Genomic DNA, 56557 nt, shown 5'->3' with positions numbered 1-56557 from the left:
ATGCCTGCCATTGCCTGAACGACACCCTGGCAACACTGGTCGACCGCGCGCGGCTGCTGGGCCTGGTGGAAGTGGCCAGCTACAGCCAGCAATTGCAGCAACTGCTGGAAGCAACCCACCATTCGGCGCATTTGCCGGGCAGCGCATTGCCGGCCCTGGAAGAATGCCTGACTTTGCTGGCCTGGCAACTTGAACTGATCGACCCCCGCACCGGTCGCCTGAGCCTGGACACTGACGAGCAGGTCGTGCTGCTCGACAACCTGGCCGCTGCCCTGCACCCGGTTTCAATTGCGCGCCCTGCAGCGCGAGCATGAGCCCTTGCGGGCCTTCGCTTCATAGGCTGCAGGCGACAACCGGACATGAAACTCTTTGCAACTAAGGCATAATGGACAAAGTACCTTCACGACACTGCCATCTGGATGTATGCCAGGCATTAAGCCGATACTTTCCCCGCTTATCCGTTATTTCTGCAACGGGGTTGTAACTGCAGATTTAATCCATCTTGCGAAAGTTATTCTGCCGAAAAAAGTGATGGCAATTTGCTAGGTATTGCGCCGGTTGGAACTCGCGTACCAGCCAGCAAAACCTGATGTTTCAGTCAGTTATCAGAGTTGGCGACCATTCTTATCCGAAGTGATACCATGCCCTCCGATGAACGCTTGTCGCCCCCTGGCCAATCACGGACCTGATAATTTACGCGCCAGACACCGACACTCATCACTTCACCTGGCGCCGACATTTAAATGATATTGAAGGCAATACGACAACGCCTCTAGTTTGACCTTTTCAAGGCTTTCTACAGCGATATTTAAGCGGCTTCATCTTTATGCTCCCAAGCCTCAATACATTCACCCTCTGGCGCCCCGGGGCCGCTCTGCTGCGCGGGCTGACCGCATTGCTGTGCCTGGCATCGGTCGTGGTCAATGTACTGCTCTACGCCTACGCCCTGCCCATACCGCTGAGCGCACTGGCCCTGCAACTGGTCGCGATGCTGAGCATTGGCTGGCACCTGCGCCATTGGGCGCGTTCGATTGCCATGCGCCCCGCCGAACTGGCCGACCGCCTGCTCAAGGTCCAGGAAAGCGAGCGCCAACGCCTGAGCCGGGAACTGCATGACGATATCGGCCAATTGCTGACCGCCGCCAAACTCCAGGCCGACTGGTTGCAACGTCGTGTACCTGCTGAACTTCAGGAACACTGCAGCACGCTGCGCAGCACACTGGACGACACGCTGGCCAATGTGCGTGACGTCTCGGCCATTCTCAACCCCCGCCAGCTAGCCAGCCTGGGACTTGAGGCCAGCTTGCGCGCACACTTGTTGCGCACCCTGGAAAATACCAGCGTGCACTGGAGCCTTGAATGCCGCCAGCGCCTGGGCGGCATCCCGGAAGAGATGGCCATTGCTGCGTTTCGCATCACTCAGGAAGCGGTCACCAACATGCTTCGTCATGCCAATGCCCACAACCTCGTCGTCTGCATTCAGCGCCAGCCTGAAGGCCTGGCCCTGTCCATCAACGACGACGGCCAGGGTTTCATCCCCGCGAGCTGCCCTGCAGACGAAGGACAGCGCGGCATGGCCGGGATGCTTGAACGCGTCACGCTGCTGGACGGAAAACTGTCAGTCGTCAGCCAGCCAGGCAAAGGCACCTGCATCAACGCCCTGTTTCCCTGGCCCCCACGCACCCTTGAACGCGCCAAGACAAGTAATACCCCATGACCTGTACATTGCTGCTAGTGGATGACCACTCACTGATTCGCGCCGGCGTCCGTGCCCTGGTGTCTGATATTCCCGGGTACACCGTCATTGGCGAAGGCAATGACGGCAGCCAGGTAACCGAGCTGGTGCAACAGCTGGACCCCGATATCGTCCTGCTGGACATTTCCATGCGCTCGACCAACGGACTGGATGCACTGAGCCAGCTACGTGCCACGGGCTGTCGGAGCAAAGTGCTGATCCTGTCGATGCATACCGATCCGGAACTGATCATGCAGGCCCTGGAAAGCGGTGCCCATGGCTACCTGCTCAAGGACACCACCGCCACCGAGCTGGAACAGGCCCTGGCAGCGCTACGCTGCAACGAGCGCTACCTGAGCCCGGCGATTGCGCATACCGTCATCAACCAGGCCCTGCTGCGAGCCCAGACCAGCAAACCGCAGGCCTCTGAAAACCACAACCTGACGGGCCGCCAGCTGGAGATCCTGCGCCTGATCGTACGGGGCAAGTCCACCCGCGAAATTGCCCATGGCCTGGGCCTGAGCATCAAGACCGTGGAAACACACCGTTCGCAGATCATGAAACGCCTGCAGATCTATGACGTTGCCGGGCTTGTGCTGTTCGCCGTGCGCGAACAGATCATCAGCCTGGATGACTGAGCAACGGCGAGTCGGCGGGCAGGTGTACCCGCAAGGCACTGGCCAGTACTTCGAAACGCAAGCTGTCGCTTTGTAACGGCTCGCCATCCAGGTTGATGTCCAGGCCTTGCGAACTCTTGATTTCAACCCACGGCAGGCGTGCCCGCACAAACATGTTTTCCAGCCCCAGGCCATCACTGAGCAGGCTGCGCAAGGTCCCCACCACCTCCTGAGGGGCCGGCAGGATACTGATATCGAGCAAGCCGTCATCCACCTGCGCCTGCGGGCATAATACATGCCCACCACCGGCCTGACGTCCATTGCCGATACCCAGGGCCAACAGGTCGCCCTGCCAATGGAAGTCCGGCCCCTGAAGCACCACCGAGGCGGCGCTCAGCTCACTGAACCGCGACAACCCGGTAAACAGGTAGGCCGCCGCGCCCAGAACTTTCTTCAGGTCTTCGGAGGTGTTGGCCGTCACCTGGCTACCGAATCCGCCGGTGGCCATGTTGAGAAACACCTGCTCACCGACCTGCCCCAGGTCTATGGCCTGCGCGGGCGCCTCCAGCAATGCCAGCGCCTCCAAAGGGTCCAGGGGAATACCTGCAGCCCGGGCAAAATCATTGGCCGTCCCCAATGGCAGCAGTACCAGACTGGCCTGGATGCCGACCCGCACCATGGCCTCGGCCACATCGCGCAAAGTGCCGTCTCCACCGCCTGCCACCACATGCCGGTAGCCGCCCGTCATGGCCTCCCGGACCAGACGCTCGGCGTCGCCGGCCTCCCAGGTCAGGCGCACCTCCAGCGGCCAGCCACGCTCACGCATGCCACCCACCGCATCGCGTACCTGATCGTTGATCGCCTGCTTGCCATGCAGAATCAAAAGTGCCTTGCGCTGCGTCATCGTGACTCCCCTCGCCGATAAAAACCCGAGCATCTGGACCGCAAAATACGGGGCATTGCTGCACATCCATTGATCGCACCGGAAGAAAATTTGCCGTGTGCCAGCCTAAATAACATTGAAAGCGTGAGCGTCCGGGTGCATCATTCGACAAATATTTGGCCTTCACGGAAGAAGCTGATGGTAAAAGTCATTTTATTGACTCATTACGCAAGCACCTGTCAGGTCCCCCGCTCCCTTTACCGCACTGTAGTTTCAGTGCCCTGACTCAAGGCTGAGAAATGAGCATTCTGATTCCCTGCATCATCGCCGGCGGCGCCGGTACACGCCTGTGGCCGGTTTCTCGCGAAACCATGCCGAAGCCGTTCATGCGCCTGCCCGACGGCCAGAGCCTGCTGCAAAAAACCTTTTCCCGTGCCAGCGCCCTGCCCGGCGTTGAGCGCGTACTGACCGTTACCAACCGGGAAGTGTACTTTCGCACCCAGGACGAGTACCGCCAGTTGAAACACAGTGCCACCCTGGACTTCATCCTCGAGCCCTTCGGCCGCAACACCGCGCCCGCCATCGCCGCAGCGGCGTTACGCTGCGCCAGCCTGTATGGCGATAGCGCACTGTTGCTGGTGTTGCCCGCCGATCACCTGATTACCGACCTGCCCGCCTTTGAACGTGCAGTAGAAGAAGCAAGCATGCTGGCCCAACAAGGCTGGCTGACCACCTTCGGCCTGGTTCCCGGCCACGCCGAAACCGGTTTTGGCTATATCGAGAAAGGCCAGGCGCTGGATGCTCAAGGCTACAAGGTCGAGCGATTTGTTGAAAAGCCTGATGCAATCACTGCACAGCAGTACCTCGACGGCGGCCAGCACCTGTGGAATGCCGGCATGTTCTGCATGCGGGTGGATGCCATCCTGGCCGAGCTGGATCGCCACGTGCCCGACCTGCTCGCCAGCGTTTCCCACTGCCTGGAACAAAGCGCGTGCAAAGCGGGCGAAGGCGAACTGATGGTGGAACTTGATCCGCAAACGTTCGAGCGCGTAGCGGATATCTCCATCGACTATGCCGTAATGGAGAAATCTGACCAGGTCGCCGTGCTGCCTGCGGACATTGGCTGGAGCGATATCGGTTGCTGGCGAGCGGTTCGCGAACTCAAGGAAGCCGACCACAATGGCAACCAGTGCAATGGCGAGACCGTGCTGCACGACGTCTCCAACTGCTATATCGACTCGCCTCGCCGCCTGGTCGGCGCCGTGGGCCTGGACAACCTGATCATCATCGACACCCCTGATGCCTTACTGATCGCTGATGCCACACGCAGCCAGGAAGTCAAAATCATTGCCCAGCAGCTTAAGCAGCAGGACCATGATGCCCACCGCCTGCACCGTACGGTCAGTCGCCCGTGGGGCACCTACACCGTGCTCGAGGAAGGCCCGCGCTTCAAGATCAAGCGCATCGTGGTCCGCCCGCAAGGATCACTGTCACTGCAAATGCACCATCATCGGAGTGAGCACTGGATTGTGGTCAGCGGCATGGCCTGTGTAATCAACGGTGACAACGAATTTTTGCTCAACTCCAACGAGTCGACATTCATTGAACCGGGGCGCCTCCATCGCCTGACCAACCCCGGCGTGATCGACCTGGTCATGATCGAAGTACAAAGTGGCGAATATATGGGCGAAGACGACATCGTGCGCTTTACTGATATCTATGGACGCGCCCCGGAGCCAGCCAACCCCTGACACACCCGGCGCGTCCATTCCTGTCTGCATGCCGTAACCCGCCTGGCGACTGAGGAAAAGGGTAATGCGCGTACTTTGGACACTGCCTTACCTGCCCTGGCCCACCACCAGTGGCGGTAAAACCCGGCAATATCACCTGCTGCGCAACCTCGCGCAGCGGGGCCACCAGATCACCTTGCTGGTGCAGTCGAAAATTCCGCCCAGCGAGGCAGCACGCGAGGCGCTCGAGCCCCTGCTCGAGCGCCTGATCGTGCTACCCAGGCGACCGCTGCACAGCCCGCTGAACCTGCTTGCCGCCGTGTATGCCGGATACCCCATGCGCGCCAGTGTCAACGGCCTGGCTCCGCGCCTGCGCCATTGCTTCGAGCAACTGCTTGAAGAACGCTGGGATGTCATCCAGATCGAACACAGCTACAGCTTTCAACCGTTCGAAAAGGCGCTGCAAGCGCGGCGCCTGCCCTTTTTGGTCAGTGAGCACACGATCGAGTCCGTCTCCGGCGCCGCCTGCCATGACCGGCTGCCCTTGTGGCTTCAGCCGTTCAATGCCTTCGACCGCTGGCGTTACCGGCGCTGGGAAAGCCGCGTGCTCAGCCAGGCCCATGAAGTGGTAGCCGTCAGCCCTGCTGACGCCGAACACATCAGCCGCCTGACCGGCTACCCTGCAGCACTGGTCATCAATGGCGTGGATTGTGCGCACTATCAAAACATTCACCCGGCGCTGCACAGCCAACGGCTGCTGTTTGTCGGCAACTTCGAATACAGCGCCAGCCTCGAAGCCATCGAATGGGCACTCGAAGACATTCTTCCGCAAGTGTGGCTGAGCAACCCGGCGGTGCGCCTGGCCGTGGTCGGCCACGCACTACCGGACAGCTGGAAATCGCGCTGGAACGATCCGCGTATCGAATGGGTCGGTTACCTGCCCGACTTGCGCGAACTGCAACGCCATTCGGCGATTTTCTTCGCCCCACTGCGCTACGGCGGTGGCTCGAAGATCAAGATACTCGAAGCCATGGCCGCCGGGCTGCCGGTGGTAACCACCGCCAAGGGTGTATGCGGACTTCAGGTCACCCATGGCGAGCACTATCTGGGCAGCGACGATGCCGATCAGTTGGCGCTGCAGATCACCCAACTGCTCAACCAGCCCTGGCGCATGCGCCAGCTGTCAGAGTCCGCCCGCCGCTTCGTGACCGATCATCACGACTGGAGCATTGCCGCCGCACAGCTGGAAAGCGTGCATGCGCGCCTGAGCCAGCGCGCGCCGTTACTGACGGACCTGGGCGATAAAGGCGTGCTCAGCCGCTCAGCCGAGTAACTCACTCAAGGGAATGAAGTACACCGTATCGCCCTTGGCCGGCGTGGTGCCCTCACGCACTTCTACCAGACCCTCGGCCCAGGCAGCGCTGCGCAACACGCCGGAACTCTGGTTTTTGTAGATCAGCGCCTGCCCTTGATCAAGCCGTGCTCGCAGGTATTCCCTGCGATTGCCCGCTTTGGGCCAGTCGAACCCGGCAGGCACGGCAAACTGCAGCGGGGTCACCTGTTGCACACCTTGACGGCGCAGCAGGTAAGGACGGGTCAGCAAGCCGAATGTCACCAGGGTCGACGCCGGGTTGCCGGGCAAGCCGATCACCGGTACGCCTTGATAGTGACCAAAGGTCAATGGCTTGCCGGGCTTGATCGCCAGCTTCCAGAGCGCCAGCTCGCCGGCTTCACGCAAGGCCAGGCCGAGATAGTCGGCCTCACCCACCGAAACGCCACCGGTAGAGAGAATCAGGTCGACCTGACCCAGAGCGGCCAGGCAATCACGGGTCTTTTGCAGGTCATCAGCAAGGATACCGGCATCGACAACCTCACAGCCCAGGCGCTGCAACCAGCTGACCAGCAAACGCCGATTGCTGTTGTAGATCTGCCCCGGCCCCAGCGCCAGGCCGGGCTCTACCAGCTCGTCACCGGTAGACAACACCGCCACCTTGACCCGGCGCACCACGGTAAGCGTGGCACAGCCCAACGTCGCCGCAAGCCCCAGCTCGATCGGCCCCAGGCGCGTACCTGCCGCCAGCACTTCTTCGCCCGCGCGGGTTTCCTGCCCTTGCGGGCGGATGTTCTGACCGATGTGCAGTGGCTCGGTAAAGCGCACGCACTGATCTTCCAGCACCTCGGCGTTTTCCTGCATCTCGACGCAGTCGGCCCCTGGCGGGAGTGGCGCCCCGGTAAAAATCCGCGCACAGGTACCCGCCTGCAATGGCTGCGGTGCATGGCCGGCAAAAATTCGCTGACTCACCGGCAACGCTTCGCCCTGCCAGTCGGCCAGGCACAGTGCATAACCGTCCATGGCGCTGTTCGGCCACGGAGGCAAGTCCAGGCCGGCGATCAAGGGTTGAGCCAGAACCCGCCCGTCTGCCTGCGCCAAGGGCACCTGCTCTGTCTCGGTGATCGGCGCAGCCTCGGCCAACGCCAGCAAACGCGCCAGCGCCTCTTCGACCGGCATCAACGGATTGACCACAGGCGCCTCAACCACGGCTGACACAGGGCTCGGCCTGTTTCAGGTGGGTGACGAAATTGCACGGACGATGGCGTGCGTCCAGTTGCTCGGCAAGGATCCCGTCCCAGCCGGTACGCACGGCATTGGTCGAACCCGGCAGGCAGCAGACCAGGGTACCGTTGGCCAGCCCTGCCAAGGCACGCGACTGGACAGTGGACGTGCCGATATCTGCCAGGGAGATGTGGCGAAACAGCTCACCGAAGCCGTCGACTTGCTTGTCCAGCAAACAGGCAACCGCCTCAGGCGTACTGTCGCGCCCGGTAAACCCGGTACCGCCGGTGATCAACACTACCTGCACCTGCTCATCGGCAATCCAGGTCGCCACCTGGGCGCGAATCTTGTACAGGTCGTCCTTGAGCAGCACGCGAGCGGCAAGGCCATGCCCGGCCTCGGTCAGGCGATCGACAAACACCTGGCCTGAGGTATCGGTTTCGAGGGTGCGGGTGTCACTGACGGTCAGCACCGCGATGTTAAGCGGCACGAACGGTACATCTGCCTTGGCTTTCATGGGGCCTTGTTCCCTTGCTGAAGAGTATCGCGAAGTTATATCACAGCGTCGCCTGGCGGGCGCCCACCGCCCGTGGTGTTTGTTGCCGGTCACTGCCGGCAGGCAGCCGCTATGCTCAAATCTGCAAGGAACTTGTGGTGGCACCCTGCGTCAGAACAACAGTACGCACCATCCTTTACTGGAGACACAAAATGAATCAACGGACTATCGCTGCTTTCTTGCTGGCCTTGGGGCTGGGTACTTTGGCTGGCTGCGCCTCGCCAACAGTCATCACCCTGAACGACGGTCGCGAGATCCAGGCAGTCGACACACCACAGTACGACGATGAGTCTGGCTTCTACGAATTTGAGCAACTGGATGGCAAGCAAACGCGCATCAACAAAGATCAGGTGCGTACCGTCAAGGATCTGTGACACGTCCCGAACGGGGCTTGTCGAGGAGAGAATTTTGAGTAATATTTTCTCTATCGGAGTGTAGCGCAGCCAGGTAGCGCGTCTCGTTCGGGACGAGAAGGCCGCAGGTTCGAATCCTGTCTCTCCGACCAGATCAGGCAACAAAAAACCCGCCTCGGCGGGTTTTTTGTTGCCTGCATTAAAGCGGCCCGGCCTACACCTTGAAGCGTCCTACCAAACGCTCCAGCTCATGCCCAAGCCGGGCCAGCTCAACGCTCGAAGAGGCGGTTTCTTCGCTGGCCCCGGCGGTCTGGTCAGAGATGTCGCGCACGTTGATCACGCTTCGATTGATCTCATCGGCCACCGCGCTCTGCTGTTCGGACGCCGTGGCAATCTGCTGGTTCATCAATTGAATGGTGGACACCGAACGGGTGATGTTATCCAGCGAGCCGACAGCCCGGCGGGTGAACTCCACGCTGCTTTTGCTCATTTCAAGGCTGCTGTCCATGCTCAACGAGACGGCCTTGGTACTCGCCTGGATACCGACCACCAGGCTCTCGATTTCTTCCGTCGACTGCTGAGTACGCAAGGCCAGGTTGCGCACCTCATCGGCCACCACCGCAAAGCCACGTCCGGCCTCCCCGGCCCGCGCCGCTTCGATCGCGGCATTCAGAGCCAGCAGGTTGGTTTGCTGGGCAACGGCCTTGATTACATCCAGCACCCCGCCGATCTTGTCGCTTTGCGTTCGCAATTCACCAACGGCCACAGCCGACGCGCCGACTTCCCGGGCCAGGCATTCGATCTGTTCGATCGCCTCGTCAACCACCCGCTCCCCTTCCAGCGCCTGTTGATCAGCGACGGCGGCGGCCTGCGACGCCTGCGCAGCGTTACGCGCCACATCCTGCACGGTTGCCGTCATTTCGTTCATGGCAGTGGCCACATGGTCGGTTTCCACCTTCTGGCTGTTGACCCCGGCACTGGTCTGCTCAGTGACTGCCGACAGCTGCTCGGCAGCACTGGCGACCTGCACGACACCACTGAGAATGCCCCCGATCAGTTCACGCAAACTGAGGGTCATTTGCTGCAGCCCCGCTTGCAACTGCCCCAGTTCGTCACGCCGGTCGGTCAGCACATCTTTACTCAGGTCGCCTTGGGCAATGCGCCCGACCACTGCAAGGGTGTGTTGAAGTGGACGGACGATTTGCCGGGCAATGACCCACGCCGTCAACGCCCCCAGCATCAGCGCAAACACCGCCACCAGGCTCAATAGGGTTTTGGCGGACGCCGCGTCGGCATCGCGCTTGGCTTTTTGCGACGCTGTCAGTTGCTGCGCCGTGCGCAACAGCACGTCGCCATAACCGGCCATGCGCTGGTACAGAGGCTGCCTGTCCACTCCGGGCTGACCCAGGGCTTGCAACACGTCAGCGTAATGATTGACCGCATCACGTTGCTGGTTGAACAACGCCACATCACTGTCGGCGGTGAAGTGCTGCCGGGTGGCTTGCAGGTGCGCCGACAGTTCATCCAGGGTTTTTCTGAGCGGTTGAATGTCTTGCGGGTCCGTGCTTGTTCCCATTGTCAGGCGGTGAACGCGCAAATCGCGGGTGTAGTCGCTGATCCTGGCGATGTTCTCGACCTTGTCTCCTCGCTCAATCAGCGTATTGAGCGCGTGCCAGCCGGTAACCGACAGTAAAAAGGTCAGCGCCAGCACCAGACCAAACCCCATGCCCAACTTGGCACCTACACGCATATTGCTGATCCAGCCGAACATAAAAACTCCAGGCAATATCACAGTCTTTTTGACAGTCATGCCCTCGGTATCGGCGATAAGTTTTTTTCTGGACTAGCCAATGGTCGTGTAGCGCAGTCGCCGCGCTTTTGCATTCCGGGTGCAACGATCTGCACTGGCCAGCATTGCGCAAGTGAAGCCGCCCCAGCAGAATGCGCGCCTTTCGAACTTAGAGGTTGAAACACATGCGTAAGACTCTTGCCACCCTGACTCTGGGCTTGCTGTGCGCGCAAGGCGCCATGGCTGGCGATGGCCAAACTGCGCTGGGCGGTGGCCTGGGTGGCGTACTGGGCAACGTGGTTGGCCAACAACTGGGTGGTAGCACCGGTGCTGCGATCGGTGCGGGCGTCGGCGGTGCCGCTGGCAGCGCCATGGGCGCGAAGAATGGCAACAAGACCAAAGCCGCTATCGGTGGCGGCCTGGGTTCGGCGGGCGGCTCGCTGATCGGCAACAAGCTCGGCGGCAGCACCGGCTCGGCCATCGGTGCCGGCCTGGGTGGCGCTGCAGGTGGCGCACTGGGCAACAACATTGCCAACAAGAAGCGTCACTGATTTCAAGCCTGAAACGAAACAGCCCCCTGAACAGGGGGCTGTCTGTATCTACCGTGTAAACCTTACAGCGCAGGTTGTACCTGTTCTGCAGCGGCCTCTTCCGGCAGCACCGGAACGTACAGCAGACCCAGACGCGAGCTGCTCCACTCACGGGTCTGGTTGGTCAGCTCGAGGTTGTTGTTGAGCTTCTGGCCATAGGTCGGAATGATCGCCTTGAGCTTGGCTTGCCACTCAGGGGTCTTGATACGGTCCTTGAAGGTCTTTTCCAGCACGCTCAGCATGATCGGCGCAGCGGTCGAAGCACCTGGCGATGCACCCAGCAGCGCGGCAATCGTGCCATCCTGGGCGGCAACGACCTCAGTCCCGAACTGCAGTACACCACCGTGCACCGGGTCCTTCTTGATTACCTGAACACGCTGGCCAGCCTGCAGCAGCTTCCAGTCTTCGTTCTTGGCGTTCGGGAAGTACTCGCGCAGTGCATGCATGCGGTCATCGAAGCTGAGCATCAGCTGACCCATCAGGTAAGTGCTCAGGTCAATGTTGTCGATACCGGCATGGGTCATCGGCATGATGTTGTGGCTGGTCAGGGCCGCGAACATGTCCAGCAACGAACCGTTCTTGAGGAACTTGGTGGAGAAGGTCGCAAACGGGCCGAACAGCAGCACTTCCTTGCCATCGATGACACGGGTATCGAGGTGCGGAACCGACATCGGCGGCGCACCGACCGAAGCCTTGCCGTACAGCTTGGCCTTGTGGCGGGCAACGATGTCCTGGTTGTCGGTCATCAGGAACTGGCCACCCACCGGGAAACCTGCATAGCCGTCAGCTTCCGGGATGCCCGACTTCTGCAGCAGCTTCAGGGCGCCACCACCGGCACCGATGAAGACGAACTTGGCCTTGACGCTGGTTTCGACACCCTTGTTGGCCAGGTCGGCAACGACCACGGTCCAGGTGTTGTCGGCGTTACGCACGATGTCGCGCACTTCGTGCTGCACATGCAGCTTGACGTTGTCATGCTTGGTCAGCGAAGCGATCAACTGACGGGTGATCTCGCCGAAGTTGACGTCGGTACCGATCGGCATGCGGGTCGCGGCGATCTTCTGGTCGGCTGCACGGCCTTCCATGACAATCGGCACCCACTTCTGGATCTGTGCGTGGTCTTCGGAGTACTCCATGCCACGGAATAGCGAGCTGTGCTGCAGGGCTTCATGACGTTTCTTGAGGAACTCGACGTTCTTGTCGCCCCAGACGAAGCTCATGTGCGGCACGTTGTTGATGAACGACTTCGGGTTGCTCAGCACGTTCTGCTCGACCTGGTAGGCCCAGAACTGCTTGGAAATCTCGAACTGCTCGTTGACCCCGACCGCCTTGCTGATGTCGATCTTGCCGTCGGCACCTTCACTGGTGTAGTTCAACTCGCAGAACGCGGAGTGACCGGTACCGGCGTTGTTCCAGGCGTTGGAGCTTTCTTCGGCAACCTTGTCCAGGCGCTCGTAGATGTCGATCGACCAGGTAGGCTCCAGCTCATTGAGGTAGGTACCAAGACTTGCACTCATGATGCCGCCGCCGATCAGCAGCACGTCTACGGTTTTCTCGGGCTCACTGGGCTTGGAGCAACCGATGACACTCAGGCACAGGAGCGTCAGCAGGATTTTTTTCATAGTTCAATCCAATTGAGGTGAAGTAATTGGCAATGACCGCTGGTCCCGTTGTGCACGCCCGGATTCTTGTTGTTGCTCGCGCAGGCCACTACCTTGAAACGTTCATCGCTCAGGCAATCGGCCTGAATGTGCGGGTAATGGTTGGCGGCTGGGGTTGTTCGATGGATCGGGAACGGTCGCGACCCTGACGGCTGCCAATAAAGGCTGCTGACGGGTGCTTGCGAGGCAAAGGCCTGCCCGCCTTTAAGCACAAAACAGGCCAACTTCCCCAAGACTAACGGCTAATAGCTAGGACGAGTCGTCGCACCCCATCTTTAGTGGTTTTATCTGGCGACAATCCGCCACATATTCCGCCTTCCGCGCAGAATGTGGCGGTTTTCCCCCGCGCAATCAGGCGCTTAGGCGCGCAGTAACCTCACCCAGCTGCCCCGACAGGCCATGCAGGCGATGCCCGGCCTGCTCGGTGTGTTGCACTGCCTGCTGGTTGGCCGTGGCGATACGGGTGATCTCCACCAGGTTGCGGGAGATGTCTTCAGCCACGCTGGTCTGCTCTTCGGCGGCCGTTGCAATCTGGCGGTTCATGTCGCGAATCGCTTCCACGGCCTGGGTGATACGCTGGAGCATCTGCCCGGCGCGCTGAACCTGCTCTGCACCTTCTTCACTGCGCTGCTGGCCGCTCTCAATGGCTTTGACCGCCTCCAGCGCCCCGGACTGGACGGCACTGATGATCTGGTTGATCTCGGCAATCGACGCACCGGTGCGCTGAGCCAGGTTGCGCACTTCGTCTGCAACCACGGCAAAGCCGCGACCGGCCTCCCCTGCCCGCGCCGCCTCGATTGCCGCATTGAGAGCCAGCAGGTTGGTCTGCTCGGCAATCGCGCGAATTACCTCCAGCACCTTGCCGATCCGGCCGCTATCGGCTTCCAGGTCGCGAATCACCGCAGCGGTGCCGGCAATTTCCTGGTTGACCGCTGCAATGGTGTCGATTGTCGACTGCATCACCTGCTCGCCGGCCTGCGCACTGTGATCAGCATCATCGGCGGCACGTGCCGCTTCGGCAGCATGGCGAGCAACTTCCTGCGCGGTGGCCGACATTTCATGCATGGCCGTGGCCACCTGATCGGTACGCTGAAACTGGTCATCGGTACCGCGTGCCATATTGCCGGCAATGGTGCGCAATTCACCACTGGCCGACTCCAGTTCGCCAGCGTTGCCTTGCAGGCGAGTAAACGTCTCGGCAAGAAAGTCGCGCAAGGTGTTGGCCGCCACAGCCAGACGACCCAGTTCATCCTGGCGGTCGGTGGACACACGCGCGGCAAAGCGCCCTTGGCTCAACTGCGCGACATACTCGATCAGCGCACGAATCGGCTCGATCAGGTTGCGGTTGACCAGCCAGAGGCTGATCAGCCCGACCAGTACGGCCGAACCGAACATCACCAGCATCCCCAACCAGACCGTGCGCTCGGCCGACTGACTGATGGCTTGCGCCTGCGCCTGGGCATCGCTACGCAACTGGTTGACCAGTTCGCTCATCTGCTCGCTGGCAGCACGGTCCACGCCTTTGACCGCCAGGTCGCCGGCATAGGGGTCCGCCCCGGCGGCGAGGTAGGCCTGTCGCCCTTGTTCATAGGCCTGGCCCAATTGGCGATGGCTTTCCTTGAGTTGCTGCGCACGGGCTTTAAGCGGCGGGTCGCTGCGCTCGATCAACTGATCAAGAATGCCCTGCACCTGCCGTTCACGAGCCAGAAACTGCTGCCAGTACTTGTCCAGTTCAGCCGGTTGCTTACCACGCAACAGCACGTTCTTCCACTCCTGGACCTGAACCTTGAACTGCAGGTTGGCTTCGTCAATCAACTGGGACGCCTGCAACGGCCCATCGATCAGTTGACCGTATCCGCGCACACTGGAGGACAGGAGTTGAAAACAGACCAGTGCAATCATCAGTATTGCCAGCAGGCTACCGCCGAACAACGCGAGGATTTGCACGCTCAAGGATTTACGCAACATCGGAAGGAGTCCTGGAACAAGGAGTAAGAAACGCCGCACGCGGGCATCGACCAGCCAAAGACGTCCTTGTCCCGTTCACTGGCCGTTCAGGCAGGCCAAAAAAAAGCTGCCATCAATCGATAGCAGCCAAGTTCGAGCATTACGCAACAGCTGAGCCAGATACTCTCAAGGGATTGCTACAGAAATGTGACAACCACCGGAACGCTGTCACAAATCCGTAACGGCATTGAACTGCAGCGCCGCCAAGCGGGCATACAACGGGCTCTCCTCCACCAGCTGGCGATGCGTTCCAATGGCAACCAGCCGCCCCTGGTCGATCACCGCGATGCGATCGGCATGCTGCACTGTGGCGAGCCGGTGGGCGATCACCAACGTCGTGCGCCCACTCATCAAGGTCGGTAGCGCTTGCTGGATCAAGTGCTCGCTTTGCGCATCGAGTGCGCTGGTGGCCTCGTCCAGCAACAGAATCGGCGCATCGACCAACAAGGCCCGGGCAATCGCCAGGCGCTGACGCTGGCCGCCTGACACCCCCAACCCCGCATCGCCCAGGTGGGTCTGATAGCCCAGTGGCAATTGCATGATGAAGGCATGCGCGTGGGCACTACGGGCAGCCGCTTCAACCTGTGCCTGCGTGGCGTCCGCACGCCCGTAACGGATGTTCTCTTCGACCGTGCCATAGAACAGCGCCGGGTTCTGCGCCACCAGGGCGAAGTGGCGGCGCAGGTCTTGCGGATCAAGGCGGCTGACGTCCTGGCCATCAAGCAGAATGCGCCCCTGCTGAGGGTCGTAAAAGCGCAACAGGAGGTCGAACAGGGTTGACTTGCCGGCACCTGAAGGCCCGACCAGCGCCAGGGTCTCCCCGGGCTCTACCGTCAGGCTCAAACCGTCGATGGCGGCAGGTTCGGGCCGCGACGGATACGCGAATCGCACGGCCTGTAGCTCAAGCCGGCCACTCACCCGTGGCGGCGTGTGCTCAAGCCCATGTGACGGGGCGGAAATTTCGCTGCGCGCCGCCAGCAACTCGGCAATCCGCTCCGCCGCCCCTGCGGCACGCTGCAGTTCACCGATCACCTCACTGAGGGTGCCAAAAGCGCTGCCCACAATCAGACTGTAGAAAACAAAAGCAGCCAGCTCACCAGCGGAAATCCGCCCGGCAATCACGTCCATGCCCCCTACCCAAAGCATGACCCCCACCGCACCGAGCACCAGCACGATCACCAGGGTGATCAGCCAGGCGCGCTGCAGGATACGCTTGCGCGCCACATTGAAGGCCGCCTCCACGGTGCGCCCGAAGCGTTGCTGATCGCTGGGCTGGTGATTGTAGGCCTGCACCGTTTTGATCTGCCCGAGGGTTTCGGACACGTAGCTGCCAACATCGGCCACCCGGTCCTGGCTCTGGCGCGACAGGCTGCGCACCCGGCGGCCGAAAATCAGGATCGGCGCGAGCACCAGCGGCAAGGCCAGCACCACGATACTGGTGAGTTTGGGGTTGGTGACAAACAGCAGGACGATGCCGCCAAGCACCATCAAGGCATTGCGCAGGAACAGCGACAGGGACGAGCCGATCACCGACTGCAGCAACGTTGTGTCGGCGGTCAGGCGCGACTGGATCTCCGAGCTGCGATTGCTTTCGAAAAAGCCGGGGTGCAGGTAAATCAGGTGATCGAATACCTGCTGGCGGATATCGGCCACACAGCGTTCACCAATCCACGACACCAGATAGAAACGACTGAAGGTACCGACGGCCAATGCCAGCACCAGCAACAGGAACAAACCGATCGTTTGATTGAGCAGGTGGGCCGACTGGGTCATGAACCCTTGATCCACCAGCAGTCGGATACCCTGCCCCATGGACAAGGTAATGCCAGCGGTGACTACCAGCGCCAGCAAGGCCAGTACTACCTGCTTGCGGTAAGGACGAATGAAGCGCCAGCCCAGGCGCATGGCCTGGCGCTGTCGTGTGGAGAACCGGTTGAACATGACAGGACCGCGGGTCTGTGGTTTGTTGCAGCCTACACCGGACCGCTCGTCCTGCGCCAAGGAACTCATGGCGCTGTACCGCCGTCGGTATCCACAACAGGCCAAATGAGCCAATAAGGTCCATGCAACAGCTGGCTAGACCTTTTCGGTCTAACGCACCACTGGAGGTTTAGCCGGCTTTCTGGTGGACTGGAAGTGTCCCACCGTGATTACCAAAAAAGCTGTCACAGGCCGGTCACAAGGCGATTTTAGTCTGAGCTTGAAACCTGACGAGGAGACAGGAATGAGCCTACAACAGAGCACCACCCAACCAAAAGCCGCACCCAACCCTCAGGCGCCGGTAGGCGGTTCGATCATCGACCAGAACGGTCAGGAGATCACCATCACCGAGGAAATGATCCAGCAAGCCTGCGAAAAGCTGGAGCAAAGCCGCAAAGAACCCGCCAAGAAAGACTGACCCACCCGAATCCTTCAACCCGGCCCAGTCGCCGGGTTTTTATTGCCTGGTTTCAGACCAGCACGCCGCCCAGGGCTCGCACCAGTTGCACCAGCTGCGGTGCTTCGCCATGCAGCCGCACCGCCAGGCCTTCAATTTCGCGGCGAGGCGGGTAGTGTTTACGCAGGGTATCGAAGGCCGCCTTCTGCTCAAGCGGATCACTGCTCAAGCTACGGCGAAAATCAGCGTCATCGCGGCGCGGGTCATACACCGCCCGGCACAGAGTAGCCAAGGCCCAGGCCGGATCGGTTTCAGCCTGCAGACTGACCTCGGCGAGCCAGGGCGGCGGCAGCAGATCTGCCAGGTGTACCGTCGCCGACTCTCCTCGCCAGGCACAGAATGCCTGGTAGATCTGCGCCGTACCTCGCTGCTTGCCGTCCAGGCTGTAACCGGCAATGTGCGGGGTAGCCAGCACACATAGGTCGGCCAGCTCCAGATCAACCTGCGGCTCGCCTTCCCAGACATCCAGCACTGCCAGGACATCCTCGCGTTCAAGCAAACACTCACGCAATGCCGTGTTGTCGATCACCGGACCGCGGCTGGCGTTGATCAACCAGGTGCCCGGGCGCAACGCAGCAAGCTGTTCAGCACCAAGCAGGTGCCAGGTCGGCGCATCGCCCTCCCGGGTCAGCGGGGTGTGCAGACTGATCACATCGCATTCGGCGAGCACCGCCTGCAAACTGACATAGTCGCCACCCTCGCGCTGCTGGCGAGGCGGATCACATACCAGCACTTTCCAGCCCAGGCCACGCAACACCTCGACCAGGCGCCCACCGACTTCACCGGCCCCCACCACGCCGTAGGTGCGCCCTGCCAGATCGGCACCATCCAGTTCGGCAAGGGTCAGCAAGCTGCCCAGCACATAATCAACCACCCCACGGGCATTGCAGCCGGGAGCACTGGACCAGTGGATACCGGCCTGAGCGAAATAGTCCAGGGCCAGGTGATCGGTACCGATGGTGCAGGTACCGACGAAACGCACCCGGCTGCCTTCGAGCAACGCCTGATCGACGCGGGTCACGGAACGCACCAGCAAGACATCGGCATCTTTTACACAGGCCGAATCAATGGCACGACCAGGATAGCGGCGGATCTCGCCGAAGCCTGCAAAGAAGGCATCGAGCAGCGGGATATTCTCGTCGGCAACAATCAGCATGGCGCTCTCCTAGTCGGGGTCCGCAGTGTAGGCCCTTGCCGAGGCCATAGCCAGCTGGACGGGAAAGCACCGGGCATATTTCCTGACCGATGCGTCAAAGCGTAGACTACCCGGCTTTGCGCACCTTTTTTGTGGACGCCCGCCTTGTGACACCAATGACCGCCGCTCCCTCCGCTACTCCCTTGTCACGTGCTGCCCGCGTGCGCACCGAACTGCGCAGCCTGTTGCTGCTGGCAACACCGATCATCATCGCGCAACTGGCGACCACGGCCATGGGTTTCGTCGATGCCGTGATGGCCGGCCGGGTCAGCCCGCGTGACCTGGCAGCCGTGGCACTGGGCAACTCGATCTGGATTCCCGTGTTTCTGCTGATGACCGGCATCCTGCTGGCCACCACCCCCAAAGTGGCCCAGCGCTTTGGCGCCGGCCTGCACGCCGAAATTGGCCCGCTGGTGCGTCAGGCCTTGTGGCTGGCGGTCGCTGTCAGCCTGATTGCCAGCGCACTGCTGGTCAGTGCCGAACCGGTACTGCAGGTCATGAATGTCGACCCGCAACTGGTCGAGCCGAGCATGGGTTACCTGCAAGGCATCGCCTTTGGCTTCCCGGGCATTGCGCTGTACTACGTATTGCGTTGCTACAGCGATGGCCTCGGCCGCACCCGCCCGAGCATGGTGATTGGCTTGCTCGGCCTGCTGCTGAACATTCCGCTGAACTATGTGCTGATCTATGGTCACTTTGGCTTGCCGGCGCTGGGCGGTGTCGGGTGCGGCTGGGCCAGCGGCATTGTCATGTGGTTCATGGCCCTGAGCATGGCGGCCTGGAGCCGCTGGGCGCCGGCCTACCAGAGCAGCCGCGTGCTGGTGCGTTTCGAGCGCCCGCAATGGGCGGTGATCAAGCGCCTGACCGGCGTTGGCCTGCCGATCGGTATTGCAGTGTTTGCCGAATCGAGCATCTTCGCCGTAATTGCCCTGCTGATCGGCAGCCTCGGCCCCACCGTCGTAGCCGGCCACCAGATCGCCCTGAACATCAGCTCGCTGCTGTTCATGATTCCATACTCGCTGGGGATGGCGGTAACCGTGCGGGTGGGCCAGGCCATTGGTGCCGGCGAGCCACGCCAGGCTCGTTTTGCCGCCTTGGTCGGCCTGGGCGCAGCGCTGGTGTTTGCCTGCTTCTCGGCGGGTTTGATCCTGCTGATGCGCGAACCGATCGCGTCAATCTATACCCCCGACACCGCGGTGATCCAGATTGCCGCCATGCTCATTGTGTATGCCGCGCTGTATCAGTTTTCCGATGCCATCCAGGTGATCGCGGCAGGCGCCCTGCGCGGCTACCAGGACACGCGAGTGACGATGATCCTGACCCTGTTTGCCTATTGGGGTATCGGCCTGCCGGTGGGCTACCTGCTGGGCTTGACTGACTACTTTGGCCCCGCCAGCGGCCCCAGTGGCTTGTGGGAAGGCCTGATTGCCGGGTTGACCTGCGCGGCCTTGATGCTGTCGATCCGCCTGGCGCGCAGCAGCGCCAAGCACATTCGCCGGGGTAATCGCGTTTAGTCGACTTTCTTGCGGATCCAGTACAGGTAGATGCCAGCGTCTTCCTGTTGCTGGACCAGCTCGTGACCGAGGAACACGCAGAACTTGGGGATATCGCGGCGGGTCGACGGGTCGGTGGCGATCACCTTGAGCAGGCCGCCTGCGGCCAGGTCACGGACGTGCTGGTGCAGCATCATCACCGGTTCCGGGCAGTTGAGGCCGGTGGCGTCGAGGATTGCGTCTGGGGTGAAATCAGTCATGTATAACTCCGGAAACTATCAAGCATTGTGGCGCCCTTACCTTTGCGGGTAAACCCGCCCCGACCCTGTGGGAGCGGATTTATCCGCGAAGAAATCATCGCGGCTTCAGGTCCAGGCGCCGCAGGTGGCAGGTCACCTCTTCGCGGTCGTGGTACAGCTGTTTGCAGCCAATCGATACCTTGACCTTGCGTGCCTTGAAGCCTTCTTCAATACGGTCGAGCAGTCGCCGCACCTCGGCATAACGCTGTTTCATCGGCAACTTGAGATTGACCACTGCCTCGCGGCACAGGCCTTCACCCAGCCAGGTTTCCAGCAACGCGGCACTGCGCGCCGGCTTTTCGACGATGTCGCAAACCATCCAGTCCACGGTCTGCTTCGGCTTGTAGGTAAAGCCGTCGGCCATCAGGTGTTGAACCAGCCCGGTGTCCATCAGGCTCTCGGCCATCGGGCCATTGTCGATGGCGGTTACCAGCATGCCGCGCTTGACCAGCTGGTAGGTCCAGCCGCCCGGCGCCGCCCCCAGGTCAACGCCGGTCATGTCATCGGACAGGCGCGCTTCCCACTGATCGCGCGGGATGAAGTGATGCCAGGCCTCTTCCAGCTTGAGGGTCGAGCGGCTCGGTGCTTCACGGGGGAACTTCAGGCGCGGGATCCCCATCGGCCACATCGCCGAATTGTCGGCATCCGCCAACCCGACAAACACGCGCCGGCCACTGACGAAGGTCAACAGCAAACGCGCCCCACTCGTCCCTTCAACCAGGCGCCCGGCTTTGCTCAGGGCCTTGCGCAATGGCACTTCGAACTTGCGGCAGAAGGTTGAAATCTCCTTGCCGTCGTTGGTGTCCATCACTTCCAGCCACAGACTGGCAACGACCGGGTAATCGCTCAGGTGCTCGAGCAGCACGCTGATACGGTCGGTTTCCGGCAGCTCGATGAAGCTGCCGCGCGCCCATTGCCGGGGGAAAATCAGTTGCGCAAAGCGCAGTTCGCGCATCAGCCGCTCGGCGCCCTCGGCATCGTTGCAGATGAACTCGGCACAGGCGCTTTGCGGTTTGCCCTTGGCATAGCCCGGCACATTCAGCCGTGCGGCATGCTCGGACATTTCGGCACAGACTTCACCCTCGAAACCGGGCCGGCAATGCATAAACAGGGTATTCATCTTCACTCCAGGACGGTTGGCGACCAATCACGCCAACCCTGACCGGGCGCAATGCACAGCGCCGGTAAATCGGCGAATGATAAAGCAAGTTCGGAACCTGCGACATGCCCCGCCGGTCCAGTACTTGGTCAGGCGTGTGAAACACGACTAACCTGACCGCTCAGCCAGGTCCGTGCCGTGCGGACCTTCACAGAGGCGGTGATTCGGCGACAGCAGGGAAGATTGCCGAGCACCGGCGCAGAAGGAGTTGGTAATGCCCTCGCTCGATAGCCTGAAAACACGCAAAACACTGACGGTCGCCGACCGTCCCTATGATTACTTCAGCCTGACCGAAGCCGCCAGGCACCTCGGTGACCTGCAGCGCCTGCCCATGTCGCTGAGGGTGCTGCTGGAAAACCTGCTGCGCTGGGAGGACGGCAAAACCGTGACCGGCGACGATCTGGTGGCCCTGGCTGGCTGGCTCAAGACGCGCAGCTCCACCCGCGAGATCCAGTACCGCCCGGCCCGGGTGTTGATGCAGGATTTCACCGGCGTACCGGCGGTAGTCGACCTGGCAGCCATGCGCGCGGCCATGGCCAAGGCCGGTGGTGATCCGCAGCGGATCAACCCGCTGTCGCCGGTGGACCTGGTCATAGACCACTCCGTCATGGTTGACCGCTACGCCAGCCAGCAAGCCTTTGCCCAGAACGTCGACATCGAGATGCAGCGCAATGGCGAGCGTTATGCGTTCCTGCGCTGGGGCCAGAATGCCTTCGACAATTTCAGCGTGGTGCCTCCGGGCACCGGTATCTGCCATCAGGTCAACCTTGAATACCTGGGCCGCACCGTGTGGACGCGCGAGGAAGACGGCACCACGTACGCCTTCCCGGACACCCTGGTCGGTACCGACTCGCACACCACCATGATCAACGGCCTGGGTGTACTCGGCTGGGGCGTGGGCGGCATCGAAGCGGAGGCGGCCATGCTCGGCCAGCCTGTGTCGATGCTGATCCCCGAAGTCATCGGCTTCAAACTGACCGGTAAACTGCGCGAAGGCATCACCGCCACTGATCTGGTGCTGACCGTCACGCAGATGCTGCGCAAAAAAGGTGTGGTGGGCAAGTTTGTCGAATTCTACGGTGACGGTCTGGCCGACCTGCCGCTGGCCGACCGCGCCACCATCGCCAACATGGCTCCGGAGTATGGTGCCACCTGCGGCTTTTTCCCGGTGGACCAGATTACCCTCGACTACCTGCGCCTCTCGGGCCGCCCCGAAGACACAGTGATGCTGGTAGAGGCCTACTGCAAAGCGCAGGGGCTGTGGCGCCTGCCCGGCCAGGAACCGGAATTCACCGACACCTTGGCGCTGGACATGCACGACGTCGAAGCCAGCCTCGCCGGCCCTAAACGTCCTCAGGACCGGGTGGCGCTGTCGCAGGTCAGCCAGGCCTTCGACAGTTTTCTTGGCCTGCAGCTGCGGGCTCCGGCCAAGGACGTCGGCCGCCTGGAAAGCGAAGGCGGCGGCGGTGTCGCCGTAGGCAATGCTGACCAGGCCGGCGAGGTCAGTTATGAACAGGATGGCCAGCGTCATCTGCTGCGCGATGGCGCCGTGGTGATCGCCGCCATAACCTCCTGCACCAACACCTCGAACCCCAGCGTGATGATGGCAGCAGGCCTGGTGGCGAAGAAAGCCGTCGAAAAAGGCCTGACGCGCAAACCCTGGGTCAAAAGTTCGCTGGCCCCCGGCTCCAAGGTGGTCACCGACTACTACAAGGCTGCTGGCCTGACGCCCTACCTCGACCAACTGGGCTTCGACCTGGTCGGCTACGGCTGCACGACCTGCATCGGCAACTCAGGGCCACTGGACGACGCTATCGAGAAAGCCATTACCGGTGCCGACCTGACAGTCGCCTCTGTGCTCTCGGGAAACCGCAACTTCGAGGGCCGCGTGCATCCGCTGGTAAAAACCAACTGGCTGGCATCACCGCCACTGGTGGTGGCTTATGCTCTGGCTGGCAGCGTGCGCGTGGACCTGGCCCGTGACTCGCTGGGTACCGGTAAAGACGGCAAGCCGGTGTACCTGCGCGATATCTGGCCGAGCCAGGCGGAAATCGCCGCCGCAGTGGCCAGCGTCGACACCGCCATGTTCAACAAGGAATATGCCGAAGTCTTCGCCGGTGACGCCCAATGGCAGGCCATCGAAGTACCGCAGGCAGCGACTTATGTGTGGCAGGACGACTCCACCTATATCCAGCACCCGCCCTTTTTCGACGACATCACCGGGCCGCTGCCCGTGGTGGAAGATATTCACGGTGCCCGGGTACTGGCCTTGCTGGGGGACTCGGTCACCACCGACCACATCTCCCCTGCAGGCAACATCAAGGCCGACAGCCCGGCCGGACGTTACCTGCGTGAAAAAGGCGTGGAGCCCCGCGACTTCAACTCGTACGGCTCGCGCCGGGGCAACCATGAGGTAATGATGCGCGGCACCTTTGCCAACATCCGTATCCGCAACGAAATGCTTGGCGGTGAAGAAGGTGGCAACACCCTGTATGTGCCCACGGGCGAAAAACTGGCGATCTATGACGCCGCCATGCGCTATCAGGCCGACGGCACCCCGCTGGTAGTCATTGCAGGCCAGGAATACGGCACCGGCTCCAGCCGCGACTGGGCCGCCAAGGGTACCAACCTGCTAGGGGTCAAGGCGGTACTGGCAGAGAGCTTCGAACGTATTCACCGCTCCAACCTGGTGGGCATGGGCGTACTGCCGCTGCAGTTCATCGACGGTCACACCCGCAAAACCCTGGCACTCGATGGCAGCGAGCGCATCGACATCCTCGGACTGAGCAACACCACCGTGCAACCACACATGACACTCACGCTGAAGATCACCCGCACGGACGGCAATCACCAACAGATCGACGTCCTGTGCCGTATCGATACGCTCAACGAAGTGGAGTACTTCAAGGCAGGCGGCATCCTCCACTATGTGCTGCGGCAGCTGATCGCAGCCTAAGGGAATGGCCCGGCCCTTGTGGCCGGGCCATCCTTCATCGACTGAAACCCACCGGTTACCGACTGACTTTTGTGTCAAAAACATGAAACAATGCAGTCATATTGCTGAACTTTGCGCGAATTTCGTAGCACGGGCCATTGCCTGACTCCATGCCCCAGGTCAATAACCACAAATATTCATTCAACAAACCCCTCACGCTGCCGATACCCCTCGAAAGCCTTGCGGATTGAACAGCTTATGCGTAACAACCAGCCGATTACCCAGCGCGAACGGACTTTCCCTGCTCAACAACGCTTGATCTCGACCACCGATACCAAAGGTGTCATTACCTATTGCAACGACGCCTTCGTCGAGATCAGTGGCTTCTCCCGCGAGGAGCTGATGCGTGCACCGCACAACCTGGTGCGCCATCCGGACGTACCGGCGGCCGTGTTTGCCCATATGTGGTCCACCCTCAAGCAAGGCTTGCCGTGGATGGGCATCGTCAAGAACCGTTGTAAAAGTGGCGACCACTACTGGGTAAACGCCTACGTCACGCCGGTGTTCGAGAACAACCAGGTGGTCGGCTTCGAATCGGTACGGGTCAAACCCACCGCCGAACAGATCCGTCGCGCCGAGGCGCTGTACCAACGCATAAACGAAGGCAAGTCGGCAGTCCCGCGTCGCGATCAATGGCTGCCGGTGGTGCAGGACTGGCTGCCGTTCATTTTGATTAGCCAGATGGGCTTTCTGATCGGTAGCTGGCTGGGCCACTCCTGGGGCTTCGCCCTGGCTGCCGGCCTGTCGGTGCCGCTGGGCCTGCTGGGCCTGAGCTGGCAACAACGTGGCCTCAAGCGCCTGCTGCGCCTGGCCGAGCAATCGACCTCCGACCCACTGATTGCGCAGATGTACACCGACAGCCGCGGCGTTCAGGCGCGACTGGAAATGGCCATGCTCAGTCAGGACGCACGCATGAAAACCTGCCTGACCCGCCTGCAGGACACGGCCGAGCACCTCAACGAGCAAGCACGCCAGTCCGATGCCCTGGCCCACAACAGCTCGACGGGCCTGGAGCGCCAGCGCGTCGAGACCGAACAGGTCGCCGCCGCCGTCAACCAGATGGCCGCTACAACACAGGAAGTGGCCAACCACGTCCAGCGTACGGCGGATGCCACCCAGGAAGCCAACCGCCTGACCGGTCGTGGCCGCGACATCGCCGGCGAAACCCGCGAAGCGATTCAGCGCCTGTCTGCGGCTGTCGGTGAAACCGGCTTGACCGTTACGCAACTGGCCCGCGACAGCGATGAGATCGGCGGCGTGGTCGATGTGATCAAAGGCATTGCCGACCAGACCAACCTGCTGGCGCTCAACGCTGCCATTGAAGCTGCGCGAGCGGGCGAAATGGGCCGTGGCTTTGCCGTGGTGGCCGACGAAGTCCGTCAACTGGCCCAGCGCACCAGCGAGTCGACCGGCCAGATCCACGGCCTGATCGCCAAGCTGCAGCAAACCGCCAGCAACGCTGTGCAAACCATGGAAGCGGGCCATCGTCAGGCCGAGGAAGGCGTGGCGCGGGTAATGGAAGCTGACCAGGCGCTGGTCGGCATCAGCGAAGCAGTGGCCAACATCACTGACATGGCCACCCAGATTGCTGCTGCCACCGAAGAGCAAACCGCCGTGGCCGATGAAATCAGCCGCAACATCAGCACCATTGCCGACCTGGCTGACCAGACGTCCGAGCAGGCCCAGCATTCGGCGCTGCTCAGCGAAGAGCTGACCCGCACTGCAACCACTCAATACTCGCTGGTCGAGCGCTTCAACCGTTAAACGCAGACGGCGCACCTGCCAACAGGTGCGCCGCCCCCCGCCTTACCAGTCGAGCGTCAGCCGACTTTCGAAAACACGCTCCTCGCCAGTCAACGGGTCATTGAAGCGCAAACGCTGCGCCAACAGCTTCAGGGGCTTGGCGTAATCATCCTGGTCTTCCAGCACTTGTGGATAAAACGGATCGTTGCAGATACTCGCGCCCAGCGCCGCCATGTGCACGCGCAACTGATGTGTCTTGCCGGTGATGGGCGATAATCCGTAGCGCCACAGCTCGCCGTTTTTCTCCAGCACCTGGGCATGGGTTTCGCTGTTGCTCTGCCCTTCGACTTCCTGCATGCGGAAGAACGGCTCGCCACTGACCATACGGCTCTTGTGCACCCGCGGGAACGGCAGATCAGGCAACGCATGGGCAATGGCCTGGTAATGCTTGTCGATCTGGCGATTGGGGAACAGTGACTGGTAGGCCGAGCGGCTTTGTGGGTTGGCGGAAAACAGCACCAGCCCTGCGGTGTGACGATCGATGCGATGCAGCGGCACCAGGTTCGGGTTGTCCAGGCGGCGAATCAGTCGACGCAGCAAGGTGTGTTCGACGTATTCGCCTGTGGGGGTAACCGGCAGAAAGTGTGGTTTGTCTGCCACCACCAGGTGCTCGTCCACGTGCAGGATCTGCTCCTGGAACGGAATCGGCTTTTCGTTGGGTACTTCACGAAAATAGTGAATGCGCAGCCCTTGCTTGTAGGCCAGTGTCGCACTGATCGGTGTACCCTGGGCGTCCAGCACCCGGCCCCGCGCAATCCGGTCGAGCCACTGCTCGCGACCAATCGCCTTGAAATGCTCGCTCAGGCAGTCGAGCACGGTTGCCCAGTTGCCAGGTGGCAGGCACACCGTGCTGGCCTGGTGCTGGGCGGGATCAAACGGGACGGCGGCCATGAAAGTGCTCTTGACGAATGGGGCCGCCCATTATCCCGCATGCCCGGCACCTCAGCCAGCCTGGATTGCCGCCGCCTCGGTGAACTCCTTGAGCCAGCGCAGCACATCGACGGCCTCCCAGCGACCCGGGTCGTACAGCGCATAGAGCAACCCCTGATAACCCACCACATCCAGCGGACGATGGTAGCCGGCACGCTGGAACAGCGCCTCGATCTCGGCAAAGCAGGTATTGAAGTGCAATTTGTTGAAGGGCGTCTTGCCCTCCAGCACCAGCCCATCGAGGCGCAACTCAACCACCGCCTCACTCACCAGGTCGGTGGACATGCGATTGACGGTGTATTTCAGTTGTTCAACGTTGACCATGGCTGGAACCCTCGAGGCAGACGCCACCTCTGTACTGTATTTATATACAGCATATGCAGACTCGTCAGGCGCGTCAATCAGCGCCAATTGTCAGACCAGGCCAGACAAGTACCCCGTACCTTTGCGAATAGTCAGGATTTCCCGGCGCAACGGGCCGTCTGCCAAGGCCAGGTGAACCCACTTGTCGTATTCGAGAATCAGTTGATCGAATTCCAGCGGACTGTCGGCAATCGCCTGCGCCAATTGCTTTGGCGTAAGGTTCGGAACAATGAAATCGGCCGCAAGGCCCTTGCAGTGCGCGCTGTTGGTCGAGCCGCCGACTGCCCCGTTGAGCGCCGGAGAACGGTACCCGCTGCTGATCAGTACGGGGCCGCCCACCAAGCTGCGCACCTGTTCCAGAAAGGTGCAAAGGCGCAACAGATTGCCAAGGGCGTGGGAACTCGGTGTGTTTTCAATACCCAGGCGTGGCGCACTGACGGATACCGTCATTTCTTCCAGGGTGAAGTGGTCGGTCAGTTTCATGGTTGGCACTCCTTGGCCTGTTGAAAGGCCAGGGATTGTCCACAATCAACGCACCCGTTACACGACAGGAAGCCTTACCGCCGCCGTGCAAGCCTCAACGTAGAAACGCCACCACTTGATCAGCATCGAACGGCCAGTTCAGTTCGGCGCCAGTATCGCAGCGACGCAGCACCGGTATTTTCAGTGCGTATCGCTCGAGCCAGGTCTCTTGCTCGGCGATATCGACCAGCTCGACCAGCAGACCGTGCTCGACAAACGGCATCAACAGGGCTTCAGCCACTTCACACAGATGACACCCCAGGGTACCGAACAGTTGGCATTCAGGAGGCATTTACACTTACCGACAGAAGGACGAAAGGAAGATTATTCTAGGTCTGCCACCGGAGCCAGTCGAGCACAGGCACTGGATATTCTGCCTCGACTCGGCTACTGATTCAGATCAGCACACGGGCAGCCGCTATCGAGCACAGTGCCTGGTTTTTCACCACTTTCCTACATGGAGTGTTTTGTGTTCGCCAACCTGCTGATCATCCTGGCTTCGTCGCTGGTCGTCATTGCCATTTTCCGGCGCCTGCAGCTGCCACCCGTGCTGGGTTACCTGTGCGTCGGTCTGTTCGTCGGCCCGACTGCGCTCAACTGGGTCAATGAAAGCGAAGACCTGCCCGACCTGGCCGAGATGGGTGTGGTATTCCTGCTGTTCTCCCTGGGCCTGGAATTTTCGCTGTCGAAAATGCTGGCCTTGCGTAGCGTGGTATTCGGGCTGGGCAGCTTACAGGTGGGCTGTTCGGCGATCCTGCTGGCCGGGCTCCTTGCGCTGCTGGGTATGCCCGCCAACGCAGCGCTGTTGCTGGGTGCCGGCCTGGCCCTGTCATCCACTGCCATTGTCAGTAAAGAACTGACCAGCCTTGGCGAAATTTTCAGCAGCCACGGCCAGAACGCGATTGGTGTGCTGCTGTTCCAGGACGTGGTAGCGGTGCTGCTGCTGACCCTGGTACCGGTGTTTGCCGGTGAAAGTGGCCAGGCCTGGTATTGGGCATTGCCGCTGACCCTGGGTAAAACCGTGATTCTCTTCGTCGGCCTGCTGCTGGCCAGTCGATGGCTGCTGCCGCGCCTGTTCCACGAAGTGGCAAGCTCCCATTCTGCAGAACTGTTTGTGTTGCTGGCACTGGTGATAGTCCTGCTGACCGCCTGGCTCACGCACCTGCTTGGCTTGTCGCCGGCGCTGGGCGCGTTCCTGGCCGGCATGCTGCTGGGTGAGAGCAACTACCGGCACCAGATCGAAGCCGACATCCGCCCCTTCCGCGACATCCTCCTGGGGCTGTTTTTCGTCAGTATCGGCATGCTGATCGACCTGCAACTGTTTGCCAGCCACGGGCTGGAAATTCTCGCCCTGACCCTCGGACTGCTGGTGATCAAAGGCTGCGTGGTCGCCGCACTGGTGCGCGTGCGCGGCAGTGACGCCGAGACAGCCTGGCGCAGCGGCCTGGCCCTGGCGCAAGGTGGCGAGTTCTGTTTCGCCCTGATGGCACAGATGCAACAAACCCACCTGCTCCCCGAAGCGATAGGCAACCTGTTGCTGGCGGCCACGTTCTGCTCGATGGTGCTCACCCCGCTGCTGCTGCGCGCCGCACCGCGCATCGCCGCTCACCTGCACCGCAAACCCAACCAGGAAGTGCAACTGGAAGCTATCGAGGCACAAAGCGCGGCAATGAACAGTCACGTGCTGATTTGCGGCTACGGCCGGGTCGGACAGTCGATCGGGCGTTTTCTGCGCCGTGAAAACATCCCGTTCATCGCCCTGGATGACGACCCTGTCCGGGTTCAGGAAGCGGCTGCCGGCGAAAATTGCGTGCACTACGGTGACTCGCGCCGCGGCGAACTGCTCAGCGCCATCGGCCTTGAACGCGCACGCCTGCTGGTGATTGCCGTGGACCAGACTGACATCGCCACGAGCGTGCTCAAAGCGGCGCGCGAGCGCAATGACCAGATACAGATCCTGGTGCGCACGCGCGATGACAGTCAGCGTGAAGCGTTGCTGGCCGCCGGCGCAACCGCCGTGGTACCGGAGCTGCTGGAGTCGAGCCTGATGCTGGCGTCACACGCGCTGGTCATGCTCGGGCTGCCGATGGATCATGTCCAGGCCCGCATCGACGAGGTGCGCCAGACGCGCTATCGGATGCTCCAGGCGTTCTACCACGGTGCCCAGACCAGCCCGATGGACAGCGAAGGCCAGCCCAAGGCAATGATGCATGCTGTCAACCTCAACCCTGACGCCTATGCGTGCGGCCGACCGCTGAGTGAGCTGGGCCTGGAGCAGCTAGGCGTCCAGGTACAAGCTGTGCAGCGCGATGGCGCAGAGCTGAGCGTAGATCCCGACACCTGCCTGCATGCCGGTGACGCGGTCCTGTTGAGCGGCCCGCTGCCAGCGCTTTCAGCCTCTGAAGCGCGCCTGGTTGGCGGCCGGTAGTCAATCCTGGCTGGTGGCGCCGATCTTGTGGATCGACAGGTCGGCGCCGTAATACTCCTGCTCCTGACTCAAGCGCAGGCCAAGCAGCAGCTTGATTACCCCATAAACGGCGAAACCGCCCAGCAGCGCCACCATCACCCCGGCCAGGCTGCCGATCAGCTGGCTGATCAGGCTGACACCGCCCAGGCCGCCCAATGCGGTCTGGCCGAAGATCCCGCAGGCGATGCCGCCCCACACGCCGCACAACCCGTGCAACGGCCAGACACCGAGGACATCGTCGATTTTCCAGGTGTTCTGCGCGGCGGTGAAACAGGTCACGAACAAGACACCGGCAATCGCCCCGGTAACCAGCGCACCCACCGGGTGCATCAGGTCCGAGCCGGCACACACGGCCACAAGCCCTGCCAACGGACCATTGTGAAGAAAGCCCGGGTCGTTGCGGCCAACCAGCAACGCGGCCACCGTACCACCGACCATGGCCATCAACGAGTTGATCGCGACCAGGCCACTGACTGCTTGCAGGGTTTGTGCACTCATGACGTTAAAGCCAAACCAGCCGACGATCAGAATCCACGACCCCAGGGCGAGAAACGGAATGTTCGAAGGCGCGAATGCCACCAGCTTGCCGTCCCGGTAACGGCCGTTGCGCGGCCCCAGCAACAGCACGGCAGCCAGCGCCAGCCACCCACCCATGGCGTGCACCACAACGGAACCGGCGAAATCGTGAAAGCTGGCGCCGAACTGTGCATGCAGCCAGGGCTGGACACCCAGGTTGCTATTCCAGACGATGCCTTCAAAAAACGGGTAGACGAACGCCACAATCAAAACCGTGGCGCACAACTGAGGGGCGAATCGGGCACGCTCGGCAATACCACCGGAGATGATCGCCGGAATGGCCGCTGCAAACGTCAGCAGGAAAAAGAACTTCACCAGGCTGTAGCCGTGATCGCCGCTGAGCACGGCAGCAGGCTGCAGGAAGCTCACCCCATAAGAAACCCAATATCCCACGAAGAAGTACGCCAGCGTCGACACGGCAAAATCACTGAGTATTTTGGACAACGCATTGACCTGGTTCTTGTGACGCACCGTGCCCACTTCAAGAAAAGCGAACCCGGCATGCATGGCCAGCACCATGACCGCGCCGAGCAGAATAAAGAGCGTATTGGCACCGTGGACCAGGGTGTCCACTGCACTTTGCAGGTTTTCCATATATCGGCAGGCCTTTCAAAAAAAGCACCAAGACAGCGCGCAGCCACCCCTTGTCGCACCAACCTGGATCGTCTTATCGCCACCTCCCTGGCTGATCCCGCTGATCGCTGGAGTTTTTCCTTGGGTTTGTCGTGGATTGGGTTAAGGTTTACAGGCCAGGGCATTCATTCGCCAACAAATCCGGCGCCAGCCCAGAACCTGGATACCCCCTGCTCCAGCAAAACCTGTACCAGTGTTTTTTGTGCTGAACCTTCGCCGGCACCCGCGACTCGAAATAGCCATACACCATCAAGGAGAGCCCCCATGACCAGCAAATCAGCAAAGACTGCTCAAGACATACTGATGGCCGACTTCCAGGCCTTGGTACGGGATACCGAAAAGCTGCTGGAACATACTGCGACGCTGGCGGGCGATCAGGCCGACGAATTGCGCAGCGAGATCCACGACAGCCTGGTCCGGGCCCGGGAAACCCTGCAACACACCCAGGACTCGCTGCGTGAGCGTGGCCAGGAAGCCCTGAGCGCCACGGAAGACTACGTTCAAAGCAACCCCTGGCAATCGATCGGCATCGCCGCCGGGGTCGGCTTTCTGATCGGCCTGCTGGCCAGCCGCCGCTGAGGATGGACATGGAAAGCGAATCGTCCTCTACCAGTTCGGCATCGAGCAAGCGCCTGGGCGCAGCCGTCCTCGGCCTGCTGCATGGTCATGTGGAACTGTTTGGCATCGAGCTGCAGGAGCAAAAAGCGCGTACCTTGCGCCTGCTGTTGTTTGCAGGCCTGGGTCTGGTGTTTGCACTGCTGTTGCTGGTGGCCCTCTCGGCTCTGGTACTGGTGCTGCTTTGGGACAGCTATCGCCTGGCCGGGGTCATCGGCCTGTGCGTGTTCTATGGCGTGGCAGCGTTGTATTGCAGCCTGCGCCTGAAAGCGGCGGTGTTCGACGAGTCATCACCCTTCAGCTCGACCCTCGAAGAACTCGCCAAAGACCGGGAGCGCCTGTTGCCATGAGCCTGCCTGAGCTACCGAATACCCGAAACCGACGCGAGCTGCGCAAGGCCCTGGTACGCCTGCGCCTGGAAATGCACCGCCAGGAAATTCGTCATGAGTCTGCGCAGATGCTCGCCCCGCTAACCCGCTTGCGCGCCATGGGCGACAGCCTGCACAGCGGCCTGGGTATCAAGCACGCGCCGCTGTGGGGCATCGGCGCCGTGGTGATCTTGGGCTTCCTGACCGGCAAGGGCACCAAAAACGGCAGCCTGAGCAGGATAATCCGCCTGAGCAGCAGCCTGCTGCCTTTGCTCAAGCTGGTTGTGCAGGGTGCCGCCAGCAAACGCTGAGTCACGTGCCCGCGCGTCGCTACGCGCGGGCGCTCAACGACAGGCTTGCAGCCTTGGCGCCGACACGGGAAGCTACACGCATGCCCCTGTATCGGAGAACTGGCCTTGGATTGGCACACCCTGCTCACCCGCGAACGTCTTGGTAAAGTCCTGCACAGCCCCGAAGAACTGGGCCGCAGCCCCTTTCACAAGGACCATGACCGGATCATCTTCTCCGGCGCCTTCCGCCGCCTGGGGCGCAAGACCCAGGTACACCCGGTGTCCAGCAACGACCATATCCATACCCGCCTGACCCACTCGCTGGAGGTCAGCTGCGTAGGCCGCTCACTGGGTATGCGCGTCGGTGAAACACTGCGCGACCGGCTGCCACAATGGTGCGAGCCCAGCGACCTGGGCATGGTCGTGCAGTCAGCGTGCCTTGCCCACGACATCGGCAACCCGCCCTTTGGCCACTCCGGTGAAGATGCCATCCGCCATTGGTTCCAGCAGGCGGCAGGACGCGGCTGGCTCGACGCCATGACCGACGCCGAACGGGGCGACTTCCTCAACTTCGAAGGCAATGCCCAGGGTTTCCGGGTACTGACCCAACTGGAGTACCACCAGTTCGACGGTGGCACGCGCCTGACCTATGCCACCCTGGGGACCTACCTGAAATACCCCTGGACGGCGCGTCATGCCGATGCGCTGGGTTACAAAAAACACAAGTTCGGCTGCTACCAGAGCGAACTTCCCCTGCTTGAGCAAATCGCCCTCAAACTCGGCTTGCCACAGCTTGAAGAGCAACGCTGGGCGCGGCACCCGCTGGTGTACCTGATGGAGGCTGCCGACGACATCTGTTACGCCTTGATCGACCTGGAAGATGGCCTGGAAATGGAATTGCTCGACTACCCGGAAGTGGAGTCGCTGCTGCTCAACCTGGTTGGCGACGACCTGCCGGAAACCTATCGCCAGCTAGGCCCGAATGATTCCAGGCGGCGCAAGCTGGCCATCCTGCGTGGCAAGGCCATCGAACACCTGACCAATGCCGCCGCCCGCGCCTTTGTCGAGCAGCACGACGCCCTGCTGGCGGGACAGTTGCAAGGCGATCTGGTCGAACACATGCACGGCCCGGCCAAGCGCTGCGTGTTGCAGGCCAAAGACATGGCGCGCAAGAAAATCTTCCAGGACAAGCGCAAGACACTTCATGAGATCGGTGCCTACACCACGCTTGAAGTGCTGCTCAACTCCTTCTGCGGTGCAGCGCTTGAACAACACGGCGGGCGCTCCCCTTCGTTCAAAAGCCGACGCATCCTCGACCTGCTTGGCAACAACGCCCCCGCCCCTTCAGCGCCCCTGCACACCTCGTTCATGCGCATGATCGACTTCATCGCCGGCATGACCGACAGCTATGCCAGCGAAATGGCGCGCGAGATGACTGGCAACTCAAGCCCGGTTTGAAACCATCAGCCAGGTGGGCCACGCATGCCATCCGCGCGCCTGGCCCGCCGCCCCAGTAACGCAATGTAGGATTAAACTTACACAAACTCTCTGACATTAAACAAATTTACCAAACAGACACGAAAAGTTACTAACGGCCGCCCAAACGCTCACACTTCAGAAATCCACCTGTAGTCCTATCCTGCATTTGTAGTGGGATATTTCCTATATGGCGCTTAGCTCCCTTTAAGCGCGTGTGCGACCTGTTCTATCTAGGCTAAGGTGCCCGCTTAATCTCTGGCACTTTACCTGGAACGTTCACATGCACTCTGTATTCATCATCGACGATCACCCGGTCATCCGCCTGGCTGTGCGCATGCTTCTTGAGAATGAAGGCTATTGTGTGGTCGGGGAAACAGACAACGGCGTGGACGCCATGCAAATGGTGCGCGAGTGCCTCCCCGACCTGATCATCCTCGACATCGCCATTCCCCGGCTGGACGGACTGGAAGTCCTCTCTCGCTTTCACTCCATGGCCACGCCACTGAAAACCCTGGTTCTGACCGCGCAATCGCCGGCATTGTTTGCAGTTCGCTGCATGCATTCGGGCGCGGCCGGCTATGTCTGCAAACAAGAAGACCTGGGCGAGTTGCTTCGTGCAATCAAAGCGGTGTTATCGGGTTACAACTATTTCCCCAGTCAGGTCATAAACAACCAGCGCAACGCAGAGAGTGAATCTGGCGAACTGGAACTGTTCAAGAGCGTCAATGACCGCGAACTGATGGTGTTGCAACTTTTTGCCCAGGGTAGAAGCAACAAGGAAATTGCCCAAGGCATGTTCCTCAGCAACAAAACTGTAAGCACCTACAAGAAACGCCTGATGCAGAAGTTGAAAGCCAAATCACTGGTCGAACTCATTGAAATGGCCAAACGCAATGCACTGGTTTGAACCCTGCCATGCCTAGCCGCCTCCTCATAGTCTGCCTGTGCGGCATACTGGCCAGCCTGGGCCTGGCGTCAGCGGTGCGCGCCGAATCAGTCCAGGCCAGGCACTACACCCTGCTGAGTCGCTCGGAAACAACAGACATCCACCTGTCGCTCAATGCCGCGCAGCGACGCTGGGTCGAAGGTAAAAAAGCACTGGTGCTGGGCACCTCGGCACCGGACTACCCGCCTTTTGACATCACTGCCAGTGGCCATGATTACGAAGGCCTGACCGCCGATGTTGCCGGCATACTCGGCAAGGCCCTGGGCTTACCGATCCGGGTAGAGCGCTTTGCCAGCCGTCAGGACGCAGTCAAGGCCCTGAGCCTGGGCCAGATCGACCTGCTGGGCAGTGCCAACGGGTTTGAAGCGGCCACCGCGGGGGTGGTGCTTTCCAGGCCTTACGCGATTGACCAGCCAGTACTGGTAACCCGCGAAAACGAGAGCCGGCCCCTCGACACCGGGCTTGATGGCCTGCGCCTGAGCATGGTCTATCACTACCTGCCGCTTGCAGAAGTGAGGGCCAACTACCCCAACGCAACCATCAAGTCCTACCCTTCCTATCAAAACGCTCTCAATGCGGTGGCCTTCGATCAGGCTGACGTTTTTCTCGGCGACACCATTTCCACCCACTACCTGATCAACCAGGGCCACCTGCAAAACATCAAGATGGCCAACTTCGGCAAGCACGAACCAGTCGGCTTCAGCTTTGCCGTACAGCAAAGCAACCGCACCTTGCTGCAGTTGATCAATGCCACGCTCGACAACATTTCCAACAGTACCCGAGAAGACATTTTCAAACGCTGGAGTGCAGGCAGCGACGTACTGCTGACGGATCGCAAGCTGCAACTTTCACAACGTGAAGAACGCTGGCTGAGTCAACACCCGGTGGTACGCGTGGTCGTCAACGAAACCGCCGCCCCGCTGACATTTTTTGACAGCGCGGGAAATTTCCGCGGGATTGCCGCCGACCTGCTCGAGCTGATCAGGTTGCGCACCGGCCTGCGCTTTGAAGTGCAACGGGCCAATGGCATCAGTGAAATGATTGATCGCCTGAATCAGCGCCAGGCCGATGTGATTGCGGCCATCACCCCGAGCCAGCGCCGGGAAAGCACGCTGGCACTCAGTCGTCCTTACCTGGAAAATTCTTATGTGTTGCTCACCCGCAACGGTGCCAACCAGCCAACCGCAGTTGAGCAACTCCAGGGCCGACGCGTCGCCGTCATTCGCGACAGCCCTTTGGCCGACAGCCTGCGTGAGCGCGTTCCCGGCATCCAGCTGGTAGAGACCGAAAGCAACTTCTACTCCACCTCCATGCTCATCAGCGGGCACGTCGATGCCGTCATAACTACCTTGATCAATGCCAATTACAGCCTGCTTTCGCTACGCGGCCTGGCCATCCGCGGTTCGGTCGGCGCCGAACCTGCAACCTTTTCAATGGCAACCACCAAGGGCGCCCAGGAGCTGGCATCGATTCTGGACAAGGCCCTGCTCAGTATCGCCCCCGAAGAACTGGGTATCATCAATAGCCGCTGGCGGGGCTACAGCACCGAATCCGACGCTTACTGGAGCAAATACCATGACCTTGTGCTGAAAATCGTCCTGGGTACCAGCCTGCTCCTGTTGCTGTCACTGGCCTGGAATGCCTGGATGCGCCGCCAGATCAAGCAACGCGAGGCAGCGGAAAAAGCCCTCGGCGACCAGCTCGAATTCATGCGCACGCTGCTCAACGGCACACCCCACCCCATGTACGTACGTGACCGCGAAGGCTTGCTGCAAAGTTGCAACGACAGCTACCTGCAGGCCGTACAGTTAAGTCTTGATGAAGTGCTGGGCATGCGCATCCAGGAAAGCGCACTGGGCGACAACTGCTATGCCAGCCAGATCCAGGCCGACTATCAACAGGTGATGCGCGAGGGTGTGCCGCTGATCGTCGATCGCCCGCTGTTGCTCAATAACAAGCCGATGACCATCTACCACTGGATCCTGCCCTTTCGCGATTCGCTGGGAGAAGTACAGGGCATTATCGGCGGCTGGATCGATATCAGTGAGCGCCGGCAGCTGATTCAGGACCTGTACCGGGCCAAGCAGCAGGCCGATGACGCCAACCGGGCCAAAAGCACCTTCCTGGCAACCATCAGCCATGAAATCCGCACGCCGATGAACGCCATCCTCGGGATGCTCGAGCTGGCGCTGGAAAAAGCCAACCAGTCACAACTCGACCGGCCCGCCATCGAAGTGGCCTACAGTTCGGCCACAGACCTGCTCGCCCTGATTGGCGACATTCTGGACATTGCCCGGATCGAATCCGGGCACATGACGCTGGCTCCCGAGCAGGTCAGCCTGACAGAGCTGGTAGCCTCTGTCGGGCGGGTCTTTGATGGCCTGGCACGGCAGAAAAACCTCAGCCTGATGGTCCGCATCGCACCCGAGGCCCATTGCGATGCCATGCTGGACCCGCTGCGCTTCAAACAGATCCTGTCGAATCTGGTCAGCAATGCCATCAAGTTCACCGAACAGGGCCAGATCATCATCAGCCTGAACCTGAAGCCCGACAGTGAACCCGACCGCGCCACGCTGGCGCTGACTGTCCAGGACAGCGGCATCGGGATTCGTGAGCAGGACCAGCAGCACCTGTTCCTGCCGTTTGCCCAGGCCAACCCGGACGGCAAGCAGGCACGCAGCAGCACCGGTCTGGGCCTGTCGATCAGCCGTGATCTGTGCCAGCTGATGGGCGGCAGCCTGACGCTGGACAGCGTGTTCGGCCTGGGCACCAGCGTGCACATCAGCATGCCGTTGACGATCATGGCCAGTCAGGCCAGCACCCCTGTCGCCGCTGCGCAACCGAGCATTGCCGTTGCCGCACTCAACGTCCTGGTCGTTGATGACCACCCGGCCAATCTTTTACTACTGGCCCAGCAACTGAACTACCTGGGCCTGCAGCACCAGAGCGCCAACAACGGGAACGAGGGCCTGGAGCAATGGCGCCGGCAGTCATTCGATGTGTTGATCATCGACTGCAACATGCCGGGCATCAACGGCTATCAGCTCACCCGCTTCGTGCGCAGCGAAGAAGCCGAAAGGCAATGGCCGCGCTGCACCATTCTCGGCTACACCGCCAACGCCCAGCCTGAAGTCCGTGAGCAATGCAAACGCGCCGGCATGGATGACTGTCTGCTCAAACCGATCAGCCTCAAAGCACTTGGCCAGCGCCTGGCCAAGGTCTGCCCATTGCCCCATCGCCCTGACATGGAACATTCAAGCCTGTTCGACTTGCAAGGCCTGGCGCCGGTGGTGGGCAGCAACCCTGCCGACCTTCAGGCATTGCTGAAACAGTTGCAGCTCAGTTTTGGCATCGACCGCCAGGCCATGGAAAAGCTGGACCCGAGGCATCACAGCGAAGCGCTGAAGGATGAAGCCCATCGAATCCTTGGCGCTGCACGCATCATCCAGGCCACTACCCTGATCGACGCCTGCGAACAGCTGGAGGCAGGCTGTCAGGCGAGCGCGCCACTATCGACGCTTGCGCATCGACAGCAGCAGGTAACAGCGGCCATGGCCGCCGTAGAACAAGCGTTGGAGCAACACTTACAAAAAACGGGCTCTTCCGGCGCGTCGGCACAGGCGAGCTGAATAAAAAACGGCGGCCACTGGGGCCGCCGTTTCTTCAGGCATCAGGCAACCGGATTGATCGGTTTTTCCGGATACCAGGCGTCCAGCAACGGGCTGACTTCGATTTTGGTCAGTTCGTTGCGGCCTTTGAGCCAGCTTTCAACAGCAGCACGCTGCTCTTCGGTGACCGAGCCACGGTCTGCCTTGCAAACCAGACCGTAGTCGTCGCCGCCGACATAGTCGAGGCCGTTGGCATCCATCGCGTCGTCGAGGAATGCATCGAGGAAGGCATCAATGGCTTCGTCAGACAGGTCTTCTTTGAACTCCAGGTTCAGTTCAAAACCCAGCTCCTGGAATTCATCCACGCAGAGTTTTTTGCGCAGACGGCGGGAACGGTTAGTGGCCATGAAACAATCCTCTTGAGTAATAACGCGCGGCACTTTAACAGTTTCGCCACGAGGTTGCCGGAATAAAAGCCGATATGCCACCCTTTTGCACTGCCCCATCGCCCTGCGCCTTGGGGCATAATGCGCGCTATATTTTTCACACCGGGGCCTTCACCTTTTCACGCCCCTACTTTTCACCCCTCGCTCGCAGGGTTCTATTACACATGATCAAATCTCTACGCCCTCTTCTACTTGCTGGCCTGCTTTTGCCTGTCGCGCTGCCGTCCCAGGCCGAAGCGGTCAACACCACGCTGCCCGCCAAGGTCCAGCAGGCGCTGAAAACCAATAAACTGCAAGACTCGGCCCTGTCCCTGGTGATGCTGCCGCTCAACGGCCCTGGCACGCCAACCGTGTTCAACGCCGACGTCTCGGTCAACCCGGCCTCGACCATGAAGCTGGTGACCACTTATGCTGCCCTGGAACTGCTCGGCCCGACCCACCAGTGGAAAACCGAGTTCTACAGCGACGGCCCGCTGCGCAACGGCACCCTGCAAGGCAACCTCTACCTCAAGGGCGGCGGCGACCCCAAGCTGAACATGGAAAAACTCTGGCTGTTGATGCGCGACCTGCGCGCCAATGGCGTGCAAACCATCAGCGGCGACCTGGTGCTCGACCGCAGCCACTTCGTCCAGCCCGTGCTACCCCAGTTCAACGATGACGGCGGCGACGAAAACAAGCCTTTCCTGGTCAAGCCCGACTCGTTGCTGATCAACCTCAAGGCCTTGCGCTTTGTGGCACGCAACGATGGCGGCAAAGTACTGATTTCGGTCGAACCGCCGATTGCCAGCATCCGCATCGACAACCAGGTCAAGGCCGTCAACGGCAAGCAGTGCACCGGCGACGTGCGTTACAACCCAGTAACACAGGCAGACGGCGTCACCGTCGTAGTCAGCGGCCAGCTGGCCGAGGGCTGCAACTCCCAGACCTACCTGGCGCTGCTCGATCATCCGACTTATGCCGCTGGCGCAGTGCGGGCCATCTGGAACGAACTGGGTGGCACCATCCAGGGCCGCGACCGGATCGACACCGTGCCGAAAAGCGCTCGCCTGCTGGCTCGCGCCTTCTCGCCTGACCTGGTCGAGATTATCCGCGACATCAACAAGTACAGTAACAACACCATGGCCCAACAGCTGTTCCTGAGCCTGGGCGCACAGTTTCGCACCGACGCCGATGGTGACGACGCCCGTGCCGCGCAACGCGTGGTGCGCCAGTGGCTGGCGAAAAAAGGCATCACGGCGCCGCACCTGATCATGGAGAACGGTTCCGGATTGTCGCGTGCCGAACGGGTCAGCACCCGGGAAATGGCAGCCTTGCTGCAGGCGGCCTGGAAAAGCCCCTATGCCGCCGAATTCATCAGTTCGATGCCGCTGGTCGGCATGGACGGCACCATGCGCAAACGCCTCAAACGCACCGCAATGACCGGAGAAGCGCATATCAAGACCGGCACCCTGAATACGGTCCGTGCCATCGCCGGTTACAGCCGCGACAGCAACGGCAATACCTGGGCAGTGGCGGCGATTCTCAACGACCCGAAACCCTGGGGCGCCTCGGCAATTCTCGACCAGGTGCTGCTTGACCTGTACCGCCAGCCAAAACTGGTCAACAGCACGGCCGCGGTCCAACCCTGAAGCCTCAGGCCTGCTCGGCCTCGACCCGATCGCGGCCCGCCTGCTTGGCTGCGTAGACGCCAGCGTCGGCACGTAGCAACAACGCGTCGGCGCCCTCCCCGGGGCGCCAACCCGCGACACCGAAGCTGGCAGTCACCTGCCCGACGCCATCGAGCGGCACACTGCGCACCCCTTGCCACAACTCCATGGCCAGCCTGAGCGCCTGTTCGGCGTTGCTGCCCGGGCAAAGCACCATGAACTCCTCGCCGCCGAGCCGACAGAACACGTCGGTGCGCCGCAGCCGAGCATTGATGCGCTGGCACAGACTGCGCAGCACATGATCCCCCACGGCATGGCCATACTGATCGTTGATGCGTTTGAAGTGATCGATATCCAGCATGATCACCGCTAGATCCTGCTGGTCGCGCTGGGCACGCTCAAGCTCGGTTTTGAGTCGCTCCTGGAAATAGCGCCGGTTGTGGATGCCGGTTAACGCATCGGTCACCGACAGCGCACGCAACTCCTCTTCCACCCGCTTGAGGTCGGAGATATCCGTCAAATAGCCATGCCAGATGGTGCCTTCATTGTCCGCGGGCTCCGGCGTAGCTTCGCCACGCACCCAACGCAGCCCTGCACTGGGCAGCACCACCCGGTACTCTTCACGCCATGGTGTCAGTTGATCTGCAGAATGACGAATCGAGGCGCGAACCCGTTCCAGGTCATCCGGATGGATGCGCTCGAACACTGCGGTGGCATCCTGGCGCAGCAGGTCCGGGTCGACCTCGTAGACGTCACGCAACCCCTCGCTGGCATAACTGAAACAGGAGCTGCCGTCTGCGCGCAGGAGAAACTGGTAGATGCCCCCTGGCACCTCGGCGCTGAGCTTTTCCAGCAAGCGGTCACGGGCTGCCAGCGCCTCATGCACACGCTTGCGCTCGGTGACATCGATACAGATCGCCAGGTGGCCGACCCACAGGCCGTGCTCATCAAGCACGGCGGTCACCAGCATATTGGCCAGCAAATGGCTGCCATTCTTGCGCTGCAGCGTCCATTCCTGAGCCGCGCTGCCATCGTCTTGCAGGGGTTGCGCGAAAATCGCCTGGGCTGGACTGACATCGCGCCCATAGCGCTGGCTCAAGGCGCTGGCCCGCTGGTGCAGCTCCTGTGGAGAAACCAGCGCCTCGAGGGTAATGCTGCCGACTGCCTCTGCACTGCTGTAGCCCAGCATGCGCTCGGCACCGGCGTTGAAGGTGCTGATGACCCCGCGCAGGTTGGTCGCAACAATTGCCACCTGCGTGGCGGCATCCAGCACACTGCGCAACTGGTTGTGGGTAGCGCGCAACGACTGCTCGCTGACAAGCAACTCGCCCGTGCGCTGCTCGACCAGCTTCAAGGCGCGCTGACGCTGACTGAACAGGCTGAACAGCAAGGCACTGAGCAAGATGCTGAGCAAGCTGCCCAGGAACACCACCGCCGTTACCGCCGACGACTGGTTGGCCTGCATGAACGCCTGGCTCGGGCGGATATCGAGCTGATAGTCATGATCGGCCAGGTGCAGAAGATGGGTCGCTACCAGCGGTGAACGTGCGCCTTTGTTGTCCGACTGAAACAACACCTCGTGCTGTGCATCAGACCCGGTCAGGTCCCGTATGCGCACCACCAGATTGTCCTGGGTTGCGCTGGGCAACCCCTCGGCCATCAGTTGGCGCATGCTGATGACCGCCACCGCATACCCGCGCAACTCGGGCGCAGAACCTTCAGGCGCGAACACCGGTGCAACCATCAGCACACCCCGGGCATAGGCAGGCTCGACATCCAGCAGGTTCAAAGGTGCCGACACCGCCATGCTGCCTGGTCTCGAGGCGCGCTGCAGGGCATCCAGGCGTGCAGGCTGGGAGCGCAGATCGAGCCCGAACGGCTGGCGACCGGGATTCTGTGCCTGGGTAAACAACACCGGAAAGTACAATGGCTGCTGCGCCGACACCTGCATCGCGTTGGTGTTGGTCAGCTGCCTGATTTCATAGGGACGCCCGAGGGCCTGGCTGGCCTGGCGTTCAAACTCTTGGCGCGCACTGGCCACCACCCGGGGTGCCCACGAGTAGGCCTGGGTACGGTGCAACAAAGGGCGTGCATAGCCGTTGAATTCTTCGAGGGTGATTTCGTTGGAGAACACAAAAAACCGGCGCAGGCCGTCCAGCCGCTGCACCTGGTCCTGAAACCGCTCTTCGATACGGCTGTAACGCTCACTGGCCAGCAGTTCGAAACGCTGACGCAATTGCTGCTGGTACAGCGCGTGAGCCGCCAGCGCGAGAAACGCGGTCAACAGGCCGCCGACCAGCAGCGCAACAAGCGCCACTAGCCAGGCAGACACCTCTTCGCTGACAAAGCCGAGCATTTTTGGACGAACGCCCTGCGTCGACATAGAGTGCACTCACACCGCCAGCATGTAGTAGTTCCCGGGCCCACCTTCAGTTATAGCCATTAGCCATCAATGAAGCAATCGCCCGCCCGGGACACACGCCACTTACCGCGCCTGAATACGCCAGGCCCGGTGGATCTTGCTGTTGCGGGCGAAGTCCGGATCCAGGGTCTGGGCGCTGATCTCTTCCACTGCATAGCGTTCTGCCAGACTTTCGTCGAGCTGGAACTTGCGGAAGTTGTTGGAGAAGTACAGCACACCACCCGGTGCCAGACGTGCTATCGCCAGATCAAGCAACTGAACATGGTCACGCTGGACATCGAACACACCTTCCATACGCTTCGAGTTGGAGAATGTCGGTGGGTCGATGAAGATCAGGTCGAACTCGTCGCGGCACGCTTGCAGCCAGGCCATGACGTCACCTTGCTCCAGGCGGTTCTTGTCGGAGAAACCGTTGAGCGACAGGTTACGCCGCGCCCAGTCCAGGTAGGTGCGCGACAGGTCAACGCTGGTGGTGCTGCGCGCGCCACCTTTGGCCGCATGCACACTGGCGGTCGCGGTGTAGCAGAACAGGTTGAGGAAACGCTTGCCGGCCGCCTCACGCTGGATGCGCATGCGCATTGGCCGGTGGTCGAGGAACAGACCGGTATCCAGGTAATCGGTCAGGTTGACCAGCAACTTGACGCCGCCTTCGCTGACCTCCAGGAACTGCCCCTGCGTGCTCTGGCGCTCATACTGGCGCGTGCCGCTCTGACGCTCACGACGCTTGACCACCACACGGCTCTGGTCGATGCCCAAGGCCTGGGGGATGGCGGCCAGGGCGTCGAACAGACGCGCCTGCGCTTTCTCCGGGTCGATCGAACGCGGTGCGGCGTATTCCTGCACGTGCACCCAGTCCTGGTACAAGTCGATGGCCAGTGCGTATTCCGGCATATCCGCGTCATACAAGCGGTAGCAACTGATCTGCTCACGCTTGGCCCACTTGCCCAGTTGCTTGAGGTTTTTCTGCAGGCGGTTGGCAAACATCTGCCCGCCTTCACTCAGGCGCGCCGGCTCGCTTGCGACAGCAGCGGCCGAACGCTGGTCTTCGCCGCCAGAGTTCTCGCGCTCAAGCTGGCGACGCTCGCCGGTAACGAACTGGTCAGGCTGAACCTTGATCAGCAGCAGTTTGCACGGCAGCGCGCCGTTCCAGAACGCGTACTGCTTGTGACTGCGAATGCCCATGCGCTTGCCCAGGTCCGGGGCACCGGTGAACACCGCCGCTTCCCAGTTCAGGCACGCCTGGCGCAGGCGCTCGCCGAGGTTCTGGTAGAGGTACAGCAGACTGGCTTCATCACCCAGGCGCTCGCCATACGGTGGGTTACAGATCACCAGGCCTTTCTGGTTCTGGTCCGGGCGTGGCTCGAAGGTACCGACTTCGCCCTGGTAGATTTTTACCCAGTCACTCAGGCCGGCACGCTCGACGTTGTTGCGTCCTGGCTGAATCAAGCGTGGGTCGGCCTCGTAACCGCGAATCCACAGGGGGGGCTTGGCAAGACCCGCCTGGGCCCGGGCCAAGGCCTCGTCATGCAGTTTGCGCCATAGCGCCGGCACGTGGCCAAGCCAGGCACTGAAGCCCCAGCGCTCACGCTTGAGGTTCGGGGCGATATCGGCGGCGATCATCGCCGCTTCCACCAGGAACGTACCCACACCGCACATCGGGTCGGCCAGGGCCCCGCCTTCAGCGGCGATGCGCGGCCAGCCGGCACGGATCAACACGGCAGCGGCGAGGTTTTCCTTGAGCGGCGCTGCCCCCTGCTGCAGGCGGTAGCCGCGCTGGTGCAGGCTGTGACCGGACAGGTCCAGCGACAGGATTGCCTCGCCACGTTCCAGGCGCAGGTGCACGCGCAGGTCCGGGTTGAGCTTGTCCACCGACGGGCGCTCGCCGTCACGGGTACGCAGTTTGTCGACAATGGCGTCCTTGACCTTCAAGGCACCGAAGTGGGTGTTGTCGATACCCGAACCGTGCCCACTGAATTCCACCGCCAGTGAGCCACTGGGTTCCAGGTGATCCTGCCACTCGACGTCATGCACGCCGTCGTACAGGTCATCGGCGTTTTTCATGTTGAAGCGCTTGAGCACCAGCAGCACGCGGTTGCCCAGGCGTGACCACAGGCACAGGCGGTAGGCGGTTTCCATGTCAGCCGAGCCGCGAATCGCCGAGGTGTGTTCGCGCACCTCTTCAAGGCCCAGGCCTCGGGCCTCTTCGGCAAGCAGGCCTTCAAGGCCTTTGGGGCAGGTTAGGTAGAGTTCGAAACGGTCCGACATGAGGTATCCAGTGCTCTGAGCAATAAGTGGAAAAGCAAGCGCATTGCCCTTCCGATGTTTAATCGAACGCCTTTCCAGCGAGCGTTCGAATGGCACCGCGTTGAGTGCCGGGCCACCCGGGCAATCAGGTCTTTCGCCAGGAGCAGAAAGCACTTTGATCGCCGGGCAGAATGAAAATTTCACGACGGACAGGGGGAAAACTAACCCTTCGTCGTATTGACAGCCTTGTTACAAAATATCACCAAGCAATGGCCAAGTGACTTCAACTCTAGTCAAACCCTGATCATAGCGGGCTTTGCATCGGATCCAGGTCAGAAGCATTTGTTTACTTATCCTGTGACCCTCAGAAAGGTTACGCCCTTATGACAAAACGATCATTCACACTGTGTCGTGCATTGGTTAGAAATCATCTCAGGTTGTCACCGCAACGGGACAACACTTTTGCTCGCCACGCCGGCAGCGAGCGCACACCGGCAGAACGATTCTGCCCGGCCTCAGACGAGGCCGACGGGACATTACAGTCAACAAGTGAGGGCAACACCCTATGAGAAGACTTAAGCGTGATCCGTTGGAAAAAGCATTTACACGAGGCTACCACTATGGGGTTGCCGGCAAATCCCGCGAGCTTTGCCCTTTTACTCTACCGTCGGTACGCCAAGCCTGGATTAACGGCTGGCGCGAAGGACGTGGCGACAACTGGGACGGTATGACCGGCACTGCGGGCATTCATAGACTCAACGAACTTCACGCCGTTGGCTGAACGAGGAACTGAATTCATTCACCATGCGCGCCCCATCCGGGCGGCGGGCTAAGGCCCAGGGGCCCCTTGAAGGGGCCCTTTTTTATGCCCGTGCGTTAACGCGGCATGGCTGCAATGGCATCCACCGCCTCGCGGATCAACGCCGGGCCTTTATAAATGAACCCCGAATAGATCTGTACCAGGCTGGCACCCGCGGCGATTTTTTGCGCGGCGTGCTTGCCCTCGGTAATGCCACCTGCAGCGATGATCGGCAGCTTGCCGCCCAGCTCACCGGCGAGCACTTTGACGATATGCGTGCTTTTTTCCAGCACCGGCGCACCGGACAGACCACCGGCTTCGTCGCCAAACGGCAGGCCTTCAACGCCCTCGCGACCCAGCGTAGTGTTGGTCGCGATGACTGCATCCATACCCGACTCGATCAGCGCAGCAGCCACCAGCGCGGTTTCTTCATCGCTCATGTCCGGGGCGATCTTGATCGCCAGCGGCACATGCTTGCCATACTGGGCCGCCAGCTGCCCACGGCGTTCGGCCAGGGCGTCGAGCAATTGCTTGAGCGAGTCGCCGAACTGCAGGCTGCGCAATCCGGGCGTGTTGGGCGAACTGACGTTGACGGTGATGTAGCTGGCCTGGTCATAGACCTTGTCGAGGCAGATCAGGTAGTCATCGACTGCACGCTCGACAGGCGTGTCAAAGTTCTTGCCGATGTTGATGCCCAGGATGCCGCGGTATTTTGCCGCCCGCACCCGGTTCAGCAGGTTGTCGACGCCCAGGTTGTTGAAGCCCATGCGGTTGATGATCGCCTCGGCTTCCGGCAGACGGAACAGACGAGGCTTCGGGTTACCCGGCTGAGGGCGCGGGGTGACCGTGCCGATCTCGACAAAGCCGAAGCCCAGCTGGGCGAAACCGTCGATGGCCGCACCGTTTTTGTCCAGGCCTGCCGCCAGCCCTACCGGGTTGGCAAACTCCAGGCCCATCACCGTGACTGGCAACGCAGCTGGCGCCTTGGTCAGCAGCCCGTTCAGGCCCAGGCGGCCACCGGCGCCGATCAGGTCCAGGGACAGGTCATGGGAGGTCTCCGGGGAGAGCTTGAACAGCAGCTGGCGGGCCAGGGTATACATGGGCGGCATGAACTCGGGTGGCGGCGATGGGGCGGCGATTATAGCTAATCAACCACCACTTGGGTGAGTTCGTTCGGTGCAACGGATGCAACAGATTGCAGGGCATGGCTTTGATAGAACGGGGTCAGAATACACGTCGCCAGCAATGCTCCTACCCCGTTTGCCAGCCAGTACTGGTGGCTGTCACTCAGCCCTGCCATTGAGCCGATGGTGGTGGCGGTAGTCACGCCAGCGGAAATCATCGAGAACGCCATCATGCGAGGGATACCGGTGTTCTCCAATCGTTCAAGCAGGCTCTGCCAACCCGGCAGCGAAGCATTGAGCCCCAGACGAAACGCCTGATTGTCATTCGGTTGTTGCTGGGCTTCAGGCCGTTCAGACATCCATTGGGAGAACGTTTCGTTCAGGGCCGGCTCCACGGTTTCGATCACTGCATTGAGTGCGGAACCGACGACCATACTGGCCAATCCGGCCTCCATCCCCACCACCGCCGCCCCGGCAGAAAACTGCATGGCCCCGTAACTCAGCGCGTCAATCAGATTGGCCGGAAGATTGAGCGGCGTATCACTGCCCAGCCCATGAAAGGTTGCCAACACGTCACGGGAAAGGCAGTACAACGCGACGGCTGGCGCAGACCCGGAGAGCCCGCTGAAAATCGCAACAGGATCGCTCAGCATGGCCGCTGTGAGAATCGCCCCGGACCCTGCCAGAAATGCCAGCTGTGATGCCCGATACGCAGGTGTCGCACTTGCGTTGCATTCATGGTGGGCGACAGCGGCTGCCGTTAGGATCAAAGGCAACGCAATGAAGGTTGCCCCCAGCGCTACCGCTGCAGTGCCGGAGACGCTTGCAGAGAGGGTACTGGCGAGAAATCCACGGGCCACGGTCAGAGCAAACACCGATGGCATGTTGACCAGTGCGGAGGTACGCAGGTTACTCAGAAAATCCGAACGCCAGACATCCCTGAAAAAATCCACCACGACTTGAACACGGTCTTCGACCGTCTGGGTTGAACGACCAGCGCTGTAATTTTCCAGCGCTGTGCTGAACTCACTGGCACACCCTCCGTGCCCATCAGTGATGAAATTCTGCACGCCATCTATATCAATGCGCACATTACCAGGCAAATCATTCAGTGCTTCCTGCAATACGCCTTCGATCTCTGCGTTTATTTCAATCACGACATCGGCAGGAAGCGCCGTTGTGCTGGCGGCATCTGCCAGGAGCGCCTCTGGCATCTCGATGACTATGTGGCCGGGCGTATTCGAGGCGCGGGATGCAACGTCAGCAGGTGCCAAGGCAGCAACATTGACAACCGGGCTACCGGTTATTGCATTAAACATCTGACTATTTCCTCTAAAAACCAAAGACCAGCTACCACTCAACCGCTTCGCGACTGTCCTCATCCCACTGTGGGTTCATCGCCTGTTGCAAAAAAACCTTCATCTGCAACTCGAGCCCGAACAGCCGGGTATGCACACCGCGCATCGTCTGGTACAGCGGATCATCTCCAAGCCCGTCAGCCTTGAGTTGTTGCAAGACCTGCAAGACCACCGCCAGCTGCGCAGCCAAGGTACGGTAGGCATGTCCGCCGCCCTGCCCGTCCGGCCAGTCACGGATGCACTGGTACAACGCCGCCCCGCCCTCCCCGTTCATGCTGCGCAACTGTCTGTACAAGTCGTCGAAGATTTCCGACGCTGGGCCCATTCGGGACGCCAAGGGCTGCAACACTTCCGCTGCTTGCAGTGCCCCCTGCGCAACACCTTCAATCCGCATCGTTGTCTGCCTCTTCACTTTGCCCGGGTGTTGTCAGCCAGCGACCGAGGCAATCAGCCAAGGTTGTCCGTGCGCCTTGGTCCAGTTGTGCGTCGATCCGCGCCAGGCCGTCACACCCCGCAACTACCTGCTCCGTCAACTGTGCCTGGACCATCGCTGGATGAAACTCCAGGGCCAGTTCGCCCAGGTGCAAGCGGAAGTGGTTCTGAGCCTGGTATTGAACCTCGATCTCGCCCGGCCATTGACGGCGCAGCGCAGCCACCAGACGAGTGTGTTCGCGTTTATGGCGTAGAGGGACGAGCATCTGCAGCGGGTTGCTGGCTTTGTTCCTGATTGCCGGCCACTGCTCGACAAGCGCCTCGATCCATTGCACGTCACCGAGGACCTCGTCCAGCGTGCCACACACCGCCTTGATCAGTTCCTGGCGCACTTGGCCGGCCAAGCGCTGACTGTGAAGCAAGGCATCGGCCAGGTCCTGCGCAGCGTGCAATACACCCTCGCCATAGCCCTGATGTCTGGCCTGCTCATACATCGCCTGCACCTGCCTGTTTGCCTCGGCGATCTGTTGTTTCGCCACCTGCCTGGCGTGACGCTCAAGGGCCTGGCAACGTCGTGCCACACTGCGCTCGGCTGCGCAGACATGCACCGGATCCAGGCCTGGCAGTTCGGCTTCACGCCGCAATGAATCGAGCATGTTGCACGGCCATCAGCAAAAGTCCCTTGTCCGGTTGCACTGCCGGCAATTGAGCCTGGCAGGCGACCACTTCGATGGAAAACTGCAGCTCCAGACGCGCCAGCAAGGCCGCCGGCACGTGCCCCTGCCAGGCCAGCAAGGCGTTGAGACCGACAGCTTCGATGCGCGGTTTGAGCGCCAGGGTCGGCAACGCGTCGAACCCGCGCCGAGGCCCCAATGCACAACAGGCAAAGGCCCGTAGCGCCGGTGCCAGCTCACTGGTTGCAGCATCACGAACCAATGCTGGCCAAAGCCGATAGGCGCCGAGCAGGCGCGCGACTTCAGGCAGCAACAGCCAATGCTGGAGCCACACCAACGTCATCTCGTCGTCCGGCCAGCACTGCGGCAGGTGTGGCAAATTCAGTCCCTGGCAGAGCATTTCATCCAGGACCCGCAACACCGCAGGGTCGCGACAGTCGCCGGGCAGGTCGAAACGTTCGGCATTGAGGTAGCACGACGGGGAGCGGGCAATGCGTTCGATCCATTCAACTGACGGCGACATCGCGCATCCTCCGTCGCTGATACCCCAACCACGCTGCGCCCGCGACAAGACCGATAACGAGCAACAGCACCATCCACGGCAATAGCCCTCGGGCAGTGCTGACCTGCATTTCCTGGGGTGCATGGTGCTGGATGGCTGCACGCGGGGTCAGGACGACCGAGATGTGCTCATAGTCAACGTCACTGAAGCTGTTCTTGAGAAAGCGCTTGAGGTCGTCGATCAGGATGTCCGCTTCACTGTCGGGCTCATGCACCACCAGTGCCGACAGGTGCACCGGCGCGCTGCTGCGCCTACCCTCACCGGCCGCCAGATCGTAGCTGACATGCACCCGTGCCGAGACTACCCCGGTCATGGCTGTTACCGATTGTTCCAGGCGTTGCTCAATGGCCGAGTACAAACGTGCCTTTTCCGCGCGGGGCGAGGCGACCAGGGCATCGGCGGGAAACATTTCCGCCACCTGCATTCTTGCTCTTGAAGGCAGGCCGTACTGGGTCAGCAGATCCACGGCAGCCGGGAAATCCACCTGGGCCACCAGAACGTTGTACCCGCTCTTGCCGGTGTCGACTTTTTGCACTGCAATGTTGTTGCGTTGCAGCAAGGCCACCACCTCATTGGCCTGTTGCTGCTCCAACCCCTGCAGCAGCAAGGGCTGGCGACAGCCGAGCAGGCACAGGCAAACCAATAGCCCGATCCAGCCTTTCATGACTGACGCAACAACGTTTCGGCAGTGCCAACGACCTTGCGTACCAGCGTGTTGAGCAGGTTGATATCGACGTTGTACTGCCCGATCTGCTCCTGCAACTGCGCCAGCCTCTGCGGGCTGGTGATGTCCGCACGTTGCAACAGTTGCTCGATGCCGTTGACACGCAGGTCGCTGGACTGGGCTGCTTCGGCGAAGGTTTGCAACAGCCGGTCCTCCAAGGACACCGGCGCGCTTGGGATACCTTCGTGAAGCATCTGGACCGGGCCCTGTGTGGCAAAACCGGCAATGGAGTCGATAGCCATTGATGTCACTCTCCTTTGCAAGGGATAACCCACCGGGCCAATCAGCGAGCAGCCTGGATGATTGCCATGTCGATATCCTTGAAACCCTTGATCGTGTTGGTCTGAACATTGCGGAACACGGTGTAGGAGGAGAACGCCGCCTGATACGCCGCCAGCAACGTCGGATCCGAGGCATCGCTATGCAAGTCTTCCAGGGCCTTGTCCAGGGCCTCCTTCAAACCTTTCGCCCCCTTTTCAAAGGCATCCGCCTGGCTTCCGAGAAAATCATCATGAAACTGCGAGGGATCTACGAGACTGGGCATGGCTCAAGTACCTGTATGGATGGATTGAAATTGCCAGGAGGTTGACGAGGGCTTGCTATACCCCTGCTCGCCAACCTGATACGAAAGGCCCTTGAACCGGTCGTCCTGAAGTACGATGGAAAAGTGCACGAAACGTGTGCCCCACTGCTGTTCGAAGCCGCGAATGAAGCGCCGTACGGCCTCCAGCTGGCTGTCCTGCAGGTTGCCTTCGATGCGCAGGGCAACACTGCCCGACGTGTCTTCACGCTGGAATGGCACCCCCGTCTGACGCAGGCCGGCAACGGCCTGTGCGACACTGGCACGGTCGTCCTGCAGGCGAAATTCCAGGTGTTCGGCGTAGGGCGCAATCCGCAGCAAATGTTGCTCGAGACGCTCCTTAAGCCTTTGCTCCGGTGGCTCGCCGGCAAGCACCAGCACGGGGTGTTGCGGCACGTTCAGGTCAAGCAGCCGAATCGCCAGGCCGGGCTCGAGCGCCAGGAATTGCCGCTCCAGCCGTTGCTGCTCCTGGGCCGTGACAAGGATCGCAACCCCCTCCAGTTGATGACGCATCAGCACCTGGCGGGTCCAGGTTGCCTCACGCTGTGAATCGACCAGCACGTAGATCAGCTGATCTCGTCCTTGCAACACTGGCGCATGAGCATCGACCAGTACCGAAACGCTCTGCTGCTGCGCAGAGACCGTGCGATCAGGCAACGACCAGACAGCGACCGACGTCAACAACAGGCACAGCGCAAACACGCCAGCGACTTTGTGCATCGAGCCGTACCCGCTGTTCCAGCGCAGCGATGTTGCTGGCGCCTGCTGCAGGCACCAGGCTTGTGAGTTCAAGCGAAAGGCGATCTGCAATCCACCGACCTGCTGCTGTTGCTGCATCGGCCACTGCTGCCATGGCGCAGGCGGGGCCTGCAACAGCCGGCCCCGTATCCCGTGTATGCCCGGGGCCTCAACCATGACCTCGAAACTGCAAGCCTCCTGGTCCAGCGCAATGAACAACACCTGTGACGATCCCGTACCCTGCCCGGTGACCGATGCCACTTCGGCAGCCGTCCCGACCATTACCTGGGTAATACCCGCCGCCAGGAAAAACTCGCACCCTGCCATCGGGCCATTGAACACGCGCATTACGCAGGAATCTGTCGCGGCTTCTTGCATACCGGCACCTTTGAAAGACGTGAACGAACACGAACAATGCAAAGTGTGAGGCAGCCAGTGTCAGCGATCCTGATGAAAATCTGATGGCTCCCTGAGCGCCACTGGAGACGAGGGGAAGTAGGCGTCGAGAAAACCGAGCAACTGATCCAGCACTTGTTGCTCGCAACCCGTGAACAGACGGCAATCCACTATTCGATGGTCATGCCCGCTGACCAGCTCGACCGCCAATTGATAACGCCCTTCGGTATCGATGCAAAAACCGCACAAGTAATGGCCGGGCGCCAGGCATTCGATCAGGTCGATGGCTTCCAGCGGTGTTGCGCACAGACTGGCCACCGAGAACGACAACAGTTCGACCCGTTGACTCAAGGTTTTGCGCACCAGGCACTTGAGGGTTTCGTTGAGCATCAACATCTCGCGCGGCAACTGGCCGCGAAACGGCAGAATGGCCAAGGTAGGCAATCTCGGGGGACTGTCGGGCAAGCCTGCCAGGCGCCGCACCTGACCATTGAACCGGTATCCCCGGCCGTAGACCGTGACGATCAGGTGTCGATGCTCCTTGAACAGCTTGCGCAGCACGCAGATGCAGCGGGTCAGTGATTCTTCGGCGGTGTCCATCCCAGGCCACACAGCATCCAGCAAACTGTCCTTGGACACCAGCCGACCGGCATTGGCCAGCAGCAGGCGCAGCACCTGCCGCTCCTTGGGCGGCAGGTGCTGGCCACGGCCAGCTTGCCATAGCATACCGTCAGGGCACAGGCGCCAACCCTCGAAGGCATAGGCGAGTGTATCGGGGGGACCGTAAAAGGCTGTCATCGGGCTAGCGCCTGCCATCGCTCATCACATTCAGTGCAAGCGCACCTTGGACGGCTTGCAGGCAGACAACTATAGGAACTTGTTCCCTTTAAAAATGTAGGATTCGGCCCACGACCGTACCGCAGTAAATCCACAGAAACACGTAGGACTATTCGACCGAACAGCTCGCTAGCGCCTGCTCAACCGTTCGTACCACATCACTGACACGCCGCCAGTGCCTGATCGACCCTGGGTCCAACTGCCGGTCGAAGCACTCATTGAGCGCTTCGACCATCTCGACGATGGTCAGCGAATCACAGCCCAGGTCATGTACCAGGTCGGCGCCAGGCGCGATGCGCTGACCATCGCTTCCCAGGCAGGCAGCCAGCACGGCAATCACCCGTTGCTCAAGGTCGCTACTCATAAGGTGCTCATGTGCTTGAGCAAATCGGTGTAGTCCTTCAAGTGTGCCGACAGGGTCCTGTTGAAGGTGTCGTGGTAGCTGTTGGCGTTGGAGAATTTCTGGGTGAAGGACTGCAGTTGATTCTTCATGCTCTCTTCCTGAGCGTTGAAGCCGTGCTGCCAGGCCTGGAACCTGGCAGTATCCCAAACCTGATAGGTGCTCGGGGTACCCGCCTTGATTGCCTTGATCGGCGCCAGGTCCATGACCACCCCATAGCCGCCCGTTGGCAGCCGCTGTACCGAGCTGGCCGGTAGGCCCAGAGCAGCCTGCCACTTCTGCGCCTCCTCCAGGGTTGCCGCAGGATGGCCCGGTTCAGGGAACAGTACGGCAGCAGCATTAGGCAAGGAGAAATCGCGTATCAACTTGTCGAGTTCCCGATGGAACACACCACCATTGATCGTGACTTTCTTGCCCTCATCGGCACTGCCGATCCACCACTGCATTTCACTGGTGATCTTGCTGGTGAAGGCCGCAAAGAACTTCTGATAGCTTTCGAGTATATGGGTGTATGGACCCAGATACTTTTCCTTGATCAAGCCGATCAGGTCGATCAATTTTTCAAAGAACTCGACGCCCGCCTGCACCTCCAGCAGGCTGAGCCCAGGGCGGGGTTGGCGGGTCAAATCAAGTTGTTCCAGAGCCGGGGCCACAAGTGTTTCAATGGCCATTACGCTTGAAAGCCATGGATCGTTCACGGCTGCCGAGGACAACGGTATCGATGCGGCCGAAATGGGCGCCAACTGTTGGCTGGTCAGTTCAAATTGCTCCTGAGCCAGGTCCGCCAGCATGGCCTTTGCTTTGGCCGCTGTGCCAGTCGGCCATGGATCGTTCACGCCCACCGATGACGACAGCATCGCAGGAGTAAATGTCGTGACACCCAGAATGCTCATAACTCCCCCAATCAACGAATGGCCGATGCTGCAGCACGCGACTGCATGATCTGCAAGACCATCTCCATCAACTTGTTCAACAAGTTGCTATCAGCGGCGTCTTTCTGCCCCACCTCATCCGCCAGCCCCTTTGTTATCGTGTGTGCACTCTGCTGCTGCAGTTCACGCTCACGGGCAGCATATTCATCGAGGCGTACCATGCTCGATACGGCATTGCTGCCGGTCGCCGCCAATGAGCTGAGCAGCTGTCCGTAGAGCTGTGGCTTGAGATAGCCCTTCTCGTTCATCAGGCTCTGCCATTCCGATTGCCGGACCTGCTTCTGCGCCTTTTGGATTTCGCTGTCAAACCAGGCCAGCTCTTCCGGGCTGGCAGTACGCCCCTTGGGAGTGAAGTCGGTAGCCCCCGGCTTGCCGGCATCGTCCAGGGTCCGCACCTGGGTTGGCACACCAGGCTCGAAATCACTGCGCGCACGCTGAACCTGTAGATCGCCGGCAATATTGCCGGCCTCCATGGCATTGCGCTTGTGCACGCTGATATCCGCATGCTTGCCTGCCAGCCCTTTGAGATTGAGGGCGGCGCCACTCAACGAAAAGACAGTGTTCACCGCAGCGCCACTGAAGGCACTTTTCAGTTGCGCGTCCCCCGCCTCGCGTATCGCTTCGCCCTGAGCCTTGGCCGCTTCGGCACTGACAAGGGTGTAGTGGCCACGAAGTTGGGCGTTGGCCAGGCGCGCAACGTTCATCGCAATGACCGCGTCGAGCAGAACACCCACATGGTTTTCCCAGGCGCCCGGATCAAATCCCGGCCTGTCGAGTTCAGGCTCATCCAGGGTGCGCTTGAACACCTCGAAGGCCAGTTCCTTCTCACGCGAGGTCCAGTCTTCGGTACTCATTAATTGCTGCATGTGAGGAAGTGCCCAGGGCAAGGCTGACGCGCTCAGAACCTGGTTTTCCACTTGTGTCGGATCCGGCGCTTTCATGATCCCGCGTGAATCAGTGTCAGGCTTGATGAGGTCGGTCAGCACCCTGGTTGAAGGTGACGTTACGTTGAGAGTGGTCATGAATGCTCCTTCAAATATTCCTGGCCATGTGCTGACTGTTCGAGGTGCGATGCAGCACGTCCTGCAGCAACTTCGCCACCTCCTGCACACACACCTGCATGGCCTTACCGAAGCGCTCGATGAACTCGCCCATGTGCTGGCTCATCGCCTCACTTAAGATACGGGAGAGCTCCGTTTCGGCCTGGCTGTATCCGGCCGTTTTCAGATGCTCCGCCCCCTTTACCTGATAGGCCGACTGCGCAGCCACACTGCCGACTTCCGCGACGCCAAGCAGCATTTCGGCGCGAGTCGCGTACAGCGAAACCGTGGCTTTGTTCAGGTTCAGGCCCAGCGCATGGCTCAGTTTGGCCAAGGCCTGGGTCAGGCTACGGCCTGCGGTGCTGGCCGCCTGCTGCAGGAACTGCACCAGGGTCGGCAGCATCTTGCTGATCATCTCGCCGATCTTCGTCGCAACCTTGGCAATGACCGACCCCACCACCGAGCCGGCGCCCACCACCGCCAGTGCCACGGCAGCAATGGTGGCGACGATGCCGGCAATCATCCCGCCGATCTCGGCGATCCGTTGCGC

At 60.9% G+C, this 56557-nt stretch carries 52 protein-coding genes, 1 tRNA gene and 1 pseudogene (2 of these 54 only partly in view); 21 read left to right on the top strand and 33 right to left on the bottom strand.

Features of this window, described 5'->3' with window-relative positions:
- The 3 genes from I5S59_RS06475 to I5S59_RS06465 form a co-directional block, all read left to right on the top strand.
- A protein-coding gene (locus I5S59_RS06475) for a histidine kinase (protein WP_197875883.1) crosses the window boundary here: on the top strand, positions 1–314 show its 3' portion. The gene continues 118 nt to the left of window position 1, outside the view; the window shows 314 of its 432 coding nt (coding positions 119–432); its start codon lies beyond the left edge, outside the window; its stop codon occupies positions 312–314.
- A gap of 512 nt (positions 315–826) precedes the next feature.
- Positions 827–1717 (top strand): sensor histidine kinase, encoded by an 891-nt coding sequence (locus tag I5S59_RS06470; RefSeq protein ID WP_197875882.1) that lies wholly within the window; start codon positions 827–829, stop codon positions 1715–1717.
- Positions 1714–2373 carry a response regulator gene (locus tag I5S59_RS06465; protein WP_197875881.1) on the top strand — a complete coding sequence of 220 codons (660 nt, stop codon included), beginning with the start codon at positions 1714–1716 and terminating at the stop codon, positions 2371–2373. The genes I5S59_RS06470 and I5S59_RS06465 overlap by 4 nt, the downstream gene beginning before the upstream one ends.
- On the opposite strand, the gene yegS is transcribed toward I5S59_RS06465, so the two are convergent.
- Entirely contained in the window at positions 2357–3256 is a 900-nt protein-coding gene (yegS, locus tag I5S59_RS06460; protein ID WP_197875880.1) for a lipid kinase YegS, read from the bottom strand. The genes I5S59_RS06465 and yegS overlap by 17 nt on opposite strands.
- A 278-nt stretch (positions 3257–3534) precedes the next feature.
- On the opposite strand from yegS, the gene I5S59_RS06455 reads away from it, so the two are divergent.
- Positions 3535–4986, top strand: a complete 1452-nt coding sequence (locus tag I5S59_RS06455; protein WP_197875879.1) for a mannose-1-phosphate guanylyltransferase/mannose-6-phosphate isomerase — start codon at positions 3535–3537, stop codon at positions 4984–4986.
- A gap of 64 nt (positions 4987–5050) precedes the next feature.
- Positions 5051–6298: a glycosyltransferase family 4 protein gene (locus I5S59_RS06450; protein ID WP_197875878.1), complete on the top strand. Its 1248-nt coding sequence runs from the start codon at positions 5051–5053 to the stop codon at positions 6296–6298.
- Here I5S59_RS06450 and glp read toward each other — a convergent pair.
- Positions 6287–7474 (bottom strand): gephyrin-like molybdotransferase Glp, encoded by a 1188-nt coding sequence (gene glp / locus I5S59_RS06445; protein WP_197875978.1) that lies wholly within the window; start codon positions 7472–7474, stop codon positions 6287–6289. The two genes, I5S59_RS06450 and glp, sit on opposite strands and share 12 nt — an antisense overlap.
- Before the next feature lie 22 nt (positions 7475–7496).
- A complete protein-coding gene (gene moaB, locus I5S59_RS06440; RefSeq protein ID WP_128326149.1) occupies positions 7497–8036 on the bottom strand; it encodes a molybdenum cofactor biosynthesis protein B in 540 nt (179 codons plus the stop codon).
- Between the two features lie 191 nt (positions 8037–8227).
- Between moaB and I5S59_RS06435 the strand changes: the two genes are divergently transcribed.
- Positions 8228–8449, top strand: coding sequence for a YgdI/YgdR family lipoprotein (locus I5S59_RS06435; protein WP_197875877.1), 222 nt, complete (start codon positions 8228–8230; stop codon positions 8447–8449).
- Between the two features lie 54 nt (positions 8450–8503).
- Positions 8504–8580, top strand: a tRNA-Pro gene (locus tag I5S59_RS06430).
- 62 nt (positions 8581–8642) lie between these two features.
- Here I5S59_RS06430 and I5S59_RS06425 read toward each other — a convergent pair.
- Positions 8643–10199: a methyl-accepting chemotaxis protein gene (locus I5S59_RS06425; RefSeq protein WP_197875876.1), complete on the bottom strand. Its 1557-nt coding sequence runs from the start codon at positions 10197–10199 to the stop codon at positions 8643–8645.
- Positions 10200–10402: 203 nt separating this feature from the next.
- On the opposite strand from I5S59_RS06425, the gene I5S59_RS06420 reads away from it, so the two are divergent.
- Positions 10403–10768, top strand: a complete 366-nt coding sequence (locus I5S59_RS06420) for a glycine zipper domain-containing protein (RefSeq protein WP_197875875.1) — start codon at positions 10403–10405, stop codon at positions 10766–10768.
- Positions 10769–10830: 62 nt separating this feature from the next.
- Here I5S59_RS06420 and mqo read toward each other — a convergent pair whose 3' ends face one another.
- From mqo to I5S59_RS06405, 4 genes and pseudogenes are all read right to left on the bottom strand, one after another.
- Entirely contained in the window at positions 10831–12429 is a 1599-nt protein-coding gene (mqo, locus tag I5S59_RS06415; protein WP_197875874.1) for a malate dehydrogenase (quinone), read from the bottom strand.
- 390 nt (positions 12430–12819) lie between these two features.
- Positions 12820–13533, bottom strand: coding sequence for a methyl-accepting chemotaxis protein (locus I5S59_RS26685; RefSeq protein ID WP_420066441.1), 714 nt, complete (start codon positions 13531–13533; stop codon positions 12820–12822).
- A 171-nt stretch (positions 13534–13704) separates the two neighbouring features.
- A pseudogene (locus tag I5S59_RS26680) lies at positions 13705–13863 on the bottom strand (HAMP domain-containing protein); the annotation flags it as partial.
- A gap of 780 nt (positions 13864–14643) precedes the next feature.
- Positions 14644–16416: an ABC transporter transmembrane domain-containing protein gene (locus I5S59_RS06405; RefSeq protein WP_197875977.1), complete on the bottom strand. Its 1773-nt coding sequence runs from the start codon at positions 16414–16416 to the stop codon at positions 14644–14646.
- Positions 16417–16699: 283 nt separating this feature from the next.
- Here I5S59_RS06405 and I5S59_RS06400 point away from each other — a divergent pair, with 283 nt between their 5' ends.
- Positions 16700–16873: a PA1571 family protein gene (locus I5S59_RS06400; protein ID WP_197875872.1), complete on the top strand. Its 174-nt coding sequence runs from the start codon at positions 16700–16702 to the stop codon at positions 16871–16873.
- A gap of 52 nt (positions 16874–16925) precedes the next feature.
- On the opposite strand, the gene pdxB is transcribed toward I5S59_RS06400, so the two are convergent.
- Positions 16926–18068 carry a 4-phosphoerythronate dehydrogenase PdxB gene (gene pdxB, locus I5S59_RS06395; RefSeq protein ID WP_197875871.1) on the bottom strand — a complete coding sequence of 381 codons (1143 nt, stop codon included), beginning with the start codon at positions 18066–18068 and terminating at the stop codon, positions 16926–16928.
- A gap of 155 nt (positions 18069–18223) precedes the next feature.
- Between pdxB and I5S59_RS06390 the strand changes: the two genes are divergently transcribed.
- Positions 18224–19621: an MATE family efflux transporter gene (locus I5S59_RS06390; protein WP_197875870.1), complete on the top strand. Its 1398-nt coding sequence runs from the start codon at positions 18224–18226 to the stop codon at positions 19619–19621.
- On the opposite strand, the gene tusA is transcribed toward I5S59_RS06390, so the two are convergent.
- Both tusA and rlmM read right to left on the bottom strand, forming a co-directional pair.
- The gene (tusA, locus tag I5S59_RS06385) at positions 19618–19860 is read right to left on the bottom strand and encodes a sulfurtransferase TusA (RefSeq protein ID WP_197875869.1); all 243 of its coding nucleotides are present in this window, start codon (positions 19858–19860) and stop codon (positions 19618–19620) included. The two genes, I5S59_RS06390 and tusA, sit on opposite strands and share 4 nt — an antisense overlap.
- Positions 19861–19954: 94 nt before the next feature.
- A complete protein-coding gene (gene rlmM, locus I5S59_RS06380; protein WP_197875868.1) occupies positions 19955–21019 on the bottom strand; it encodes a 23S rRNA (cytidine(2498)-2'-O)-methyltransferase RlmM in 1065 nt (354 codons plus the stop codon).
- A 253-nt stretch (positions 21020–21272) separates the two neighbouring features.
- On the opposite strand from rlmM, the gene acnA reads away from it, so the two are divergent.
- Together acnA and I5S59_RS06370 are read left to right on the top strand one after the other, a co-directional pair.
- Positions 21273–24014, top strand: coding sequence for an aconitate hydratase AcnA (gene acnA / locus I5S59_RS06375; protein ID WP_197875867.1), 2742 nt, complete (start codon positions 21273–21275; stop codon positions 24012–24014).
- A 237-nt stretch (positions 24015–24251) separates the two neighbouring features.
- Positions 24252–25817: a methyl-accepting chemotaxis protein gene (locus tag I5S59_RS06370; RefSeq protein WP_197875866.1), complete on the top strand. Its 1566-nt coding sequence runs from the start codon at positions 24252–24254 to the stop codon at positions 25815–25817.
- A gap of 42 nt (positions 25818–25859) precedes the next feature.
- Here I5S59_RS06370 and I5S59_RS06365 read toward each other — a convergent pair whose 3' ends face one another.
- The 4 genes from I5S59_RS06365 to I5S59_RS06350 all read right to left on the bottom strand — a co-directional run bounded on the left by I5S59_RS06365 (position 25860) and on the right by I5S59_RS06350 (position 27963).
- Positions 25860–26747, bottom strand: coding sequence for a pseudouridine synthase (locus tag I5S59_RS06365; protein ID WP_197875865.1), 888 nt, complete (start codon positions 26745–26747; stop codon positions 25860–25862).
- 51 nt (positions 26748–26798) lie between these two features.
- Positions 26799–27110 (bottom strand): transcriptional regulator, encoded by a 312-nt coding sequence (locus I5S59_RS06360; protein WP_197875864.1) that lies wholly within the window; start codon positions 27108–27110, stop codon positions 26799–26801.
- A 90-nt stretch (positions 27111–27200) separates the two neighbouring features.
- The gene (locus I5S59_RS06355; protein WP_197875863.1) at positions 27201–27632 is read right to left on the bottom strand and encodes a D-Ala-D-Ala carboxypeptidase family metallohydrolase; all 432 of its coding nucleotides are present in this window, start codon (positions 27630–27632) and stop codon (positions 27201–27203) included.
- Positions 27633–27726: 94 nt separating this feature from the next.
- Positions 27727–27963, bottom strand: coding sequence for a glutaredoxin family protein (locus I5S59_RS06350; RefSeq protein ID WP_197875862.1), 237 nt, complete (start codon positions 27961–27963; stop codon positions 27727–27729).
- 177 nt (positions 27964–28140) lie between these two features.
- Between I5S59_RS06350 and I5S59_RS06345 the strand changes: the two genes are divergently transcribed.
- Positions 28141–30099, top strand: coding sequence for a monovalent cation:proton antiporter-2 (CPA2) family protein (locus tag I5S59_RS06345; RefSeq protein WP_197875861.1), 1959 nt, complete (start codon positions 28141–28143; stop codon positions 30097–30099).
- Here I5S59_RS06345 and I5S59_RS06340 read toward each other — a convergent pair whose 3' ends face one another.
- Complete coding sequence (locus I5S59_RS06340) at positions 30100–31308, bottom strand: ammonium transporter (protein ID WP_197875860.1); 1209 nt, start codon at positions 31306–31308, stop codon at positions 30100–30102. It lies immediately after the preceding gene.
- A 303-nt stretch (positions 31309–31611) separates the two neighbouring features.
- On the opposite strand from I5S59_RS06340, the gene I5S59_RS06335 reads away from it, so the two are divergent.
- From I5S59_RS06335 to I5S59_RS06310, 6 genes are all read left to right on the top strand, one after another.
- Positions 31612–31926 (top strand): DUF883 family protein, encoded by a 315-nt coding sequence (locus I5S59_RS06335; protein WP_197875859.1) that lies wholly within the window; start codon positions 31612–31614, stop codon positions 31924–31926.
- An 8-nt stretch (positions 31927–31934) separates the two neighbouring features.
- Positions 31935–32312: a phage holin family protein gene (locus I5S59_RS06330; RefSeq protein ID WP_197875858.1), complete on the top strand. Its 378-nt coding sequence runs from the start codon at positions 31935–31937 to the stop codon at positions 32310–32312.
- Complete coding sequence (locus tag I5S59_RS06325) at positions 32309–32641, top strand: hypothetical protein (protein ID WP_197875857.1); 333 nt, start codon at positions 32309–32311, stop codon at positions 32639–32641. Before I5S59_RS06330 ends, I5S59_RS06325 begins: the two co-directional genes overlap by 4 nt.
- A gap of 105 nt (positions 32642–32746) precedes the next feature.
- Positions 32747–34078, top strand: coding sequence for a deoxyguanosinetriphosphate triphosphohydrolase (locus I5S59_RS06320; protein WP_197875856.1), 1332 nt, complete (start codon positions 32747–32749; stop codon positions 34076–34078).
- A 301-nt stretch (positions 34079–34379) separates the two neighbouring features.
- A complete protein-coding gene (locus tag I5S59_RS06315) occupies positions 34380–35006 on the top strand; it encodes a response regulator transcription factor (protein WP_197875855.1) in 627 nt (208 codons plus the stop codon).
- A gap of 8 nt (positions 35007–35014) precedes the next feature.
- Entirely contained in the window at positions 35015–38674 is a 3660-nt protein-coding gene (locus I5S59_RS06310; RefSeq protein WP_197875854.1) for a transporter substrate-binding domain-containing protein, read from the top strand.
- A 41-nt stretch (positions 38675–38715) separates the two neighbouring features.
- Here I5S59_RS06310 and I5S59_RS06305 read toward each other — a convergent pair whose 3' ends face one another.
- The gene (locus I5S59_RS06305; RefSeq protein WP_128326127.1) at positions 38716–39060 is read right to left on the bottom strand and encodes a YggL family protein; all 345 of its coding nucleotides are present in this window, start codon (positions 39058–39060) and stop codon (positions 38716–38718) included.
- A gap of 203 nt (positions 39061–39263) precedes the next feature.
- Between I5S59_RS06305 and dacB the strand changes: the two genes are divergently transcribed.
- Positions 39264–40727 carry a D-alanyl-D-alanine carboxypeptidase/D-alanyl-D-alanine-endopeptidase gene (gene dacB / locus I5S59_RS06300; RefSeq protein ID WP_197875853.1) on the top strand — a complete coding sequence of 488 codons (1464 nt, stop codon included), beginning with the start codon at positions 39264–39266 and terminating at the stop codon, positions 40725–40727.
- A 4-nt stretch (positions 40728–40731) separates the two neighbouring features.
- On the opposite strand, the gene I5S59_RS06295 is transcribed toward dacB, so the two are convergent.
- Positions 40732–43128, bottom strand: a complete 2397-nt coding sequence (locus I5S59_RS06295) for a diguanylate cyclase (protein WP_197875852.1) — start codon at positions 43126–43128, stop codon at positions 40732–40734.
- 102 nt (positions 43129–43230) lie between these two features.
- The gene (rlmKL, locus tag I5S59_RS06290; RefSeq protein ID WP_197875851.1) at positions 43231–45432 is read right to left on the bottom strand and encodes a bifunctional 23S rRNA (guanine(2069)-N(7))-methyltransferase RlmK/23S rRNA (guanine(2445)-N(2))-methyltransferase RlmL; all 2202 of its coding nucleotides are present in this window, start codon (positions 45430–45432) and stop codon (positions 43231–43233) included.
- Positions 45433–45976: 544 nt separating this feature from the next.
- On the opposite strand from rlmKL, the gene rmf reads away from it, so the two are divergent.
- Positions 45977–46192: a ribosome modulation factor gene (rmf, locus tag I5S59_RS06285; protein ID WP_128326123.1), complete on the top strand. Its 216-nt coding sequence runs from the start codon at positions 45977–45979 to the stop codon at positions 46190–46192.
- Positions 46193–46287: 95 nt separating this feature from the next.
- Here the strand turns inward: rmf and I5S59_RS06280 are convergent, their stop codons facing one another.
- The 14 genes from I5S59_RS06280 to sctE form a co-directional block, all read right to left on the bottom strand.
- Entirely contained in the window at positions 46288–47310 is a 1023-nt protein-coding gene (locus tag I5S59_RS06280; RefSeq protein WP_197875970.1) for a quinone-dependent dihydroorotate dehydrogenase, read from the bottom strand.
- 44 nt (positions 47311–47354) lie between these two features.
- Positions 47355–48653, bottom strand: a complete 1299-nt coding sequence (locus I5S59_RS06275; RefSeq protein WP_197875850.1) for a hypothetical protein — start codon at positions 48651–48653, stop codon at positions 47355–47357.
- Positions 48654–48684: 31 nt separating this feature from the next.
- Complete coding sequence (locus I5S59_RS06270; protein WP_197875849.1) at positions 48685–49017, bottom strand: hypothetical protein; 333 nt, start codon at positions 49015–49017, stop codon at positions 48685–48687.
- A gap of 58 nt (positions 49018–49075) precedes the next feature.
- Entirely contained in the window at positions 49076–49780 is a 705-nt protein-coding gene (locus I5S59_RS06265; RefSeq protein WP_197875848.1) for a hypothetical protein, read from the bottom strand.
- On the bottom strand, positions 49758–50321 hold the full coding sequence (locus I5S59_RS06260) for a protein OrgA (RefSeq protein ID WP_197875847.1): 564 nt from the start codon (positions 50319–50321) through the stop codon (positions 49758–49760). Before I5S59_RS06260 ends, I5S59_RS06265 begins: the two co-directional genes overlap by 23 nt.
- Positions 50305–51024 (bottom strand): EscJ/YscJ/HrcJ family type III secretion inner membrane ring protein, encoded by a 720-nt coding sequence (locus I5S59_RS06255; RefSeq protein WP_197875846.1) that lies wholly within the window; start codon positions 51022–51024, stop codon positions 50305–50307. Before I5S59_RS06255 ends, I5S59_RS06260 begins: the two co-directional genes overlap by 17 nt.
- Positions 51021–51278, bottom strand: a complete 258-nt coding sequence (gene sctI / locus I5S59_RS06250; protein ID WP_232239620.1) for a type III secretion system inner rod subunit SctI — start codon at positions 51276–51278, stop codon at positions 51021–51023. Before sctI ends, I5S59_RS06255 begins: the two co-directional genes overlap by 4 nt.
- Positions 51279–51367: 89 nt before the next feature.
- Positions 51368–51628 carry a type III secretion system needle filament subunit SctF gene (gene sctF / locus I5S59_RS06245; RefSeq protein ID WP_197875844.1) on the bottom strand — a complete coding sequence of 87 codons (261 nt, stop codon included), beginning with the start codon at positions 51626–51628 and terminating at the stop codon, positions 51368–51370.
- 3 nt (positions 51629–51631) lie between these two features.
- A complete protein-coding gene (locus tag I5S59_RS06240) occupies positions 51632–52780 on the bottom strand; it encodes a PrgH/EprH family type III secretion apparatus protein (RefSeq protein ID WP_197875843.1) in 1149 nt (382 codons plus the stop codon).
- A gap of 60 nt (positions 52781–52840) precedes the next feature.
- The gene (locus I5S59_RS06235) at positions 52841–53596 is read right to left on the bottom strand and encodes a winged helix-turn-helix domain-containing protein (RefSeq protein WP_232239614.1); all 756 of its coding nucleotides are present in this window, start codon (positions 53594–53596) and stop codon (positions 52841–52843) included.
- A 148-nt stretch (positions 53597–53744) separates the two neighbouring features.
- Positions 53745–53999 carry an acyl carrier protein gene (locus tag I5S59_RS06230; RefSeq protein ID WP_197875842.1) on the bottom strand — a complete coding sequence of 85 codons (255 nt, stop codon included), beginning with the start codon at positions 53997–53999 and terminating at the stop codon, positions 53745–53747.
- Positions 53996–54928 carry an IpaD/SipD/SspD family type III secretion system needle tip protein gene (locus tag I5S59_RS06225; protein ID WP_197875841.1) on the bottom strand — a complete coding sequence of 311 codons (933 nt, stop codon included), beginning with the start codon at positions 54926–54928 and terminating at the stop codon, positions 53996–53998. Before I5S59_RS06225 ends, I5S59_RS06230 begins: the two co-directional genes overlap by 4 nt.
- An 11-nt stretch (positions 54929–54939) precedes the next feature.
- On the bottom strand, positions 54940–55989 hold the full coding sequence (locus I5S59_RS06220; RefSeq protein WP_197875840.1) for an IpaC/SipC family type III secretion system effector: 1050 nt from the start codon (positions 55987–55989) through the stop codon (positions 54940–54942).
- Between the two features lie 10 nt (positions 55990–55999).
- A protein-coding gene (sctE, locus tag I5S59_RS26575; protein WP_197875839.1) for a type III secretion system translocon subunit SctE crosses the window boundary here: on the bottom strand, positions 56000–56557 show its 3' portion. The gene runs 1170 nt beyond the window's last position; 558 of the gene's 1728 nt are visible here — the last part of the coding sequence; its start codon lies off the right edge, out of view; it ends in the stop codon at positions 56000–56002.

This window comes from Pseudomonas alkylphenolica (assembly GCF_016009175.1).
GTDB lineage: Bacteria > Pseudomonadota > Gammaproteobacteria > Pseudomonadales > Pseudomonadaceae > Aquipseudomonas > Aquipseudomonas alkylphenolica_B.
This window is presented reverse-complemented; position numbering and strand designations above follow the sequence as displayed.

Bases quoted from the DNA above. Each gene is read 5' to 3' on its own strand.
- I5S59_RS06470 (WP_197875882.1), top strand. From the start codon at position 827: ATGCTCCCAAGCCTCAATACATTCACCCTCTGGCGCCCCGGGGCCGCT.
- I5S59_RS06465 (WP_197875881.1), top strand. From the start codon at position 1,714: ATGACCTGTACATTGCTGCTAGTGGATGACCACTCACTGATTCGCGCC.
- yegS (WP_197875880.1), bottom strand. From the start codon at position 3,256: ATGACGCAGCGCAAGGCACTTTTGATTCTGCATGGCAAGCAGGCGATC.
- I5S59_RS06455 (WP_197875879.1), top strand. From the start codon at position 3,535: ATGAGCATTCTGATTCCCTGCATCATCGCCGGCGGCGCCGGTACACGC.
- I5S59_RS06450 (WP_197875878.1), top strand. From the start codon at position 5,051: ATGCGCGTACTTTGGACACTGCCTTACCTGCCCTGGCCCACCACCAGT.
- glp (WP_197875978.1), bottom strand. From the start codon at position 7,474: ATGCCGGTCGAAGAGGCGCTGGCGCGTTTGCTGGCGTTGGCCGAGGCT.
- moaB (WP_128326149.1), bottom strand. From the start codon at position 8,036: ATGAAAGCCAAGGCAGATGTACCGTTCGTGCCGCTTAACATCGCGGTG.
- I5S59_RS06435 (WP_197875877.1), top strand. From the start codon at position 8,228: ATGAATCAACGGACTATCGCTGCTTTCTTGCTGGCCTTGGGGCTGGGT.
- I5S59_RS06425 (WP_197875876.1), bottom strand. From the start codon at position 10,199: ATGTTCGGCTGGATCAGCAATATGCGTGTAGGTGCCAAGTTGGGCATG.
- I5S59_RS06420 (WP_197875875.1), top strand. From the start codon at position 10,403: ATGCGTAAGACTCTTGCCACCCTGACTCTGGGCTTGCTGTGCGCGCAA.
- mqo (WP_197875874.1), bottom strand. From the start codon at position 12,429: ATGAAAAAAATCCTGCTGACGCTCCTGTGCCTGAGTGTCATCGGTTGC.
- I5S59_RS26685 (WP_420066441.1), bottom strand. From the start codon at position 13,533: ATGCATGAAATGTCGGCCACCGCGCAGGAAGTTGCTCGCCATGCTGCC.
- I5S59_RS06405 (WP_197875977.1), bottom strand. From the start codon at position 16,416: ATGTTCAACCGGTTCTCCACACGACAGCGCCAGGCCATGCGCCTGGGC.
- I5S59_RS06400 (WP_197875872.1), top strand. From the start codon at position 16,700: ATGAGCCTACAACAGAGCACCACCCAACCAAAAGCCGCACCCAACCCT.
- pdxB (WP_197875871.1), bottom strand. From the start codon at position 18,068: ATGCTGATTGTTGCCGACGAGAATATCCCGCTGCTCGATGCCTTCTTT.
- I5S59_RS06390 (WP_197875870.1), top strand. From the start codon at position 18,224: ATGACCGCCGCTCCCTCCGCTACTCCCTTGTCACGTGCTGCCCGCGTG.
- tusA (WP_197875869.1), bottom strand. From the start codon at position 19,860: ATGACTGATTTCACCCCAGACGCAATCCTCGACGCCACCGGCCTCAAC.
- rlmM (WP_197875868.1), bottom strand. From the start codon at position 21,019: ATGAATACCCTGTTTATGCATTGCCGGCCCGGTTTCGAGGGTGAAGTC.
- acnA (WP_197875867.1), top strand. From the start codon at position 21,273: ATGCCCTCGCTCGATAGCCTGAAAACACGCAAAACACTGACGGTCGCC.
- I5S59_RS06370 (WP_197875866.1), top strand. From the start codon at position 24,252: ATGCGTAACAACCAGCCGATTACCCAGCGCGAACGGACTTTCCCTGCT.
- I5S59_RS06365 (WP_197875865.1), bottom strand. From the start codon at position 26,747: ATGGCCGCCGTCCCGTTTGATCCCGCCCAGCACCAGGCCAGCACGGTG.
- I5S59_RS06360 (WP_197875864.1), bottom strand. From the start codon at position 27,110: ATGGTCAACGTTGAACAACTGAAATACACCGTCAATCGCATGTCCACC.
- I5S59_RS06355 (WP_197875863.1), bottom strand. From the start codon at position 27,632: ATGAAACTGACCGACCACTTCACCCTGGAAGAAATGACGGTATCCGTC.
- I5S59_RS06350 (WP_197875862.1), bottom strand. From the start codon at position 27,963: ATGCCTCCTGAATGCCAACTGTTCGGTACCCTGGGGTGTCATCTGTGT.
- I5S59_RS06340 (WP_197875860.1), bottom strand. From the start codon at position 31,308: ATGGAAAACCTGCAAAGTGCAGTGGACACCCTGGTCCACGGTGCCAAT.
- I5S59_RS06335 (WP_197875859.1), top strand. From the start codon at position 31,612: ATGACCAGCAAATCAGCAAAGACTGCTCAAGACATACTGATGGCCGAC.
- I5S59_RS06330 (WP_197875858.1), top strand. From the start codon at position 31,935: ATGGAAAGCGAATCGTCCTCTACCAGTTCGGCATCGAGCAAGCGCCTG.
- I5S59_RS06325 (WP_197875857.1), top strand. From the start codon at position 32,309: ATGAGCCTGCCTGAGCTACCGAATACCCGAAACCGACGCGAGCTGCGC.
- I5S59_RS06315 (WP_197875855.1), top strand. From the start codon at position 34,380: ATGCACTCTGTATTCATCATCGACGATCACCCGGTCATCCGCCTGGCT.
- I5S59_RS06310 (WP_197875854.1), top strand. From the start codon at position 35,015: ATGCCTAGCCGCCTCCTCATAGTCTGCCTGTGCGGCATACTGGCCAGC.
- I5S59_RS06305 (WP_128326127.1), bottom strand. From the start codon at position 39,060: ATGGCCACTAACCGTTCCCGCCGTCTGCGCAAAAAACTCTGCGTGGAT.
- dacB (WP_197875853.1), top strand. From the start codon at position 39,264: ATGATCAAATCTCTACGCCCTCTTCTACTTGCTGGCCTGCTTTTGCCT.
- I5S59_RS06295 (WP_197875852.1), bottom strand. From the start codon at position 43,128: ATGTCGACGCAGGGCGTTCGTCCAAAAATGCTCGGCTTTGTCAGCGAA.
- rlmKL (WP_197875851.1), bottom strand. From the start codon at position 45,432: ATGTCGGACCGTTTCGAACTCTACCTAACCTGCCCCAAAGGCCTTGAA.
- rmf (WP_128326123.1), top strand. From the start codon at position 45,977: ATGAGAAGACTTAAGCGTGATCCGTTGGAAAAAGCATTTACACGAGGC.
- I5S59_RS06280 (WP_197875970.1), bottom strand. From the start codon at position 47,310: ATGTATACCCTGGCCCGCCAGCTGCTGTTCAAGCTCTCCCCGGAGACC.
- I5S59_RS06275 (WP_197875850.1), bottom strand. From the start codon at position 48,653: ATGTTTAATGCAATAACCGGTAGCCCGGTTGTCAATGTTGCTGCCTTG.
- I5S59_RS06270 (WP_197875849.1), bottom strand. From the start codon at position 49,017: ATGGGCCCAGCGTCGGAAATCTTCGACGACTTGTACAGACAGTTGCGC.
- I5S59_RS06265 (WP_197875848.1), bottom strand. From the start codon at position 49,780: ATGCTCGATTCATTGCGGCGTGAAGCCGAACTGCCAGGCCTGGATCCG.
- I5S59_RS06260 (WP_197875847.1), bottom strand. From the start codon at position 50,321: ATGTCGCCGTCAGTTGAATGGATCGAACGCATTGCCCGCTCCCCGTCG.
- I5S59_RS06255 (WP_197875846.1), bottom strand. From the start codon at position 51,024: ATGAAAGGCTGGATCGGGCTATTGGTTTGCCTGTGCCTGCTCGGCTGT.
- sctI (WP_232239620.1), bottom strand. From the start codon at position 51,278: ATGCTTCACGAAGGTATCCCAAGCGCGCCGGTGTCCTTGGAGGACCGG.
- sctF (WP_197875844.1), bottom strand. From the start codon at position 51,628: ATGCCCAGTCTCGTAGATCCCTCGCAGTTTCATGATGATTTTCTCGGA.
- I5S59_RS06240 (WP_197875843.1), bottom strand. From the start codon at position 52,780: ATGCAAGAAGCCGCGACAGATTCCTGCGTAATGCGCGTGTTCAATGGC.
- I5S59_RS06235 (WP_232239614.1), bottom strand. From the start codon at position 53,596: ATGACAGCCTTTTACGGTCCCCCCGATACACTCGCCTATGCCTTCGAG.
- I5S59_RS06230 (WP_197875842.1), bottom strand. From the start codon at position 53,999: ATGAGTAGCGACCTTGAGCAACGGGTGATTGCCGTGCTGGCTGCCTGC.
- I5S59_RS06225 (WP_197875841.1), bottom strand. From the start codon at position 54,928: ATGAGCATTCTGGGTGTCACGACATTTACTCCTGCGATGCTGTCGTCA.
- I5S59_RS06220 (WP_197875840.1), bottom strand. From the start codon at position 55,989: ATGACCACTCTCAACGTAACGTCACCTTCAACCAGGGTGCTGACCGAC.